At 59.0% G+C, this 57,003-nt stretch carries 55 protein-coding genes; 31 read left to right on the forward strand and 24 right to left on the reverse strand.

The features are described 5' to 3' along the window. The first annotated feature begins 89 nt into the window (after window positions 1-89). Together M5G26_RS25825 and M5G26_RS25830 are read left to right on the forward strand one after the other, a co-directional pair. Complete coding sequence (locus M5G26_RS25825; protein WP_273916826.1) at window positions 90-995, forward strand: LysR family transcriptional regulator; 906 nt, start codon at window positions 90-92, stop codon at window positions 993-995. A 218-nt stretch (window positions 996-1,213) separates the two neighbouring features. Further along, window positions 1,214-1,390, forward strand: coding sequence for a hypothetical protein (locus tag M5G26_RS25830; RefSeq protein ID WP_007912636.1), 177 nt, complete (start codon window positions 1,214-1,216; stop codon window positions 1,388-1,390). A gap of 133 nt (window positions 1,391-1,523) precedes the next feature. On the opposite strand, the gene M5G26_RS25835 is transcribed toward M5G26_RS25830, so the two are convergent. Continuing rightward, window positions 1,524-2,408, reverse strand: coding sequence for a helix-turn-helix domain-containing protein (locus M5G26_RS25835; RefSeq protein ID WP_134178347.1), 885 nt, complete (start codon window positions 2,406-2,408; stop codon window positions 1,524-1,526). Window positions 2,409-2,594: 186 nt separating this feature from the next. Between M5G26_RS25835 and pobA the strand changes: the two genes are divergently transcribed. Then, window positions 2,595-3,779, forward strand: coding sequence for a 4-hydroxybenzoate 3-monooxygenase (pobA, locus tag M5G26_RS25840; protein ID WP_273916860.1), 1,185 nt, complete (start codon window positions 2,595-2,597; stop codon window positions 3,777-3,779). Between the two features lie 79 nt (window positions 3,780-3,858). Continuing rightward, complete coding sequence (locus tag M5G26_RS25845; RefSeq protein WP_273916827.1) at window positions 3,859-5,376, forward strand: MDR family MFS transporter; 1,518 nt, start codon at window positions 3,859-3,861, stop codon at window positions 5,374-5,376. 85 nt (window positions 5,377-5,461) lie between these two features. Here the strand turns inward: M5G26_RS25845 and M5G26_RS25850 are convergent, their stop codons facing one another. From M5G26_RS25850 to M5G26_RS25865, 4 genes are all read right to left on the reverse strand, one after another. Further along, on the reverse strand, window positions 5,462-6,310 hold the full coding sequence (locus M5G26_RS25850) for a cache domain-containing protein (RefSeq protein WP_150693246.1): 849 nt from the start codon (window positions 6,308-6,310) through the stop codon (window positions 5,462-5,464). A 131-nt stretch (window positions 6,311-6,441) separates the two neighbouring features. Beyond that, window positions 6,442-7,296, reverse strand: a complete 855-nt coding sequence (locus M5G26_RS25855; RefSeq protein ID WP_134178343.1) for an ATPase — start codon at window positions 7,294-7,296, stop codon at window positions 6,442-6,444. 116 nt (window positions 7,297-7,412) lie between these two features. Next, window positions 7,413-8,405 carry an NAD-dependent epimerase/dehydratase family protein gene (locus M5G26_RS25860; protein ID WP_093430546.1) on the reverse strand — a complete coding sequence of 331 codons (993 nt, stop codon included), beginning with the start codon at window positions 8,403-8,405 and terminating at the stop codon, window positions 7,413-7,415. 95 nt (window positions 8,406-8,500) lie between these two features. Next, window positions 8,501-9,400, reverse strand: a complete 900-nt coding sequence (locus tag M5G26_RS25865) for a LysR family transcriptional regulator ArgP (RefSeq protein ID WP_273916828.1) — start codon at window positions 9,398-9,400, stop codon at window positions 8,501-8,503. A gap of 96 nt (window positions 9,401-9,496) precedes the next feature. Here M5G26_RS25865 and M5G26_RS25870 point away from each other — a divergent pair, with 96 nt between their 5' ends. The 10 genes from M5G26_RS25870 to M5G26_RS25915 all read left to right on the forward strand — a co-directional run bounded on the left by M5G26_RS25870 (window position 9,497) and on the right by M5G26_RS25915 (window position 23,839). Further along, window positions 9,497-9,898 (forward strand): ACT domain-containing protein, encoded by a 402-nt coding sequence (locus tag M5G26_RS25870; protein WP_273916829.1) that lies wholly within the window; start codon window positions 9,497-9,499, stop codon window positions 9,896-9,898. Between the two features lie 5 nt (window positions 9,899-9,903). Next, the gene (locus tag M5G26_RS25875; RefSeq protein ID WP_273916830.1) at window positions 9,904-10,506 is read left to right on the forward strand and encodes a LysE/ArgO family amino acid transporter; all 603 of its coding nucleotides are present in this window, start codon (window positions 9,904-9,906) and stop codon (window positions 10,504-10,506) included. A gap of 382 nt (window positions 10,507-10,888) precedes the next feature. Continuing rightward, window positions 10,889-11,485, forward strand: coding sequence for a superoxide dismutase (locus M5G26_RS25880; protein ID WP_007918933.1), 597 nt, complete (start codon window positions 10,889-10,891; stop codon window positions 11,483-11,485). 435 nt (window positions 11,486-11,920) lie between these two features. After that, complete coding sequence (locus tag M5G26_RS25885) at window positions 11,921-13,972, forward strand: putative bifunctional diguanylate cyclase/phosphodiesterase (RefSeq protein ID WP_038366843.1); 2,052 nt, start codon at window positions 11,921-11,923, stop codon at window positions 13,970-13,972. Between the two features lie 227 nt (window positions 13,973-14,199). Next, complete coding sequence (locus tag M5G26_RS25890) at window positions 14,200-15,546, forward strand: imelysin family protein (RefSeq protein ID WP_007918935.1); 1,347 nt, start codon at window positions 14,200-14,202, stop codon at window positions 15,544-15,546. A gap of 274 nt (window positions 15,547-15,820) precedes the next feature. Continuing rightward, window positions 15,821-17,248 carry a di-heme oxidoreductase family protein gene (locus tag M5G26_RS25895; RefSeq protein WP_273916832.1) on the forward strand — a complete coding sequence of 476 codons (1,428 nt, stop codon included), beginning with the start codon at window positions 15,821-15,823 and terminating at the stop codon, window positions 17,246-17,248. 28 nt (window positions 17,249-17,276) lie between these two features. Then, window positions 17,277-18,341, forward strand: coding sequence for an imelysin family protein (locus M5G26_RS25900; RefSeq protein ID WP_102901054.1), 1,065 nt, complete (start codon window positions 17,277-17,279; stop codon window positions 18,339-18,341). 14 nt (window positions 18,342-18,355) lie between these two features. Further along, window positions 18,356-19,456 carry a DUF1513 domain-containing protein gene (locus tag M5G26_RS25905; RefSeq protein WP_095191953.1) on the forward strand — a complete coding sequence of 367 codons (1,101 nt, stop codon included), beginning with the start codon at window positions 18,356-18,358 and terminating at the stop codon, window positions 19,454-19,456. 194 nt (window positions 19,457-19,650) lie between these two features. Continuing rightward, window positions 19,651-20,799 carry an efflux RND transporter periplasmic adaptor subunit gene (locus tag M5G26_RS25910; RefSeq protein WP_134178336.1) on the forward strand — a complete coding sequence of 383 codons (1,149 nt, stop codon included), beginning with the start codon at window positions 19,651-19,653 and terminating at the stop codon, window positions 20,797-20,799. 13 nt (window positions 20,800-20,812) lie between these two features. Continuing rightward, window positions 20,813-23,839, forward strand: coding sequence for a multidrug efflux RND transporter permease subunit (locus M5G26_RS25915; RefSeq protein ID WP_273916833.1), 3,027 nt, complete (start codon window positions 20,813-20,815; stop codon window positions 23,837-23,839). A 135-nt stretch (window positions 23,840-23,974) separates the two neighbouring features. On the opposite strand, the gene M5G26_RS25920 is transcribed toward M5G26_RS25915, so the two are convergent. The 5 genes from M5G26_RS25920 to colR all read right to left on the reverse strand — a co-directional run bounded on the left by M5G26_RS25920 (window position 23,975) and on the right by colR (window position 27,701). Then, entirely contained in the window at window positions 23,975-24,202 is a 228-nt protein-coding gene (locus M5G26_RS25920; protein WP_034153490.1) for a hypothetical protein, read from the reverse strand. A 2-nt stretch (window positions 24,203-24,204) separates the two neighbouring features. Next, window positions 24,205-24,921, reverse strand: coding sequence for a lipopolysaccharide kinase InaA family protein (locus M5G26_RS25925; protein ID WP_007916599.1), 717 nt, complete (start codon window positions 24,919-24,921; stop codon window positions 24,205-24,207). Between the two features lie 4 nt (window positions 24,922-24,925). Beyond that, on the reverse strand, window positions 24,926-25,594 hold the full coding sequence (locus M5G26_RS25930) for a class I SAM-dependent methyltransferase (RefSeq protein WP_095123299.1): 669 nt from the start codon (window positions 25,592-25,594) through the stop codon (window positions 24,926-24,928). Between the two features lie 161 nt (window positions 25,595-25,755). Then, a complete protein-coding gene (locus M5G26_RS25935) occupies window positions 25,756-27,030 on the reverse strand; it encodes a sensor histidine kinase (RefSeq protein ID WP_134178334.1) in 1,275 nt (424 codons plus the stop codon). Continuing rightward, a complete protein-coding gene (colR, locus tag M5G26_RS25940; RefSeq protein WP_095123294.1) occupies window positions 27,030-27,701 on the reverse strand; it encodes a two-component system response regulator ColR in 672 nt (223 codons plus the stop codon). The genes M5G26_RS25935 and colR overlap by 1 nt, the downstream gene beginning before the upstream one ends. A gap of 221 nt (window positions 27,702-27,922) precedes the next feature. Between colR and M5G26_RS25945 the strand changes: the two genes are divergently transcribed. After that, the gene (locus M5G26_RS25945) at window positions 27,923-28,666 is read left to right on the forward strand and encodes a phosphatase PAP2 family protein (protein ID WP_273916834.1); all 744 of its coding nucleotides are present in this window, start codon (window positions 27,923-27,925) and stop codon (window positions 28,664-28,666) included. Between the two features lie 197 nt (window positions 28,667-28,863). Here M5G26_RS25945 and groL read toward each other — a convergent pair whose 3' ends face one another. From groL to M5G26_RS25965, 4 genes are all read right to left on the reverse strand, one after another. Further along, on the reverse strand, window positions 28,864-30,510 hold the full coding sequence (gene groL, locus M5G26_RS25950) for a chaperonin GroEL (protein ID WP_038369060.1): 1,647 nt from the start codon (window positions 30,508-30,510) through the stop codon (window positions 28,864-28,866). 50 nt (window positions 30,511-30,560) lie between these two features. After that, window positions 30,561-30,854 (reverse strand): co-chaperone GroES, encoded by a 294-nt coding sequence (locus M5G26_RS25955; protein ID WP_007916610.1) that lies wholly within the window; start codon window positions 30,852-30,854, stop codon window positions 30,561-30,563. A gap of 260 nt (window positions 30,855-31,114) precedes the next feature. Then, a complete protein-coding gene (locus M5G26_RS25960; protein ID WP_007916611.1) occupies window positions 31,115-31,591 on the reverse strand; it encodes an FxsA family protein in 477 nt (158 codons plus the stop codon). Window positions 31,592-31,656: 65 nt separating this feature from the next. Further along, complete coding sequence (locus M5G26_RS25965; RefSeq protein WP_273916835.1) at window positions 31,657-32,388, reverse strand: HugZ family pyridoxamine 5'-phosphate oxidase; 732 nt, start codon at window positions 32,386-32,388, stop codon at window positions 31,657-31,659. Window positions 32,389-32,552: 164 nt separating this feature from the next. On the opposite strand from M5G26_RS25965, the gene M5G26_RS25970 reads away from it, so the two are divergent. Continuing rightward, on the forward strand, window positions 32,553-33,311 hold the full coding sequence (locus tag M5G26_RS25970; protein WP_053123391.1) for an SDR family oxidoreductase: 759 nt from the start codon (window positions 32,553-32,555) through the stop codon (window positions 33,309-33,311). A 131-nt stretch (window positions 33,312-33,442) separates the two neighbouring features. On the opposite strand, the gene apbC is transcribed toward M5G26_RS25970, so the two are convergent. Then, window positions 33,443-34,537 carry an iron-sulfur cluster carrier protein ApbC gene (apbC, locus tag M5G26_RS25975; protein ID WP_134178331.1) on the reverse strand — a complete coding sequence of 365 codons (1,095 nt, stop codon included), beginning with the start codon at window positions 34,535-34,537 and terminating at the stop codon, window positions 33,443-33,445. A gap of 224 nt (window positions 34,538-34,761) precedes the next feature. Between apbC and metG the strand changes: the two genes are divergently transcribed. The 8 genes from metG (at window position 34,762) to M5G26_RS26015 (ending at window position 41,770) form a co-directional block, all read left to right on the forward strand. Continuing rightward, the gene (metG, locus tag M5G26_RS25980) at window positions 34,762-36,813 is read left to right on the forward strand and encodes a methionine--tRNA ligase (RefSeq protein ID WP_122606810.1); all 2,052 of its coding nucleotides are present in this window, start codon (window positions 34,762-34,764) and stop codon (window positions 36,811-36,813) included. A gap of 114 nt (window positions 36,814-36,927) precedes the next feature. Next, window positions 36,928-37,497 (forward strand): electron transport complex protein RnfA, encoded by a 570-nt coding sequence (locus tag M5G26_RS25985; protein ID WP_273916842.1) that lies wholly within the window; start codon window positions 36,928-36,930, stop codon window positions 37,495-37,497. Beyond that, on the forward strand, window positions 37,494-38,702 hold the full coding sequence (gene rsxB, locus M5G26_RS25990) for an electron transport complex subunit RsxB (protein WP_273916844.1): 1,209 nt from the start codon (window positions 37,494-37,496) through the stop codon (window positions 38,700-38,702). Before M5G26_RS25985 ends, rsxB begins: the two co-directional genes overlap by 4 nt. Then, entirely contained in the window at window positions 38,689-39,672 is a 984-nt protein-coding gene (locus M5G26_RS25995) for an RnfABCDGE type electron transport complex subunit D (RefSeq protein WP_273916846.1), read from the forward strand. Before rsxB ends, M5G26_RS25995 begins: the two co-directional genes overlap by 14 nt. After that, window positions 39,669-40,274: an RnfABCDGE type electron transport complex subunit G gene (locus tag M5G26_RS26000; RefSeq protein ID WP_273916847.1), complete on the forward strand. Its 606-nt coding sequence runs from the start codon at window positions 39,669-39,671 to the stop codon at window positions 40,272-40,274. The genes M5G26_RS25995 and M5G26_RS26000 overlap by 4 nt, the downstream gene beginning before the upstream one ends. After that, a complete protein-coding gene (locus M5G26_RS26005; protein ID WP_134178325.1) occupies window positions 40,271-40,852 on the forward strand; it encodes an Rnf-Nqr domain containing protein in 582 nt (193 codons plus the stop codon). The genes M5G26_RS26000 and M5G26_RS26005 overlap by 4 nt, the downstream gene beginning before the upstream one ends. Further along, a complete protein-coding gene (gene nth / locus M5G26_RS26010) occupies window positions 40,849-41,487 on the forward strand; it encodes an endonuclease III (RefSeq protein ID WP_008079405.1) in 639 nt (212 codons plus the stop codon). The genes M5G26_RS26005 and nth overlap by 4 nt, the downstream gene beginning before the upstream one ends. A 106-nt stretch (window positions 41,488-41,593) precedes the next feature. Continuing rightward, window positions 41,594-41,770, forward strand: coding sequence for a PA3496 family putative envelope integrity protein (locus tag M5G26_RS26015; protein ID WP_134178323.1), 177 nt, complete (start codon window positions 41,594-41,596; stop codon window positions 41,768-41,770). An 89-nt stretch (window positions 41,771-41,859) separates the two neighbouring features. Here M5G26_RS26015 and M5G26_RS26020 read toward each other — a convergent pair whose 3' ends face one another. Further along, window positions 41,860-42,486: a response regulator transcription factor gene (locus tag M5G26_RS26020; RefSeq protein ID WP_122598861.1), complete on the reverse strand. Its 627-nt coding sequence runs from the start codon at window positions 42,484-42,486 to the stop codon at window positions 41,860-41,862. Between the two features lie 505 nt (window positions 42,487-42,991). Between M5G26_RS26020 and M5G26_RS26025 the strand changes: the two genes are divergently transcribed. Next, entirely contained in the window at window positions 42,992-43,708 is a 717-nt protein-coding gene (locus tag M5G26_RS26025; protein WP_273916850.1) for a hypothetical protein, read from the forward strand. 133 nt (window positions 43,709-43,841) lie between these two features. Here M5G26_RS26025 and M5G26_RS26030 read toward each other — a convergent pair whose 3' ends face one another. After that, the gene (locus tag M5G26_RS26030) at window positions 43,842-45,059 is read right to left on the reverse strand and encodes an argininosuccinate synthase (protein ID WP_007916658.1); all 1,218 of its coding nucleotides are present in this window, start codon (window positions 45,057-45,059) and stop codon (window positions 43,842-43,844) included. 129 nt (window positions 45,060-45,188) lie between these two features. After that, entirely contained in the window at window positions 45,189-46,097 is a 909-nt protein-coding gene (locus M5G26_RS26035; protein WP_273916851.1) for a flagellar protein MotY, read from the reverse strand. A 160-nt stretch (window positions 46,098-46,257) separates the two neighbouring features. Between M5G26_RS26035 and pyrC the strand changes: the two genes are divergently transcribed. Both pyrC and rnt read left to right on the forward strand, forming a co-directional pair. After that, window positions 46,258-47,304, forward strand: coding sequence for a dihydroorotase (gene pyrC, locus M5G26_RS26040; RefSeq protein ID WP_273916853.1), 1,047 nt, complete (start codon window positions 46,258-46,260; stop codon window positions 47,302-47,304). Continuing rightward, window positions 47,301-47,978 carry a ribonuclease T gene (rnt, locus tag M5G26_RS26045; protein ID WP_007916667.1) on the forward strand — a complete coding sequence of 226 codons (678 nt, stop codon included), beginning with the start codon at window positions 47,301-47,303 and terminating at the stop codon, window positions 47,976-47,978. Before pyrC ends, rnt begins: the two co-directional genes overlap by 4 nt. A 78-nt stretch (window positions 47,979-48,056) precedes the next feature. Here the strand turns inward: rnt and M5G26_RS26050 are convergent, their stop codons facing one another. Continuing rightward, window positions 48,057-48,659, reverse strand: coding sequence for a peroxiredoxin (locus M5G26_RS26050; protein ID WP_003227723.1), 603 nt, complete (start codon window positions 48,657-48,659; stop codon window positions 48,057-48,059). A 314-nt stretch (window positions 48,660-48,973) separates the two neighbouring features. Here M5G26_RS26050 and M5G26_RS26055 point away from each other — a divergent pair, with 314 nt between their 5' ends. After that, window positions 48,974-49,192 carry a bacterioferritin-associated ferredoxin gene (locus M5G26_RS26055; RefSeq protein WP_003227725.1) on the forward strand — a complete coding sequence of 73 codons (219 nt, stop codon included), beginning with the start codon at window positions 48,974-48,976 and terminating at the stop codon, window positions 49,190-49,192. 201 nt (window positions 49,193-49,393) lie between these two features. After that, the gene (gene bfr / locus M5G26_RS26060; RefSeq protein ID WP_038369075.1) at window positions 49,394-49,867 is read left to right on the forward strand and encodes a bacterioferritin; all 474 of its coding nucleotides are present in this window, start codon (window positions 49,394-49,396) and stop codon (window positions 49,865-49,867) included. Between the two features lie 188 nt (window positions 49,868-50,055). On the opposite strand, the gene grxD is transcribed toward bfr, so the two are convergent. The 3 genes from grxD to M5G26_RS26075 form a co-directional block, all read right to left on the reverse strand. After that, a complete protein-coding gene (grxD, locus tag M5G26_RS26065) occupies window positions 50,056-50,397 on the reverse strand; it encodes a Grx4 family monothiol glutaredoxin (RefSeq protein WP_007916674.1) in 342 nt (113 codons plus the stop codon). Between the two features lie 97 nt (window positions 50,398-50,494). Then, entirely contained in the window at window positions 50,495-52,600 is a 2,106-nt protein-coding gene (locus tag M5G26_RS26070; protein WP_273916854.1) for a molybdopterin oxidoreductase family protein, read from the reverse strand. A gap of 134 nt (window positions 52,601-52,734) precedes the next feature. Beyond that, a complete protein-coding gene (locus M5G26_RS26075; RefSeq protein WP_038369077.1) occupies window positions 52,735-53,025 on the reverse strand; it encodes a hypothetical protein in 291 nt (96 codons plus the stop codon). A gap of 404 nt (window positions 53,026-53,429) precedes the next feature. Between M5G26_RS26075 and argF the strand changes: the two genes are divergently transcribed. Both argF and M5G26_RS26085 read left to right on the forward strand, forming a co-directional pair. Beyond that, on the forward strand, window positions 53,430-54,350 hold the full coding sequence (gene argF, locus M5G26_RS26080; RefSeq protein ID WP_042704963.1) for an ornithine carbamoyltransferase: 921 nt from the start codon (window positions 53,430-53,432) through the stop codon (window positions 54,348-54,350). Beyond that, window positions 54,347-55,456: an ABC transporter ATP-binding protein gene (locus M5G26_RS26085; RefSeq protein ID WP_007916688.1), complete on the forward strand. Its 1,110-nt coding sequence runs from the start codon at window positions 54,347-54,349 to the stop codon at window positions 55,454-55,456. The genes argF and M5G26_RS26085 overlap by 4 nt, the downstream gene beginning before the upstream one ends. Window positions 55,457-55,534: 78 nt before the next feature. Here the strand turns inward: M5G26_RS26085 and M5G26_RS26090 are convergent, their stop codons facing one another. Both M5G26_RS26090 and ybaK read right to left on the reverse strand, forming a co-directional pair. Further along, complete coding sequence (locus M5G26_RS26090; protein ID WP_134178316.1) at window positions 55,535-56,317, reverse strand: PhzF family phenazine biosynthesis protein; 783 nt, start codon at window positions 56,315-56,317, stop codon at window positions 55,535-55,537. Between the two features lie 98 nt (window positions 56,318-56,415). Then, a complete protein-coding gene (gene ybaK / locus M5G26_RS26095) occupies window positions 56,416-56,886 on the reverse strand; it encodes a Cys-tRNA(Pro) deacylase (protein ID WP_134178315.1) in 471 nt (156 codons plus the stop codon). Window positions 56,887-57,003: the final 117 nt, after the last annotated feature.

Consider the following 57,003-nt stretch of genomic DNA (forward strand, 5'->3'; position numbering starts at 1 on the left):
TGTTTGGCGATGGGACAGAGCTTAGTTGCCTGACTCAGTACAAAAAATGCGATGCTTGAACATAGTTTGTTTCTGAAAGCGGGCAAATCATGGATCGTCTCCAAGCAATGCGGGTGTTTGTCACCGTCGTGGATCTGGGCAGCCAGTCGGCAGCAGCCGATCATCTGGACCTTTCGCGGCCAGTGGTTTCGCGTTATCTGGCGGAGCTGGAGGACTGGGTCGGCGCACGCCTGATGCACCGCACCACGCGCAAGTTGAGCCTGACCGCCGCCGGCAGTGAAATCCTGCCCCGTTGCCGGCAGATGATCGAACTGTCGACGGACATGCAGGCCGCCGTCAGCGAACCCCACGACGCCCCGCGCGGGCTACTGCGGATCAGCGTCAGTACCTCGTTTGGCCAGGCGCAACTGGCCGATGCCGTAGCCGCTTACGTCAAACGCTACCCCGGAGTCAGCATCGACCTGCAAATGCTCGATCGCACGGTGAATCTGGTGGATGAGCGGATCGATCTGGCGATTCGTACCAGTAACGATCTCGATCCCAACCTGATCGCCCGACGCCTGACCGTTTGTCGTTCGGTGGTCTGCGCCGCGCCGGCTTATCTGCAAGACCACCCGGCGCCGTTACGGGTCGAGGAGTTGAGTCGACACAACTGCCTGACGCACTCGTATTTCGGCAAGAGCCTGTGGCATTTCGAGGAAGATGGCGAACCGGTCTCGGTGCCGGTACAGGGCAATATCAGCGCCAACGAAGCCAGTACGTTATTGCGCACGACGCTGGCCGGCGCCGGGGTGGCGATGCTGCCGACCTATCAGGCCGGGGTGCATATTCACAGCGGTGAACTGGTCCGACTGCTGCCCCATGCGGAGCCGCGACAGATGAGCATCTACGCCGTCTATGCCTCTCGCAAACACATGCCGGCGGCGCTGCGCAGCATGCTGGATTTTCTGGTGCTCAGATTCCCCGAAAACCCCGAATGGGATACCGGCCTGTAAACCCATTTAACTGTGGGAGCGAGCCTGCTCGCGAAAGCGGTGCGTCAGACACCTTTGCATTGACTGATAAACCGTATTCGCGAGCAGGCTCGCTCCCACAGTGGCTATCGATATGCTGAATGGCCAGTTACAAGCTCAAGCGCACTCGCTGGCAACTCCCCAGCGCTGACCTATGCTGAAAGTAATACCGCAGGGTATGTCGTTCAGAGGTCAACGCCATGAACATCAAAACAAGAAGGTACGTCGCGATTTTCATCACCTGCGCCGCCACGCTGGCGCTGTACGGCACCGCTGCCTGGCGGGTCGAACAGTTGCGACAGTTGCCGCGCGAGTATGCGAGCTGCAACTTCGAGCGCTGCATTCCGCACAATGCCACGCTGAACGCATTGCGCTGAGCCTGAGGTTGACTCATCACCTGTGGGAGCTGGCTTGCCAGCGATTGCGGTCTGACATTCAGCATTGAAGGTGACTGGGCCAACGCTGTCGCTGGCAAGCCAGCTCCCACAGGTTTTTGCGGCGTTTATGAGATTAATGCTCGGCCTTCAGGCTGTCGCGGAAAGCCTTTGGCGATATCCCCACCCGGCGTCGAAACAGCCGCGTGAAGTTGGTCGGGTCGGAAAACCCCAACAACTCCGACATCTCATAAATCGTCATGCTGGTGTACGTCAGCAAGCGCTTGGCCTCCAGTAACTGACGTTCATGCATGATCTGCAACGCCGGTTGCCCGGCCAGCTCACGGCACGTGCCGTTGAGGTGCGACACCGAAATCCCCAGGCGATGCGCGAGGTCTTCGACCTTCACGTGCTGCCGATATGTCTCTTCGACCAACTGAATAAAACCATTGAGGTATTCGCGCTGACGTTGCGGCCGCTGACTGGCTTTGTGCCGCACGATCGCCTGACGGCTGACCCAGACCATGATCACGCTAACCAACGAATGCATGAGCATTTCACGTGCTGGTTGATGACCGTTGTATTCGGCCTGCAACGCCGAAAACAGGCTATTGAGGTAATCGCCGTCGTTGCCTGCCGGGTAGTTTTCTGCGCTGGCCAACGCGTGTACCGAATCGCCCAGTTGCGCCTGCAAGTGGTTGATCAGCGGTGTGGCGAGGGTAACGATGAACCCTTCGACATCTTCGGAAAAACGAAAGCCGTGCACCGATAACGGTGGCAGCACTTGAATGGCCGGGGTGTCGAGTTGCGTGCGTTGCCCTTCGATCTCAAGCTCTGCCTGACCTTTGAAGACGAAGAGTAACTGGCACAAATCAGCATGGCGGTGGGGTTTGATTTCCCACTCATGTTCGCGACTGCGAGAGGAAATGGTTTCACAGTGCAGCAAGTCGGGGGTCGGCCAGTCCAGGCTTTCACCGTAGAGCTTGAACACTGGAATCGAAGGCAGCTCAGGCTTGTTCATCACTTCAATCCAGGCCTCGGGGTTGTGGGCGATAATCGCACCGATTGGCAGAATGTACAGGTATCGGCTCAGTTTTCACCTTCAATTGACAGACCCGCAAGGGAAAAATGCAAGCACTCGATCCATAAAAATCATTCAGCGGTCTTGGCCGCGTGAAGCTTGCGAGTCATAAAAACAATGAAAACGCTGAAAACCCAAGTCGCCATTATTGGCGCCGGTCCGTCCGGATTGCTCATCGGCCAGTTGTTGCACAACGCCGGCATCGACACCCTCATCCTCGAACGCCAAACGCCCGATTATGTTCTCGGCCGCATCCGCGCCGGTGTGCTTGAACAAGGCATGGTAGAGCTGTTGCGTCAGGCTGGCGTGAGTCAGCGCATGGACGCCGAAGGGTTGGTGCATGGCGGTTTCGATCTGGCGCTGGACGGGCGTCAGGTGCACATCGATCTGCACGCGCTGACCGGCGGCAAGACGGTGATGATCTACGGCCAGACCGAAGTGACTCGCGACCTGATGGCCGCTCGTCGGGAGGCTGGTGCACCGACCTTTTACCAAGCGAGCAATGTCGTTCCTCACGGCATGAAAAGCGACGAAGCTTTTGTCACCTTTGAAAAGGACGGTGAAACCTGGCGTGTGGACTGCGACTACATCGCCGGTTGCGACGGTTTCCACGGCGTCGCTCGCCAATCGATTCCGGCCGATAGCCTGAAAGTCTTCGAGCGGGTTTATCCGTTTGGCTGGCTGGGTATTCTGGCTGACACGCCGCCGGTGCATGACGAGTTGGTCTACGCCCGCCACGAACGCGGCTTTGCCTTGTGCAGCATGCGTTCGGCAACGCGCACCCGGTATTACCTGCAAGTACCGGCGGATGAAAACGTCGATGACTGGAGCGATCAGCGCTTCTGGGATGAATTGAAAAATCGTCTGCCAGTAGAGCTTGCCGAGAAACTGGTTACCGGCCCTTCGATCGAAAAAAGCATCGCGCCGCTGCGCAGTTTTGTCGTCGAGCCGATGCAGTACGGGCGGATGTTTCTGGTCGGTGATGCCGCGCACATCGTCCCGCCCACTGGCGCCAAGGGTTTGAATCTGGCAGCGAGTGACGTCAGCACGCTGTTCAATATTCTGCTGAAGGTTTACCGCGACGGGCGCACCGATCTGCTGGAGAAGTACTCGGAAATCTGCCTGCGCCGCGTGTGGAAAGCCGAGCGCTTTTCCTGGTGGATGACCTCGATGCTGCACCGCTTCGATGATCACGACGCCTTCAGCCAGCGCATCAGCGCCTCGGAACTGGACTACTTTGTCAGTTCAGAAGCAGGGCGAAAAACCATTGCAGAAAATTACGTCGGACTTCCTTATGAGGCTATCGAATAGCCTGCTACCGACTTACACTGGCGAGCATCCCCGCTCGCCTGACGATCTGCGGGACTCTCACTGCCCGCAGGTTTTGCCCGTGACCAATCTCAATCACCCCGAAACGCCCAAACCGGCCATTCGCAGCGTGCTGGTCGCGCTGATGATGGCGATTTTTCTCGGCGCGCTGGATCAAACCATCGTTGCTGTATCGATGCCGGCCATCTCTGCGCAGTTCAAGGATGTCAGCCTGCTGGCCTGGGTGATTTCCGGGTACATGGTCGCGATGACGGTGGCCGTGCCGATCTACGGCAAACTCGGCGACTTGTATGGGCGGCGCAAACTGATGCTGTTCGGCATGGGCCTGTTCACCCTCGCCTCTCTCTTTTGCGGTATGGCGCAAAGCATGGAGCAACTGGTGCTGGCGCGGATCCTTCAGGGCATCGGCGCCGGGGGGATGATCTCGGTGAGTCAGGCGATCATCGGCGACATCGTGCCGCCGCGTGAACGCGGGCGCTATCAGGGTTACTTCAGCAGTATGTACGCGGTGGCCAGTGTCGCCGGCCCGGTACTCGGCGGTTACATGACCGAGTATCTGTCGTGGCGCTGGGTGTTTCTGATCAACCTGCCGCTGGGCCTCGGGGCTTGGTGGGTAGCGCGGCGCAATCTGCGCGGCCTGCCGATTCCGCAGCGCAAACCGATCATCGATTACCTCGGCACCGTGCTGATGATCATCGGCCTCACTGCCCTGCTGCTGGGCATTACTCAGGTTGGTCAGGGTCATTCGTGGCGCAGCGGTGAAGTGCTCGGCTTGTTCGCTTGTGCGGTGGTGGTACTGGCGGTGTTTGTCTGGCACGAGCGCCGGGCGCGGGAGCCTTTGCTGCCGATGCACCTGTTTGCCAACCGCAACGCGCTGCTGTGCTGGTGCACGATTTTCTTTACCAGTTTCCAGGCGATTTCGCTGATTGTGCTGATGCCGCTGCGCTTTCAGACCGTGACCGGTGCCGGCGCTGACAGCGCGGCGTTGCACTTGCTGCCGTTGGCGATGGGGCTGCCGATTGGTGCATTTTTCGCTGGCCGGCGCACGTCGATCACCGGGCGTTACAAACCACAGATTCTGAGCGGCGCTCTGCTGATGCCGATCGCGATTCTCGGCATGGCATTCAGCCCACCGGCGGCGACGCTGATCAGCGCACTGTTCATGTTGCTCTGCGGTATTTCCAGCGGCATGCAGTTCCCGACTTCGCTGGTCGGTACACAAAATTCGGTGGAGCAACGCGACATCGGCGTAGCGACCAGCACCACCAACCTGTTTCGCTCTCTCGGCGGCGCGGTGGGCGTGGCGTTGATGTCGGCGCTGTTGCTGGCGTTGTTGCAAGATTCGAATTTTGCCCATCTGGCGAGCAGTTCGCTGATGAGCGAGGGGCATTCCGGCAACGTTCTGCTCGATGGTTTGAACGCCGCGCCGGGGGATGCGCAGGACGCCTTGCGGGCGGAATTGCTGGTGACGTTCCGGCATTTGTTGTGGGTGAGTGCGGCGGTATCGTTGCTGGGGTTGGCAGCGGCGATTGCGATGCCGAACAATCTGCTGCGCGGACGTGAGCACGGCGCCAAATAACCGCAAAAGATCGCAGCCTTCGGCAGCTCCTACAAGGGCATGCATAACCCTGTAGGAGCTGCCGAAGGCTGCGATCTTTTGATCTTCAAGGGCTGTAGTAACCGACGGCCACAAGGAAATGCCCGGCCTTCTTCAGGTAAGCATGTTTGTCCTCGACCTTGCCGGTCACCGGGTTCTTCCAGCGGTATTCATATTCACCCTCATCCTGCTTGCCGATCAGCGCCAGAATCGGCTCGCCCACCGGTTTGCCATCCGGATCCTTGATCTTGCCAAAGTCGGTGTTGATCAAGCGCAGGTTGGTGCCGTGGGCGACGTAGCGCTGGGTATTCAGATCGACCACAAACACATACAAGTCGTCCTGCAAGTAGCCACCCTTGAGCGAGTTGATCGCCGTCAGCGTGCCCTTCTCGTCTTTGCCCAAATCAGTCGCCGCTTTATCGAGCAACGCCTTGGCTTGCTCGGCCGAGGCTCGCGGCAAGTAGTAACCCACTGCCAGAATTCGCTGGCCGATGCGCTGGTAATACACGTGCTTGCGCTCGACCTTGCCATCGGCCCAATTCTGCCAACGGTATTCGGCCTGCTGGATGCCATTGCCTTCCGGCACTTTCAACGCGTCCTTGAAGGTTTTCTGCAAATCCGGGCCGAGCACCTCACTGACGTCACGACCGATCAACGCTGATGAAGGCCCGCCGCTGGCGAGCATCACGCCTTTGGTGTCGACCACGAACACGTAGCGATCCTTGTCGACGAACTCGCCCTGGCGGCTGAACGCGGCAAACGCCTTGTCGCCATTGTCGTGGTAATAGGCCAGGGCTTTCTCCAGCAAGGCAATCGCGGCCTGGCTGTCATCCTTGGCGGTAGTGGCGGCGCTGGCCTGGCCGAGGCTGGCCAGTAACATCAAACAGAGACAGGCGAATTTATGCACAAACCCCATGACGCATCCCTCGTTCTTTTTGGTGTTTCAAGAGCGTAGACGGCTTGGGAGCATGTATGGATATTCAGAGGGTTTCTGAACGTTTCGCGGATCCTGTGGTGAGGAATGGCCCCACCACAGGTGATCAAGCTTCAAGGCCGGGAATTGATCTGCTGCTGCAAATTCTGAATCTGCGCCTGAAGGGTGTTGATGTTGCGGGTCATCTGCGCACGGAAGGCGTCGAACTCGGCGGTATTGCCGCCACCCTGCGGTGCTGCCGGGCGGTTGTCCTGTTCGCTTTTGAGGACGACGATTTCCTGCTCAAGACGATCGATCGCCGCGCTCGGGTTGCCCTGCTTCTTCAACGCCGCTATATCGGCGCCGAGGCTTTTGAACTGCGCATCGAAGGCCTTCAACTGCGTGTCGACCTTGCTGGTGTCGGCCGGCGTGCTCTTGATGGTCGCCAGTTCCGCGCTCAGGGCTTTGACCTGCGCCTGCAACTGGGTGTTGGCGTTCTGCTGTTCGGTAGTCTGCGCGGTCATCTGTGCCAGACGCTTGTCCAGATCGCTGGCCTGCCCCGCTACGCCTTGCTGCTGTTTGCTCTGGTCGAGCAGCTTGCCTTCGAGCTGCTTGATCTGCAGCTTCAGCGCTTCGCTGTCGCTGGTAACGTTGGACTGACTGGCCACGACCTTGCCGGAAATATCCTGCAGGCGCCCCGCCGCCTCTTCACTAATGCGCGCAAAGCTTTCCTGGGTCGCGACCAGTTGCTGCTCCATCAGGGAAATCTGCTGAAAACTCCACCAGGCCAAGCCGATGAAGGCGAAGAACAACGCACCGACCAATGCCCACAGCGGGCCGGTGCTGGCCGCTTTGACCTTGACCACGGGCGGCGTGCGCGAGTGCACGGAGGTGCGGGCGGTGGTCGGAATGTCATCGTCGTCGAAGGTGTCGGCACGCAGGCTCGGGACATCATCGAAATCGTCGTGGGCATCATTACGCATGGACATTGAGGCAACCTTTGGGAAACGCGGTGATGGCTAAATGCTGCGAAGTATAACCGCCGCAGCCGCAGGGATTGACCCCCAAGCGGCTACACGGTTCATTGCCGCCCGGCCAATTCGTTTCAGCGGATGTCCTGAGCTTTCCACCACCCGCAGAACTCGTCGAGCGCCGACCACAGGCTGACTTTCGGATCGTAGTCGAGATAATGCCGGGCGCGGCTGATGTCGAGGGTGAAATTTTTTTTCATTACCTGCATGCCCAGGCGCGACAGGGTTGGCTCCGGGCGCCCCGGCCAGAGTTTGCAAGCGCCCTCGTTGAGCGCCGCGACGCTGTAGGCCAGACCATACGAACGGTACTTGGTGACCTGCGGCACTTCCATTTTGCGCATCACGTAATTGACCACATCCCACAGCGGCACCGGCACGCCGTTGCTGATGTTGTAGGCCTTGCCCAGTGCGGAACCGGCGGCCAGCAAGCTGCTGAGCATCGCTTCGTTGAGATTCTGCACGCTGGTGAAATCGACTTTGTTCAGGCCATTGCCGATGATCGCCAGCCGGCCCTTGCGCTGCATATTGAGCAGACGCGGGAAGATGCTCATGTCGCCGGCGCCGGTGACGAAACGCGGGCGCAGGGCGATGGTTTCCAGGCCGAATTCCTGCGCACCGAAGACCTTTTGCTCGGCCAGGTACTTGGTCGCGGCGTAGTGATGCTTGAAGCGCTTGGGCACTTGCTCTTCGGTCAGGTTGAAGTGATCGCGACCATCGAAGTAGATCGATGGCGACGACAGATGCACCAAACGGCGGACGCGCTGCTTCAGACAGGCTTCAACGACGTTTTCGGTGACCTGCACATTGCCTTGATGGAAGTCCTGATAGCGGCCCCACAGTCCGACAGCACCGGCGCAATGCACCACGGCTTCGACATCCGAGCACAGTTCGCGGACCAGGTCGGGATCGGTCAGATCGCCGGGGACAAACTCGGCACCCCGGCGCACCAGATGTTCGACGCTCTCGGCCCGGCGACCGTTGACCCGCACGTCCAGGCCCTGCTCCAAAGCGAAACGCGCAAAGCGCCCGCCAATGAAGCCGCTTGCGCCGGTGACCAAAATTTTCATGCAAAACTCCAATGAAACCAGCTGCGAGCTTCAAGCTTCGAGCTGCAAGTTTAAAACGGTGCGCAGCGCTGAACTTGCCGCTTGCAGCTTGACGCTCATGGCTGTTTCCAAGGCACCAGCCATTGCGCTGAAGCGCGCACTAATTGCTCGGTCAGCAAGCCCAGCAACTGACCGCCATTGCGCCAATGATGCCAGTACAACGGCACGCCGATCGGTTTATCTGGCAGAAGTTCGCGCAACAACCCGCGTTGCAGTTGATCGCGCACTTGCAGTTCCGGCACCAGGCCCCAGCCGAGTCCCGCTTCGGTCAGGCGGATAAAACCCTCCGAGGACGGGCACAAATGGTGTTCGAATCCACCATCGACGCCCAACGAGGCGAGATAGCGATGCTGGAGGAAATCATCCGGGCCGAATACCAGCGCCGGGGTGCGCGGCAATTGTTCGGCGCGTACGCCATCAGGGAAATGCCGTTCGATAAACGCCGGGCTGGCCAGCGCGCGATACCGCATCGCCCCGAGCAACACACTGCGCGCGCCGGCCACCGGCCGTTCGCTGGCGCAAAGGCACGCGGCGACTTCACCGGCGCGCATGCGTTTGAGGCCGACGGTCTGGTCTTCGACAATCAGATCGAGCAGCAAATGTTGTTCGGCACAGAAGTCGCCAACCGCTTCGGCCCACCATGTGGCGAGGCTGTCGGCATTAAGGGCGATGCGCAAACGTTCCGGCAAACCCTCCTCGTCCAGCGCGGGCACCAGGGTTTGCAGGTCACGCTCAAGCAGACGCACCTGCTGCACATGGTTGAGCAGACGCCGGCCGATTTCGGTCGGCGACGGTGGCGTGCCGCGAATCAACACCGGCTGACCGACCCGCGCTTCAAGCAATTTGATCCGTTGCGAGATCGCCGATTGCGACAAGCCCAGTACCTGCGCGGCCCTTTCGAATCCGGCCTGCTCGACCACGGCGGCCAAAGCGGAAAGCAATTTGTAGTCGAACATCAGTTTTCCTAATGAGCGATCAGCACTATTGGTTTTTCTTATACAGGTTTCGACCGGAGAATAGCCAGCAAGCACTCTTTCTCAAGGAACACACTTATGGCTGGCGAAACTTCACTCTCGACTCTATTGCGCAGCATGAGTCCGCAACTCAACGCCGGCGAATACGTGTTCTGCACCCTGCACGACAGTGTCTTGCCGAGCGGTCTCGAGGTTGTTGGCAGCTTCCGCGAGCAGGAAGGTCTGACGGTCATTGTCGAACGTTCCCGCGCCGAACAGGCCGGTTTCAGCTTCGACTACGTCGCCGCGTGGATCACCTTGAATGTGCATTCGGCGCTGGAAGCCGTTGGCCTCACCGCCGCGTTTGCCACGGCATTGGGCAAGGCCGGGATCAGTTGCAACGTGATTGCCGGCTATTACCACGACCACTTGTTCGTCGCTAAGGCCGATGCCGAACGCGCCATGCAAGTGCTGCGCGATCTCGCAGCCAACGCGGAGTAAATCTTATGTGGCAAAGTTATATGAACGGCCTGCTGGTGGCGTTCGGGCTGATCATGGCGATCGGCACGCAGAACGCTTTTGTATTGGCACAGAGCTTGCGCCGTGAACACCACTTGCCCGTGGCGGCGTTGTGCGTGGTTTGCGATGCGCTGCTGGTGGCGGCCGGAGTATTCGGGCTGGCGACGATTCTGGCGCAGAACCCGACGTTGCTGGCCATTGCCCGTTGGGGCGGCGCGACGTTTCTGATCTGGTACGGCAGCCAGGCGCTGCGCCGGGCCTGTTCGAAACAGAGCATGGATCAAGGCGAAAACCAGACGGTGCGCTCGTTGCGGGCGGTGATGCTCAGTGCGTTGGCAGTGACGCTGCTCAACCCGCACGTTTACCTGGATACCGTGTTGTTGATCGGCTCGCTCGGCGCGCAACAATCGGTGCCGGGTGCTTATGTAGTGGGCGCGGCGAGTGCTTCGTTGCTGTGGTTTTTCACGTTGGCATTGGGCGCTGCGTGGTTGGCACCATATCTGGCCCGTCCGAGTACCTGGCGGATTCTCGATCTGGTGGTGGCGTTGATGATGTTTACCGTGGCCGGGCAATTAATTTTCGCCAGCTGATTTATTCCAAAAGGCTAAGGGGATGCCCTCACTAAATGACGGTCGCGCCGCCGCCCCGTAAAGCGCTTGCGCTTTACGGGGCGGCGGCCCTTCGGGTTGGAGCTGTGATCGTGCCAAGCGGCGTTGCAGGACTCGAAGAGGCAAAAAGCATCCTCTTCGTCCTGCGCCTTGCTTGGCACGATCACAGTTCCAACGCGATCCGTCATTTAGTGAGGGCATCCCCTTGAACCTCTATCCCACACAGTTGTTGCGTGGTTATGGCGCAACCCCGGTGCTATGATCGAAACCCTGCGCCGCAAAGAGTAAAAACTCGCCGGTGCATTTCTGGCCGCCCGTGATCGGCCTTGCGCTCACCGCAACAGACCTGATTAGGAGAATCATCATGGCTTTCGAATTGCCGCCGCTGCCTTACGCACACGATGCCCTGCAGCCGCACATTTCCAAGGAAACCCTGGAATACCACCACGACAAGCACCACAACACCTATGTCGTGAACCTGAACAACCTGGTGCCAGGCACCGAGTTCGAAGGCAAGACCCTGGAAGAAATCGTCAAGACTTCCTCGGGCGGTATCTTCAACAACGCCGCTCAGGTCTGGAACCACACTTTCTACTGGAACTGCCTGGCGCCAAACGCCGGCGGTCAACCAACCGGCGCACTGGCTGAAGCCATCAACGCTGCTTTCGGTTCGTTCGACAAGTTCAAGGAAGAGTTCAGCAAAACCTCGATCGGCACCTTCGGTTCCGGCTGGGGCTGGCTGGTGAAAAAGGCTGACGGTTCCCTGGCCCTGGCCAGCACCATCGGCGCCGGCAACCCGCTGACCAGCGGCGACACCCCGCTGCTGACCTGCGACGTCTGGGAACACGCTTACTACATCGACTACCGCAACGTTCGTCCGAAGTATGTCGAAGCGTTCTGGAACCTGGTCAACTGGAAGTTCGTTGCTGAGCAGTTCGAAGGCAAAACCTTCACCGCTTAAGCTGCGCGCCAGTCAAAAAACCCGGCTTTTGCCGGGTTTTTTTATGGGCGTTCGATGATCGTTCCCACGCTCCTGCGTGGGAATGCATACCGTGACGCTCCGCGTCACTGGACGCAGAGCGTCCCTGGAGGCATTCCCACGCTGAGCGTGGGAACGATCAATGGCGTTTCTCTCACGATGAAAACTGTCTGCCGCTGCTTGCTGCCATGCCACTGCGGACTAACATCAAAAAGAGGAAAAAATGCTGCGAACCGCTCAAGTTGAAGGCCGAAACTACCGACACAGTACAAATAGGGCTAATACTCCAGACAGCAGCATTTCGGCCAAGGCCACGGGCAAATCATCCCCGGTCTGATTGTCCCTTTGACTGCCAACACCGGATTGCCAATACTCATGGCAACTTGACGCTACCCGCACGGAACAAGGAATAACCCTTTGAAGCTGGAACTCAAGAACAGCTTGTCGGTGAAGTTGCTCCGGGTCGTGCTCCTGTCGGCATTGATCGTCGGCGTAGTCTTGAGCTGCGCGCAGATTGTTTTCGATGCTTACAAAACCCGTCAGGCGGTTGCTGGCGACGCCGAACGCATCCTCGACATGTTCCGCGACCCGTCGACCCAGGCCGTTTACAGCCTGGACCGGGAGATGGGCATGCAGGTGATCGAAGGCCTGTTCCAGGACGATGCCGTGCGTCAGGCCTCCATCGGCCATCCCAACGAAGCCATGCTCGCGCAGAAATCCCGCGAGTTGCAGCATTCCAACAGTCGCTGGCTGACCGACCTGATCCTCGGTCAGGAACGCACCTTCACCACACAGTTGGTGGGGCGTGGCCCGTACAGTGAGTATTACGGCGATTTGAGTATCACCCTCGACACCGCCACTTATGGCGAAGGGTTTATCGTCAGTTCGGTGATCATCTTCATTTCCGGCGTGTTGCGCGCACTGGCCATGGGTCTGGTGCTGTATCTGGTCTATCACTGGCTGCTGACCAAGCCGCTGTCGCGGATCATCGAGCACCTCACCGAGATCAACCCGGATCGCCCCAGCGAGCACAAGATCCCGCAGCTCAAGGGCCATGAAAAAAACGAACTGGGTATCTGGATCAACACCGCCAATCAGTTGCTTGAGTCGATCGAACGCAACACCCATCTGCGCCACGAAGCGGAAAACAGTCTGCTGCGCATGGCCCAATACGACTTCCTCACCGGCCTGCCGAACCGTCAGCAACTCCAGCAGCAACTGGACAAGATTCTGGTCGACGCCGGCAAGCTGCAACGGCGGGTCGCGGTGTTGTGCGTGGGGCTGGATGATTTCAAAGGCATCAACGAGCAGTTCAGCTACCAGACCGGCGACCAATTGTTGCTGGCCTTGGCTGATCGTTTGCGTGCCCATAGCGGTCGCTTGGGCGCCCTCGCCCGCCTGGGTGGCGATCAGTTCGCCCTGGTCCAGGCCGACATCGAACAACCTTACGAAGCAGCGGAACTGGCGCAAAGCATCCTTGATGATCTGGAAGCGGCGTTTGCCCTCGACCATCAGGAAATCCGTCTGCGCGCGACCATCGGCATCACCCTGTTCCCGGAGGATGGCGACAGCACCGAGAAGCTGTTGCAGAAGGCCGAGCAGACCATGACGCTGGCCAAGACCCGCTCGCGCAACCGCTATCAGTTCTATATCGCTAGCGTCGACAGCGAGATGCGTCGCCGTCGCGAGCTGGAAAAAGACCTGCGTGATGCCTTGCTGCGCGATCAGTTCTACCTGGTTTATCAGCCGCAGATCAGCTATCGCGATCACCGCGTGGTCGGCGTCGAAGCGCTGATTCGCTGGCAGCATCCGGAACACGGTCTGGTGCCGCCGGACCTGTTCATTCCGCTGGCCGAGCAGAACGGCACAATCATCGCCATCGGCGAATGGGTGCTCGATCAGGCCTGCAAACAACTGCGCGAATGGCACGATCAAGGTTTTGCCGACCTGCGCATGGCGGTCAATCTGTCCACCGTGCAATTGCACCACGCCGAACTGCCGCGCGTGGTCAATAACCTGCTGCAGATGTACCGCCTGCCGCCGCGCAGCCTGGAACTGGAAGTCACCGAAACCGGCCTGATGGAAGACATCAGCACCGCCGCGCAGCACTTGCTCAGCCTGCGCCGCTCCGGCGCACTGATCGCCATTGACGACTTCGGCACCGGTTATTCATCGCTCAGTTATCTGAAAAGCCTGCCGCTGGACAAGATCAAGATCGACAAGAGCTTCGTGCAGGATCTGCTCGATGACGACGACGATGCAACCATCGTTCGCGCGATCATTCAACTGGGCAAGAGCCTCGGCATGCAAGTGATCGCCGAGGGCGTGGAAACCGCCGAGCAGGAAAGCTACATCATTTCCGAAGGCTGCCACGAAGGTCAGGGCTATCACTACAGCAAGCCGTTGCCGGCGCGCGAGCTGGGCGCCTATCTCAAACAGGCGCAACGCAGTAACGCGGCCATTCTCTAAAAGCAAAGATCGCAGCCTGCGACAGCTCCTACATGAATCGCATTCCCCTGTAGGAGCTGTCGAGTGCAACGAGGCTGCGATCTTTTGATCTGTGCCATCACACCGACGTAAATAAGAAATATTTCCAGCCACAACCCTTTACACATAATGCGAAAGATTTGCATTATGTCGCAGTTTTGCGCACCCCCAGCGCGAGTCCACTCAACTATCGAAGCAGGATGTTCGCCATGATTCGTATGCCTCTGGCTACCGCCAGTCTGCTGGCCATCGCTATTTCCCTCGCCGGTTGCGGCGAAGGCAAAGACAAGGCTGCCGCTCCGGCCGCACCGACGCCAGCCGCCAGCACCACCGCTCCAGCGGCTGCGCCTGCCGCTGCCGGTAAAGTCGACGAAGCCGCCGCCAAGGCTGTGGTCGCGCACTACGCCGACATGGTCTTCGCCGTTTACAGCGATGCCGAATCCACCGCGAAAACCCTGCAGACCGCCGTCGATGCCTTCCTCGCCAAGCCGAACGCCGACACCCTGAAAGCCGCCAAGGCTGCCTGGGTCGCCGCGCGCGTTCCGTACCTGCAGAGTGAAGTGTTCCGCTTCGGCAACACCATCATCGACGACTGGGAAGGTCAGGTTAACGCCTGGCCGCTGGACGAGGGTCTGATCGACTACGTCGACAAATCCTACGAGCACGCACTGGGTAACCCGGGCGCCACCGCCAACATCATCGCCAACACCGAAGTTCAGGTCGGCGAAGACAAGGTCGACGTCAAAGACATCACCCCGGAAAAACTCGCCAGCCTCAATGAGCTGGGCGGATCCGAAGCCAACGTCGCCACCGGCTACCACGCCATCGAATTCCTGCTCTGGGGCCAGGATCTGAACGGCACCGGCCCTGGCGCTGGCAACCGTCCTGCATCCGATTACCTGGAAGGCGCCGGTGCCACTGGCGGTCACAACGATCGTCGTCGTGCCTACCTGAAGTCGGTGACCCAACTGCTGGTCAGCGACCTGGAAGAAATGGTCGGCAACTGGAAGCCGAACGTGGCTGACAACTACCGCGCCACCCTGGAAGCCGAGCCGGGCGAAACCGGTCTGCGCAAAATGCTCTTCGGCATGGGCAGCCTGTCCCTGGGCGAACTGGCGGGCGAGCGCATGAAGGTTTCCCTCGAAGCCAACTCCCCTGAAGACGAGCAGGACTGCTTCAGCGACAACACGCACAACTCGCACTTCTATGATGCCAAAGGCATTCGTAACGTCTATCTGGGCGAGTACACCCGTGTTGACGGCACCAAAATGACCGGCGCCAGCCTGTCGTCGCTGGTGGCCAAGGCTGACCCGGCTGCCGACACCGCACTGAAAGCCGATCTGGCCGCTACCGAAGCCAAGATCCAGGTCATGGTCGATCACGCCAACAAGGGTGAGCACTACGACCAGTTGATCGCTGCGGGTAACACCGCTGGCAATCAGATCGTTCGCGACGCCATCGCCTCGCTGGTCAAGCAGACCGGTTCGATCGAAGCCGCTGCCGGCAAACTGGGCATCAGCGACCTGAACCCGGACAACGCTGATCACGAGTTCTGATCACCGCGTCCGATTCAAAAAAGGCGACCTTCGGGTCGCCTTTTTCATGCCTGCCCTACACGGCCCACTGTAGGAGCTGCCGAAGGCTGCGATCTTTTGACTTTGCTTCTAAAAAAGACAGATCAAAAGATCGCAGCCTTCGGCAGCTCCTACAGGGGTTTTGCATTGCTCTTCAGATTTGCGCTGTATCAAGCAAACGATAATTCCTCTTATTCAATCATCCCGGCCCTGTTAGACTTTGCGCCTTTGTTTTCGCCCGTCCGCAGGATGTCTGATGCCCTCGCTGCCTCTTCGCTTGTCCGCACTGTTGCTGGCCCTGGGCCTGAGTGCCTGCGATGACGCCCCGCGTTTCACCAAAGCCGAGCCTGGTGAAGCACGTTCGGGCGGTGCAGCGACTGTGCGCAAGACCGATCAGAACGCATTCTCCCTGCCCTCGGCCAATCTGCCGCCGTCACGGCGAGTGGATTTCAGCGTCGGCAACAGTTTCTTCCGCAGCCCGTGGGTGATCGCGCCGTCGACCACCACCGCCCGCGATGGTCTCGGGCCACTGTTCAATACCAATGCCTGTCAGGGCTGCCATATCAAGGACGGTCGCGGTCATCCGCCGCCACCGGATGCACCTAACGCTGTGTCCATGCTCGTGCGTCTGTCGATTCCCGACACGCCGGAATTCGCCAAAGTCATCGAGCAAGTCGGCGTGGTACCGGAGCCGGTGTACGGCGGCCAGTTCCAGGACATGGCCGTGCCCGGCGTCGTCCCGGAAGGCAAGGTTCGCGTCGATTACACGCCAGTGCCGATTCGCTTCAGGGACGGCACCGAAGTCGAATTGCGCAAACCTGTCTTGCAGATCACTCAACTCGGCTACGGCCCGATGCACCCGGACACGCGTTTTTCCGCACGGGTTGCGCCGCCGATGATTGGTCTGGGCCTGCTCGAAGCGATTCCCGAAGAAGCAATCCTCGCCAACGCTGCCGCACAGGCCAAAGACAACAAAGGCATCAATGGCCGCCCCAATCAGGTCTGGGATGACGCCTTGCAGAAAACCGTCATGGGCAGATTCGGCTGGAAAGCCGGCCAACCGAACCTCAATCAACAAAATGTTCACGCGTTTTCCGGTGACATGGGCCTCACGACCAGTCTGCGCCCCTTCGATGACTGCACGGACGCACAAACCGCCTGCAAACAGGCGCCGAACGGCAATGGTCCGGACGGTGAGCCGGAAGTCAGCGATAACATCCTGCGTCTGGTGTTGTTCTACAGCCGCAATCTCGCTGTGCCGGCACGTCGTGGCGTCAACGATGCAGAAGTGCTGGCCGGCAAGAACCTGTTTTTCCAGGCCGGCTGCGATGCCTGCCACACCCCGAAATACACCACCGCCGCCAACGCCGCCGAACCTGAACTGGCCAATCAAGTGATTCGCCCGTACAGCGATCTGCTGCTGCATGACATGGGCGACGGTCTGGCCGACAACCGCACGGAATTCCAAGCCTCCGGCCGCGACTGGCGCACCCCGCCGTTGTGGGGCATCGGCCTGACGCAAGCGGTCAGTGGCCACACCCAGTTTCTGCATGACGGTCGCGCGCGCAATCTGCTCGAGGCCGTGCTCTGGCATGGCGGCGAAGCGACAGCCGCGCAGCAACAGGTTTTGTCTTTCAACGCCGAGCAGCGTGCCGCGCTGCTGGCGTTTTTGAACTCACTTTAAACACTGATAAAAGAATCGGGAGCCCGACATGTTCCGTCCCAAGCTACTGTTCACCAGCCTTGCCGCGCTCGCCCTCGGCGCCTGCTCGCCGCAGGATCCGCAAGCGGTCACCTCGGCGGCCATCGCCAAATCGGTGATCCTGCCGACCTACACCCGTTGGGTCGAAGCCGACAAGCAACTGGCGGTCAGTGCCCTCGCCTACTGCCAGGGCAAAGAAACCCTGGAGACCGCCCGTGCCGACTTCCTCCACGCGCAGAAAGCCTGGGCCGAGCTGCAACCGCTGTTGATCGGCCCGCTGGCCGAGGGCAACCGTTCGTGGCAGGTGCAGTTCTGGCCGGACAAGAAGAACCTCGTCGGCCGTCAGGTCGAGCAACTGGTGGTCGCCCAGCCGCAGATCGATGCCGCCGCTTTGGCCAAATCCAGTGTGGTCGTGCAAGGCCTGTCGGCCTACGAATACATCCTCTTCGACGCCAAGCCTGACGTGGCCAATGCCGAACAGAAAGCCAAGTACTGCCCGCTGTTGATCGCCATCGGCGAGCGTCAGAAGCAACTGGCTGAAGAGATTCTGCAGGGCTGGAACAACAGCGACGGCATGCTGGCGCAGATGACCAAGTTCCCTAACCAGCGCTACGCCGACTCCCACGAAGCGATCGCCGATCTGCTGCGTGTGCAAGTCACCGCGCTGGACACCCTGAAGAAAAAACTCGGCACGCCAATGGGCCGCCAGAGCAAGGGCGTGCCACAGCCGTTCCAGGCCGATGCATGGCGCAGCCAGTCGTCCCTGACCGCACTGGAAGCCAGCCTCGCCGCTGCCAAAACCGTGTGGGAAGGCGTCGACAACAAAGGCCTGCGCGGTCTGTTGCCGGCTGAGCAAAAGCCATTGGCCGACAAGATCGATGCCGCTTACGCCGCGTCGCTGAAACTGTTCGACAGCACCCAGCGTTCGCTCGGCGAAATGCTTGAAGACGACGCCGGTCGCCAGCAACTCAATGATATCTACGACAGCCTCAACGTCGTCCATCGCCTGCACGAAGGCGAACTGGCCAAGGCGCTGGGCATCCAACTGGGCTTCAACGCCAACGACGGTGACTGATGAGGGCAAGTGCCATGCTGCGACGTCAGGTTCTGACTTTAGGTAGTGCACTGCTGGGAGCAGTGACGCTGGGCGGCTGGACGCTGTTCAAACGCAAGGATCAGAGCCCGCTGTTGCTGTCGGCGCGCGACGACACTGACGGCAAGCACTACGCCGTCGGCTATCGGCTGGACGGCACCCGGGTGTTCGCCACCGAGGTCGGCCAGCGTTGCCACGACATCATCAATCACCCGACGCAGCCAATCGCGCTGTTTGTCGCACGTCGCCCGGGCACCGAAAGCTACCTGATCGACCTGCGCGACGGTAAGTTGCTGCAGACGGTGACGTCGCAGCCGAACCGGCACTTCTACGGCCACGCCGTGGTGCACAAGGACGGTGAATACCTGTACGCCACCGAGAACGACACCACCGATCCCGGCCGTGGTTTGCTCGGCGTGTACAAGTTCGAAGGCGAGCGGCTGGTGCACAGCGGCGAGATTTCCACCCACGGCCTCGGCCCGCATCAGGTGTCATGGATGCCCGATGGCGAGACGCTGGTGGTGGCCAATGGCGGGATTCGTACCGAAGCGGAAAGCCGCGTCGACATGAACCTCAACGCCATGGAGCCAAGTCTGGTGCTGATGCAGCGCGATGGCACCCTGCTGAGCAAGGAAACCCTCGCCCAGCAGATGAACAGCGTGCGTCATCTGGGCATCGCCAGCGACGGCACCATCGTTGCCGGTCAGCAATTCATGGGCGCCTCGCACGAGCGTTCGGAGTTGCTGGCGATCAAGCGTCCGGGGCAGCCGTTCGTGGCCTTCCCGGTGCCGGAGCATCAGTTGCAGTCGATGGGGCATTACACCGCCAGCGTCGCGGTGCACAGTGATTTGCGTCTGGTTGCGCTGACGGCGCCGCGTGGCAACCGCTTCTTTATCTGGGATCTGGACAGCGGCGAAGTGCGCCTCGATGCACCATTGCCTGATTGCGCTGGCGTCGGTGCGGTGAAGGACGGTTTTGTCGTGACCTCCGGCCAAGGCCGTTGCCGTTACTACGATTGCCGCCAGGATGAGCTGTTGGCCAAGCCGCTGGAATTGCCGGCGGGGCTCTGGGACAACCATCTTCATCTGATGGCGTAAAACAGCCTTAAAAGATCGTCCGATCGCGGCCCGAGCCTTCGGCAGCTCCTACCTTGGAATGCATTCCCCTGTAGGAGCTGCCGCAGGCTGCGATCTTTTTGCGTCCCCCTGTAATAACTGCCAGTTGGAATCCCCCCTGTACTCGGAGTAATGTGCCCGCCTGTCTCACCTGATTTATCCAAGGAACTGGAAATATGCTGCGTCGCCGCATGCTGATCATGTTGGGTGTTGTTTTGCTGATCGTCCTGGTGCTGGGCGGGTACAAAGCCTTTTCGATCTACACGATGATCCAGGGCTTCTCCAAGCCGAAACCGCCGATCAGCGTCGCCGTGGCCAACGCCACAGAGCAACCGTGGCAGCTGCGCCTGCCGACCGTCGGCACGCTCAAGGCGTTGCAAGGTGTCGAGCTGAGCCTGGAAGTCGCCGGCACCGTCACCGAACTCAAGTTCGAATCCGGACAGAAGGTCAAGGCCGGGCAACCGCTGCTGCAACTCGACAGTGGCGTCGAAACCGCCCTGCTGGAAACCGCCAAGGCCGATCTGGGTCTGGCGCAACTGGACTTCGGCCGTGGCGCGCAACTGGTCGACAGTCGCGCCATCTCCAAAGGCGAGTACGACCGGCTCTCCGCCGTTCTGCAAAAGAACAAGGCCACGGTCAATCAGCTCAACGCCTCGCTGGCAAAAAAACGCATCCTCGCGCCATTCAGCGGCACCATCGGCATCCGTCAGGTCGACGTCGGCGACTACCTCGCCAGCGGCAGCAAAATCGCCACGCTGCAGGACTTGAGCAGCCTCTACGCCGACTTCTATTTGCCCGAACAATCGGTGCCGAAACTGGCCATCGGTCAACCGGTGCAAATCTCGGTCTCCGCTTACCCCGGGCAAAACTTCGCCGGCAAGATCAGCGCGATCAACCCGATCGTCGAAAGCACTACGCGCAACATTCTGATCCGCGCCACCCTGGCCAACCCCGACGGCAAACTGCTGCCGGGTATGTTCACCAGCCTTGAAGTGCTGCTGCCCGACCCGCAGAAACATATCGTGGTGCCGGAAAGCGCGATCACCTACACCCTCTACGGCAACTCGATCTACGTGGTCGGGCAGAAGAAAGCCGAAGATGGCAGCGTCGAAAAGGATGACAAGGGCCAACCGGTGCTGATCGCCGAACGCCGCTTCATCGAAACCGGTGAACGCCGCGATGGCCTGGTGATGATCAACAAGGGCGTGCAGAGCGGCGAACAAGTGGTGACGGCTGGCCAGATCAAACTGGACAACGGCGCACACATCGCCATCAGCGACGACAAGACCCTCGGCGAGCAGAACAGTCCGCCTCGCGCCGACTGATCAAGGAATCCCCATGGCTTTTACCGATCCGTTCATCCGCCGCCCGGTGCTCGCCACTGTGGTCAGCCTGTTGATTGTATTGCTCGGCTTTCAGGCCTGGAGCAAGTTGCCGCTGCGCCAATACCCGCAAATGGAAAACGCCCTGATCACGGTGACCACTGCGTACCCCGGGGCTAACGCCGAAACCATTCAGGGTTACATCACCCAGCCAATGCAGCAAAGTCTGGCCAGCGCCGAGGGCATCGACTACATGACCTCGGTCAGTCGGCAGAACTTCTCGGTAATCTCGATCTACGCACGCATCGGCTCGAACACCGACCGCTTGTTCACCGAACTGCTGGCCAAGGCCAACGAGGTGAAGAACAAGCTGCCGCAGGACGCCGAAGACCCGGTGCTGAGCAAGGAGTCCGCCGACGCCTCGGCGCTGATGTACATCAGTTTCTTCAGCAAGGACTTGAGCAACCCGCAGATCACCGACTACCTGTCACGGGTGATCCAGTCAAAGCTCGCGACCTTGCCGGGCATGGCCGAGGCGGAGATTCTCGGCAATCAGGTGTTCGCCATGCGCCTGTGGCTCGACCCGGTGAAACTCGCCGGTTTCGGCCTCAGCGCCAGCGATGTGACCAACGCCGTGCGCCAGTACAACTTCCTCTCCGCTGCCGGCGAAGTGAAAGGCGAGTACGTGGTCACCAGCATCAACGCCAACACCGAACTGAAATCCGCTGAGGCCTTCGCGGCGATTCCGCTCAAGGTCAGTGGCGACAGCCGCGTGCTGCTCAGCGATGTCGCGCGGGTGGAAATGGGCGCGGAAAACTACGATTCGATCAGCTCGTTTGGCGGCACGCCGTCGGTGTACATCGGCATCAAGGCGACACCGGGCGCCAACCCGCTGGACGTGATCAAGGAAGTGCGCAAGCTGATGCCCGAGCTGGAAGCGCAACTGCCGCCAAACCTGAAAAGCGAGATCGCTTACGACGCCACATTGTTCATTCAGGCCTCGATCGATGAAGTGGTGAAAACCCTGTTCGAAGCAGTACTGATCGTCATCGTCGTGGTGTTCCTGTTCCTCGGCGCACTGCGCTCGGTGGTAATCCCGGTGGTGACCATCCCGCTGTCGATGATCGGCGTGATGTTCTTCATGCAGATGATGGGCTACTCGATGAACCTGCTGACGCTGCTGGCGATGGTGCTGGCCATCGGTCTGGTGGTGGACGATGCGATTGTCGTGGTGGAGAACATCCACCGACACATCGAGGAAGGCAAAACGCCGTTTGATGCGGCGCTGGAAGGCGCACGGGAAATCGCCATGCCGGTGGTCTCGATGACCATCACCCTGGCGGCGGTGTATGCGCCGATCGGTTTCCTCACCGGGCTGACCGGGGCGCTGTTCAAGGAGTTTGCGCTGACCCTCGCTGGCGCCGTGGTAATTTCCGGAGTCGTCGCCCTGACTTTGTCGCCGATGATGTGCGCGTTTTTGCTGCGTCACGAGGAAAACCCCAGCGGCCTCGCGCACCGCCTCGACCGCATATTCGATGGCCTCAAGCGCCGCTACCAAAGCATGTTGCACGGCACGCTGAACACGCGGCCGGTGGTGCTGGTATTCGCGGTGATCGTGTTGTGCCTGATCCCGGTGTTCCTCAAGTTCACCAAATCGGAACTGGCCCCGGACGAAGATCAGGGCATCATTTTCATGATGGCCACTGCGCCGCAGCCGACCAACCTTGATTACCTGAGCACCTACACCGACGAATTCATCAAGATCTTCAAAGAGTTCCCGGAGTACTACTCCTCGTTCCAGATCAACGGCTACAACGGCGTGCAGGCCGGCATCGGCGGTTTCCTGCTCAAACCGTGGAACGAACGCAGCCGCACGCAGATGCAGATCCTCCCCGAGGTGCAAGGCAAACTGGAAGGCATACCGGGCCTGCAGATTTTCGGTTTCAACCTGCCCTCCCTGCCCGGCACCGGTGAAGGCTTGCCGTTCGAGTTCGTGGTCAACACCGCCAACGACTATGAACTGCTGCTGCAAGTCGCCGACCGGATCAAGAAACGCGCGATGGAGTCGGGCAAGTTCGCCTTCGTCGACCTCGATCTGGCGTTCGACAAACCTGAAGTGGTTGTCGATATCGACCGCGCCAAAGCGGCGCAGATGGGCGTGTCGATGCAGGACCTCGGTGGCACCCTCGCCACCCTGCTGGGCGAGGCGGAAATCAACCGTTTCACCATTGATGGGCGCAGCTACAAGGTGATTGCTCAGGTTGAACGGCCGTATCGCGATAACCCTGACTGGCTGAACAATTACTACGTGAGGAACACCCAGGGTGAGCTGCTGCCGCTGTCGACACTGATCAAGGTCAGCGACCGCGCACGACCGCGCCAGCTCAACCAGTTCCAGCAGCTCAACGCCGCGAAGATTTCCGGTTTCCCGTTGGTGAGCATGGGTGAAGCCATCGACACCGTGTTGCAGATTGCCCGCGAAGAAGCACCGGCCGGGTTTGCTTTCGACTACGGCGGCGCCTCACGCCAGTTCGTCCAGGAAGGCAGTGCCCTGTGGGTAACCTTCGCGCTGGCCCTGGCGATCATCTTTCTGGTGCTGGCCGCACAGTTCGAGAGCTTCCGCGATCCGCTGGTGATTCTGGTGACGGTGCCCTTGTCGATCTGTGGGGCGTTGATTCCGTTGTTTCTCGGCTGGTCGAGCATGAACATCTACACCCAGGTCGGGTTGGTGACGCTGATCGGTCTGATCAGTAAACACGGGATTCTGATCGTCGAGTTCGCCAACCAGTTGCGCAAGGACAAGGGCCTGACGGCGCGTGAAGCCGTTGAGGAAGCGGCGGCGATTCGCTTGCGGCCGGTGCTGATGACCACGGCGGCGATGGTGTTTGGCATGGTGCCGCTGATTCTGGCAACGGGTGCGGGGGCGGTCAGCCGCTTTGATATCGGCATGGTGATTGCCACGGGGATGTCGATCGGCACGTTGTTTACGCTGTTCGTCCTGCCGTGCGTTTACACCCTGCTGGCGAAACCTGATAAGCCTTGAAAGCAAAATATCGCAGCCTTCGGCAGCTCCTACACCGATCCATGTAGGAGCTGCCGAAGGCTGCGATATTTTGATCTTGCTGGCATAAAAAAAGGCCTCGCAACTGCGAGGCCTTTTATGTGGGCTTCAATCGTTTCAACTCTGCGGCCTCATCCCTTGAGAAAGTCCGAACATGAACAACAACAGATCATGATCGGGTTTGGTCGCCACGGAGGCTTTCGCCACCCGTGGGACTGCGCAGTGGGCGTCGTCTACGGACGCGCCAACCACCTGCATGCGGGGCTGCTCCCAGGCAGCCACCGCCAATGACGCAACTGCCAAGGCTCCAACCAAAAACAAACCTCGTGCAATTTCTAGTTTCATCGCTATAAACCTTTGATAGCGCTGCCAAACGCCGTCTCATAAAAGTAGACGAGTTTCTTCCAGTCCGCGTCGCGGAACGACGAATGGCGACGCAATTGCTTCATGTCGTGGGAAGCGGCGCGATAGGCGGTCAGACGCTGGCGGCATTTCTCCAGATCGATCAAAGCGACCTCGACCTTGGCCGACTCGCCTTCGCCCGTCACCCGCACAAACACGTGTTTGATGTAGATGCAGCTGTGCTGCCAACGGCCCTTGTGCATGCGCGCCAGGTTTTCGGCGAGGTCCTTGAGCACACGCTCATACACCACATCGCCGCACTGATCGCGACCGCCGGCAGCCGCCAGCCAATGTTCCAGCTCCTGAAAACCGTCCAGGGACTTGGTCACCAGCAGTGCACGCCATTTGTGCTGCGGATCAGGCTGGGCGCCGCAAAAAACGATTTCCGGCACGCGCACACCGAGCTTGCTCACGCCAGTCAGCGCATCAAGTTCACGCAGAACAGTGGGACGGCCAAAAGGATGCAACCAACTGCGATAGATATGACCGGTCTGGCGCTTGGCATACAGCAGTTGTCCATCGCGCCCCACTACCCTTTGCACGCCACTTTCCCCACCGCGTCGAACATTGGGTTCTTCCACCCACTCGCCGCGCTGGTTCCAGTAAAAGTCAAAGCGATCTTGCGGAGCGACATCCGTTTCTGCTGCAAATTGCACTGCCATCCTGTTACCTCTTGCGTAATACGTAAACTCGCCACATGGCGTAGAGCGGAATAAAGTCCAGTTGTTCCTGAATTCGAAAACCTGCCTCCTCGAACTCCTTTTCCACCGTAGCGGCCGGTAACACAAAGCGATTCTGATACTCGCGTTTGTCACGGTTGCGCTCGGCACGCTGGCGTTTCCAGGCCTTGAAATTGCCGTCAACCCACAGCGAAACAATCACACTGTCACGGGTGACACGCTCGAACTCGCGCAGAATCGCCCGGCGGTGCTCGGCTTCACCGATGTGATGAAGCAGACGCATGCAGAAGATGCTGTCGACGGCGTTATCCGGCAAGGCAATGTCGAACGCAGATGTGTGCAAGGGTTGTACCCGTTTCACCACATCGGCCGGTTGCGCTTGCATGGCCGTCTTGATCATCGACTCGGAATTGTCCGCGCCAATGATCACCCGGTTGGCCTTTTCGCCCAGCAATGGCCAGAAACGCCCGGCACCGCAAGGCAGATCCAGCACCAGTCCCGGCTCGCCGACCAGCGCCAGTGCCTTGCGAGCCAGTTGTTCATCACGCCAGTGAGAGAGCCGACGTCCAAGGCTTTCCTTGTGCTTGCGCAGGTATTTCTGCGCGTGCTGATCGTCGTACTTCTCGGAAAAATCGAGTTTGATTGGGCCGGCCATCACCAGGACTCCTGAATTGCTGATGGCACCACCTTAGGGAGCGGCGTGTCAGCGTCAGGTCATCCATTTGTGAAAAAAATGTCAGGTAAACAGACAAATTATTACAGCGTTATACAGGATTCAGACAGGTTAGAGGGAGTAGCCTTGCGCCACCCCCTGCGTCAGATTTTGCCAAGATCCACTTCGAAGCGGCAGCCATTCGGTTCCATCGTGCTCAAACTGACGGTCCAGCCCTGGTTCTCGCAGATCCGCTGCACCAGCGATAAACCCAGCCCCAGACCTTCGCCGCGCTTTTCGCTGCCACGCACGAATGGCTCGAACATGGCTTCGCGCTTTTCTTCCGGGATGCCGACGCCGGAGTCTTCGACCACGAAGCCGTTGCCTTTGAGCGTCAGACGAATGAAGCCTTTTTCGGTGTAATGCAGCGCGTTGCGCAACAGGTTGCCCATCACGGCATTCAACAGGGTCGCGTTGTAGCGAATGTCTGATGGACTGCCCGGTTCGAAGACCAGTTTCAAGCCCTTGCTCTCGATCGGCCCGCGCCACAGACACAACAGGTTTTCGGCGACTTGCGAGAGGTTTTGCTGAAGTGCCATGCCGGCATCTTCATGCTGCGCGCGCGCCAGCATCAGGAAGGTTTGCACCAACTCGCGCATTTCTTCACTGGCGCGGGCAATACGCTCGACCTGTGAGCGACCGCGCTGGTCGATCCCCGGGTTTTCCAACAGCAGTTCACAGGAACTGGCCAGCACCATCAGCGGCGTGCGCAATTCGTGACTGACATCGCTGGTGAACAATCTTTCACGGGTCAGTGCCTGACGCAGACGTCCGAGCGTGGCATCGAACGCCACCGCCAGTTCGCCGACTTCGTCAGCCGCATAATCCGGCGCCAGCGGTGGTGCCAGCCCCAGCAACTGGTCGCGGTGGCGCACCTGCCGGGCCAGCCGCACCACCGGCGCCATCACCTTGCGCGCGAGCACCCAGCCGAGGAACACCGCCAGTGCCAGGCTGAGCACGAAACCCACCAGCACCACGGCAAACAGCACGCGCTCGCGCTCTTCGAAATCGCTTTGATCCTGCAGCAATACGTAACGTCGACCGTCGACGACTTCGACCATCGCGTGATACGACAGCTGCTCGCGAAACACTTCATGGAAACCTGAATCGAGGTGGCGCAGATCCTTGGGCAACTCGAAATCGCCCGGTCCGCCGCTGAAATAGAACAATTGATCCGGCTCCGGACGGTGGCTCCAGTCCGAAACGTTGTCCATCAGCAGCAAACGCTGCAAATCACCGCCCAGCCCTGCTGAAATCAGCTTTTCTTCGACCAGGTGCACGGTCGCGACGATGCCCATGGCAAAGGCACCGGCGACCAGGGCGCTCATCAAGGCAAAGGCAATAATGATCCGCTGGGATAGGCTTTGCTTAAACTCCATTACACATCGGCCAGCCGGTAACCCACGCCGTGCACGGTGTGCAGCAATGGTTTGGTGAACGGTTTGTCGATCACCTGACGCAATTGGTGAACGTGACTGCGCAGGCTGTCGCTGTCCGGGCAATCATCGCCCCACAGCGCTTCTTCGAGAATTTCCCGACGCAGTACGTGCGGGCTCTTCTGCATCAACACCGCCAGCAACTTGAGGCCGACCGGGTTGAGCTTGAGCAATTTGCCGTCGCGGGTCACTTCCAGCGTGTCGAGGTCGTAGCTCAGATCGGCGACCTGCAACGCACGGCGGCCACCACCCTGCGCACGGCGCATCACCGCTTCGACCCGCGCAGCCAGCTCGGACAAGGCAAATGGCTTGATCAGATAATCATCAGCCCCGGACTTGAAACCTTGCAGACGATCATCGAGCTGATCACGAGCGGTGAGCATGATCACCGGCGTGTCGCGGCGGGCATCTTCACGCAGGCGTTTGCACAGGGTGTAGCCATCGATGCCCGGCAACATGATGTCAAGCACGATCAGGTCGTAATGCTCGGTGGCGGCCAGATGCAGGCCCGACAAACCGTCCTGGGCGCAATCGACGGTATAGCCTTTGAGGCCCAGATAATCGGCCAGATTGGCCAGGATGTCGCGGTTGTCTTCGACCAACAGAATTCGCATGGGCACCTCCTCCGTACGGGGTAACGGCCGTCTTGGCCCGCGCAGCTTACGGCCAAGTGTGGCTCAGGGCTAGGCGTGTGTCGGGTTGTTTAGCGATAAAAATGCTCATTGCGCCCGCCAACGTTTTTTTCACTTTCGGTTAACAAATCGGCGACGCCCGCACGCGCAGACTCCGCGCGGTTGCGCTCCTCAGAACATACTTACCGACCAAGGAATTGCCCATGGCGTCGACTTCTGCCCGTCCCGTTTCCAGGCCACTGAATTTCTGGTTGTGTCTGGGAATACCCGCCGTCGCGGCGATCATTCTGGTACTGCTCGAATTGACCGATCTGGACATGGATCTGGCCCGTCTGTTCTACGACCCGGTTGCCGGCGACTTTATCGGGCGGCACAGTTTTTTTCTTGAAGACATCCTTCACGATCGCGCCAAGCAGGTAGTGATCGCGTTCTCGGTGTTTGCCATCCTGGGTTTCATCGGCGCGTTTTTCCTCGCCAGACTGAAACCGTTCAAGCGTGAGCTGGGCTGTCTGGTGCTGTCGCTGGGCCTGGCGACCTCGTTTGTCACTCCGGTCAAAGCCGTGACTGCGGTGCAATGCCCCTGGAGCCTGGAGCAATTCGGTGGTCATGAAACCTATAGCAAGTTGATGGAGCATCGCCCACAGACCGACAAGCCCGGGCGTTGCTGGCCGGGTGGTCATGCGGCGACGGGGTTTACTCTGTTCGCGTTGTTCTTTGTCCTGCGCGATCGCCGTCCGCGTCTGGCCAGACAGGCGTTTATCTTTGCCTTTGCATTGGGTTCGGTGTTTTCGATCAGCCGGATGATGCAGGGTGCGCACTTCTTTTCGCACAACGTGTGGACGGCGATTTTCTGCTGGCTGATTTGCCTGGGGTCTTATTACTGGGTGCTGTATCGCCCGGCGGTGAAGGCCCAGGCCGTGGTCGAGGCACAACCGGTCAGCGCCTGATCTGACGCCATCGCTGGCAAGCCAGCTCCCACAGGGTTGGTGCCGAGCACACATTTTGTGAACGCTCGAATCACTGTGGGAGCTGGCTTGCCAGCGATGAACGATTACTCGGACTTGCGCCAACACTAAATCAAAGGCAATAAAAAACCCCGCTGACCTTCGTCAGCGGGGTTTTGCGTTACAGGGGTAAGGCTGGCTTACATCATGCCGCCCATGCCACCCATGCCGCCCATGTCTGGCATACCGCCGCCAGCAGCGCCGTCTTTCTTCGGCGCGTCAGCTACTGCCGCTTCGGTGGTCAGGATCAGACCGCCGATAGACGATGCAGCTTGCAGAGCGGAACGAGTCACCTTGGTTGGGTCCAGGATGCCCATTTCGATCATGTCGCCGTACTCGCCAGTCGCAGCGTTGTAACCGAAGTTACCCTTGCCGTTCTTGACTTCGTTGACCACAACGCTTGGCTCGTCGCCGCTGTTGGCAGCGATCTGACGCAGCGGAGCTTCAACAGCGCGGCGCAGAACAGCGATACCGACGTCCTGATCAGCGTTGTCGCCTTTCAGGTCAACCAGGGTTTGCAGAGCGCGGATCAGCGCAACGCCACCGCCAGGTACCACGCCTTCTTCAACGGCTGCGCGGGTTGCGTGCAGGGCGTCTTCAACGCGGGCTTTCTTCTCTTTCATTTCAACTTCGGAACCAGCGCCAACCTTGATTACTGCAACGCCGCCGGACAGCTTGGCCAGACGCTCTTGCAGTTTTTCACGGTCGTAGTCCGAAGAAGTTTCGGCAACCTGAGCACGGATCTGAGTGATACGCGCCTGGATGTCGGATTCTGCACCGGCACCGTCAACGATGATGGTGTTTTCCTTGGAGATGGTCACACGCTTGGCGCTGCCCAGGTTTTCCAGGGTAGCGGCTTCCAGGCTCAGGCCGATCTCTTCGGAGATAACGGTACCGCCGGTCAGAACAGCGATGTCCTGCAGCATGGCCTTGCGACGGTCGCCGAAGCCTGGTGCCTTGACGGCTGCGACTTTGACGATGCCACGCATGTTGTTCACAACCAGAGTCGCCAGGGCTTCGCCTTCAACGTCTTCGGAAACGATCAGCAGTGGACGGCCGGCTTTGGCAACGGCTTCCAGTACTGGCAGCATTTCACGGATGTTCGAGATCTTTTTGTCGACCAGCAGGATCAGCGGGCTGTCCAGCTCGGCAACCATGGTCTCTGGCTTGTTGACGAAGTACGGGGACAGGTAGCCACGGTCGAACTGCATGCCTTCTACAACCGACAGTTCGTTTTCCAGGCCAGTGCCTTCTTCAACGGTGATCACGCCTTCTTTACCGACTTTTTCCATGGCTTCGGCAATGATGTCGCCGATGGAGTTGTCGGAGTTGGCCGAGATGGTGCCTACCTGAGCGATGGCCTTGGTGTCAGCGCATGGCTTGGACAGGTTCTTCAGCTCTTTGACGATAGCGATGGTCGCTTTGTCGATACCGCGCTTCAGGTCCATCGGGTTCATGCCGGCAGCGACGGCTTTCAGGCCTTCGTTGACGATCGACTGAGCCAGAACGGTAGCGGTGGTAGTACCGTCACCAGCGTCATCGTTGGCACGGGAGGCAACGTCTTTGACCAGCTGCGCGCCCATGTTTTCGAAACGGTCTTCGAGTTCGATTTCTTTGGCGACGGAAACGCCGTCCTTGGTGATGGTCGGAGCGCCGAAGCTCTTCTCGATGATCACGTTACGGCCTTTCGGGCCCAGGGTCGCTTTTACTGCGTCAGCCAGGACGTTGACGCCCTTGAGCATTTTTTTACGGGCGGAATCGCCAAACAGAACTTCTTTAGCAGCCATGATCGATATTCCTTAAATACTTTGTAGTAGCGGGAAAATGAACGGGGGTATCAGCCTTCGATAACAGCGAGGATTTCGTTCTCGCTCATTACCAGCAGGTCTTCGCCGTCGACTTTCACAGTGTTGCTGCCGGAGTAAGGACCGAACACAACCTTGTCGCCTTCTTTAACGGACAGTGCGCGCACTTCGCCGTTTTCCAGAGCTTTGCCCGGGCCTACAGCGAGAATCACACCGTGGTTGGCTTTTTCAGCAGCCGAACCTGGCAGGACGATACCGCCAGCGGTTTTCTTTTCTTCTTCGCTGCGACGGATTACGACGCGGTCATGCAGAGGACGAAGCTTCATTGTCGATCTCTCCTAATTGTGGTTTTCATCGGCCGGTGTATTCCCGGCGGGTTTAACAAATCCGGCCTGCGCCGGTTGCGGATCGTCAAGCGAGCCGCGGAAGTCTGACTGGCTCAAATGCCAGAAACCTTTCGGTGACCGATACATAAGGGCGCATAAGCTTATTACAAGGGCGAGGCGAAAAATTTTTCACCGATATGTTGCACAAAAGCAGCCCATAAACGAACACGGCACCCGAAGGTGCCGTGTCGATGCAGATGTTACTTGGAGTCGCGGTGTTCGAACTCGCCTTCGATCACATCACCCTCACGGCCGAGCGGCTGGCGCGGTGCGGGACCGCCACGGGGTTGCAGGTCGTCGGCGAACGCACGCTGGCGCATGGCCTGGTCTTCGGCGCGCTGACGCATCTTGTTGGCCAGCAGGCGACGCGTGAACGGCAGCAGCATGATCAGACCCACCACATCGCTGATGAAGCCGGGCAGGATCAACAAGCCACCGGCCAACGCCAGCATCAGGCCTTCGAGCATGGTTTGCGCGGGCAGTTCGCCGCGGTTCAGGCTTTCACGGGCACGCAGAGCCGTGGCCAGACCGGCGACGCGCAGCACGAACACGCCGAACATCGAGCCGAGAATAATCAGCAGCAGGGCCGGGAAAAACCCGATAGAGCCTGCCACTTTGACGAATACGAACAGCTCCAGCACTGGAAACAGCAGAAAGAGCAACAGAAAAGGGCGCATCAAAGTTTCCTCAACGCAAGAAATGCCTTGCAGTAAGCCTTAGATGACGTCGCCCTTTCGTGAATTCAAGCGTCGGCCACTGCATTTTTTGGCCAGACCTCGGCGTGAGCCAATGAAACCAGGGCTTCGCGCACTTGTGTCGGCGTATTACAAGGCGTTGGAAACGGCAGCCAGTACAGCGCCTGACCGATGCGCAGGTGCATGCCTTCGGTGTCAATCCCGGCCAATTGCGCCGGCACGTTTTTCGGCAGACCGGCGAGGTCGACGTAGTGCGCGATGGCTTTGCCGTGGTCGCTGTTCATGTGCTCGACCATGCTGATTTCAGCCTTGCCGGCAAACGGGTTGGCCAAAGTCAATTGATCGACCCAGTGAATCGCGCCGAAACCGCCGATGTAGCGATGACGCACCGGGTTCAACACCCAGAAGTCGAAATCGTGGGCCTTGTGGTAGTTCTGCGAATCGGGGAAATAACGGTAGTAACGCTCGGCGGCGGCTTCGATCGCGGCAACGTCTTCGAGCTTTTGCGCCTCGGCCAGATAGGTCAGGCGACCAACGGCTTGCACATCATCGGCCTCGCGCTCGCCGACGAGCATCGAGCATTTCGGGTCTTTTTGCAGGTTGTGGGTGTGCTGGGCGATGCGGCTGATCAGGATCAGCGGCCGGCCCTGCTCGTCCAGGCAGTACGGCACCACGGAGCCAAAGGGAAAACCGGGCATCGATTTGGAGTGGGTCGACAGCACTCCACGGTATTCCTTGAGAAGCAATTCTCGGGCATTCTTCGCCACTTCAACGCTCAATTTATGACTCCTTAAATGGTATCCGTCGAAAAAACGGACGGGCGCCCGGGATCAAGTCCCAGTCACGCCAGCGGGCAATTCTCATGTGCAACCCAGCCACGGCCGGTGCAGATCGGGAGTCGCTGAAAACAAAAACCAATCAGACCTGCTATCGGGACATGCGAATGCAACTCAACGACAAAGTAATCATTATCACCGGCGGTTGCCAGGGTTTGGGCCGCTCGATGGCCGAGTATTTCGCCGGCAAAGGCGCGAAACTGGCGTTGGTCGACCTCAATCAGGAAAAACTCGACGACGCGGTCGCGGCCTGCAAGGCCAAGGGCGTCGAGGCGCGCAGCTATCTGTGCAACGTGGCCAATGAAGAGCAGGTCGAGCACATGGTCGCCCAGGTCGCCGCCGACTTTGGCGCGATCCACGGCCTGATCAACAACGCCGGGATCCTGCGCGATGGCCTGCTGTTGAAGGTCAAGGACGGCGAAATGACCAAGATGAGCCTGGCACAGTGGCAAGCGGTGATCGACGTCAACCTGACCGGCGTGTTCCTCTGCACCCGTGAGGTGGCGGCGAAAATGGTCGAGCTGAAGAACAGCGGCGCGATCATCAATATTTCGTCGATCTCGCGTGCGGGCAACGTTGGCCAGACCAACTATTCGGCGGCCAAGGCCGGTGTTGCTGCGGCGACCGTGACTTGGGCCAAAGAGCTGGCGCGTTACGGCATTCGTGTCGCGGGGATTGCGCCGGGCTTCATCGAAACCGAGATGACCCTGGGCATGAAACCGGAAGCGCTGGAGAAGATGACTTCGGGGATTCCGCTCAAGCGCATGGGCAAGCCGGAAGAGATCGCCCATTCGGCGGCGTATATCTTCGAGAACGACTATTACACCGGGCGGATTCTGGAGATGGATGGCGGGTTGCGTATCTAACTGCCACCGCAAAACAACTGTAGGAGTGAGCCTGCTCGCGATAGCGGATTAACATTCAACAAATGTGTTGAATGATCGACCGTTATCGCGAGCAGGCTCACTCCTACAGGGTTATCGGTGTTGCTGATGTATCAATCGTCGCTGATGGTGATGTTCGGCATCGCCGGCGTCACCGCTTCCTGCAACACAATCCGTGCGCCAACGTGGCGGGCCAGTTCCTGATAGACCATGGCAATCTGGCTGTCCGGCTCGGCGATCACGGTCGGTTTGCCGCCATCGGCCTGCTCACGGATCAACATCGACAGTGGCAGCGAAGCCAGCAGTTCAACGCCGTACTGGGTCGCCAGTTTCTCACCACCGCCCTCACCGAACAGATGCTCCGCATGCCCGCAGTTCGAGCAGATGTGCACGGCCATGTTTTCCACCACGCCCAACACCGGAATGTTGACCTTGCGGAACATTTCCACGCCTTTGCGCGCATCCAGCAACGCCAGATCCTGCGGAGTGGTGACGATGACCGCGCCGGCCACCGGGACTTTTTGCGCCAACGTCAGCTGAATGTCACCGGTGCCTGGCGGCATGTCGATGACCAGATAATCGAGATCGCCCCACGCGGTTTGCGTGACCAGTTGCAACAGTGCGCCGGAGACCATCGGCCCGCGCCAGACCATCGGTGTGTTGTCGTCGGTCAGGAATGCCATCGACATGACTTCTACGCCGTGCGCCTTGAGCGGCACGAACCACTTCTGATCCTTGACCTCCGGGCGGGTGCGCTCGGGGATGCCGAACATGATGCCCTGGCTCGGGCCGTAGATATCGGCGTCGAGAATCCCGACCTTGGCGCCTTCACGGGCCAGCGCCAGCGCGAGGTTGGCGGCGGTGGTCGACTTGCCTACGCCACCCTTGCCAGAGGCCACGGCAACCACGTTCTTGACGTTGGCCAGCCCCGGAATCTGCGCCTGCGCCTTGTGCGCAGCGATCACACTGGTCACCTCGACCTTGGCGATCACCACGCCATCAAGGTTTTCGATGGCCAGTTGCAGCAGTTGCGCCCAGCCGCTCTTGAACAGACCGGCGGCGTAACCGATTTCCAGCTGCACGTTGACGCGGTCACCGACGATCTCGATGTTCTTCACGCAACCGGCGCTGACCGGGTCCTGGTTCAGGTAGGGGTCGGTGTATTGGCTGAGGACGGCTTCCACCGCTGCGCGAGTGACGGCGCTCATGGGCAACTCCGATAACAAGACTGGGAAAAGATGGCGGGTATCGTACCTGAAAAAGATCGCCGCCTTCGGCAGCACCTACAGATGTCTAGCGATTCCTGCAGGGGGCGTTGAAGCCTGCGATCCTTTCTGTCTGTTCATCCAATGAAACAGGTGCACAGGGTGAAAAATATGCGCCAGCGCTTTATAGTGGCCGACCTCCGTTTCATCAAGTAGCGAAGCCCCACATGTCCGAACCACGCAAGATCCTCGTCACCAGCGCCCTGCCCTACGCCAACGGTTCGATTCACCTTGGCCATATGCTGGAATATATCCAGACCGATATGTGGGTGCGCTTCCAGAAGCATCGCGGCAATCAATGCATCTATGTCTGCGCCGACGACGCCCACGGTTCGGCGATCATGCTGCGCGCGGAAAAGGAAGGCATCACCCCGGAACAACTGATCGCCAATGTGCAGGCTGAACACAGCGCCGACTTTGCCGAGTTCCTGGTTGATTTCGACAATTTCCACTCCACTCACGCCGAAGAAAACCGTGAGCTGTCGAGCCAGATCTACATCAAGCTGCGTGACGCCGGGCACATCGCCCAACGCTCGATCACCCAGTATTTCGACCCGGAAAAGAAAATGTTCCTGGCCGACCGCTTCATCAAGGGCACCTGCCCGAAGTGCGGCACCGAAGACCAATACGGCGACAACTGCGAAAAATGCGGTGCGACATACGCACCGACTGATTTGAAGGATCCGAAGTCGGCCATCTCCGGCGCCACCCCGGTGCTCAAGGATTCCCAGCACTTCTTCTTCAAACTGCCAGACTTCCAGCAGATGCTGCAGACCTGGACCCGCAGCGGCACCCTGCAAGACGCCGTCGCCAACAAGATCGCCGAATGGCTCGACGCCGGCCTGCAACAGTGGGACATCTCCCGCGATGCGCCGTACTTCGGTTTCGAGATTCCGGGCGAGCCGGGCAAGTATTTCTACGTGTGGCTGGACGCGCCGATCGGCTACATGGCCAGCTTCAAGAACCTCTGCGACCGCACGCCGGAACTGGATTTCGACGCGTTCTGGGGCAAGGACTCCACCGCCGAGCTGTACCACTTCATCGGCAAGGACATCGTCAATTTCCACGCGCTGTTCTGGCCAGCGATGCTCGAAGGCGCAGGCTACCGCAAGCCGACCGGCATCAATGTGCACGGCTACCTGACCGTCAACGGCCAGAAGATGTCCAAGTCGCGCGGCACCTTCATCAAGGCCCGTACGTATCTCGATCACCTGTCGCCGGAATACCTGCGCTACTACTACGCGGCCAAACTGGGCCGTGGCGTCGATGACCTCGACCTGAACCTCGAAGACTTCGTGCAGAAGGTCAACTCCGACCTGGTCGGCAAAGTGGTCAACATCGCCAGCCGTTGCGCCGGGTTCATTCAGAAAGGTAACGCTGGCCTGCTGGTCGACACCAACGCCGCGCCAGAGCTGACCGAGGCGTTCCTGGCTGCCGCGCCAAGCATTGCCGACGCCTACGAGGCCCGCGACTTCGCCCGTGCCATGCGTGAAACCATGGCCCTGGCCGACCGCGCCAACGCGTGGATCGCCGACAAAGCGCCGTGGTCGTTGAACAAACAGGAAGGCAAGCAGGATGAGGTCCAGGCGATCTGCGCCACCGCCATCAACCTGTTCCGCCAACTGGTGATCTTCCTCAAACCGGTGCTGCCGCTGCTGGCAGCTGATGCCGAGGCGTTCCTCAACGTCGCCCCGCTGACCTGGAACGACCACACCACGCTGCTGGCCAACCACCAGTTGAACGAATTCAAGCCGTTGATGACCCGCATCGACCCGGTAAAAGTGCAAGCCATGTCCGACGCCTCGAAAGAAGACCTGACCGCCAGCCAGACCGACACCGGTGCCGCCGCCCCTGCCGGCAATGGCGAACTGGCCAAGGATCCGCTGTCGCCGGAAATCGACTTCGATGCCTTTGCCGCGATCGACCTGCGCGTCGCACTGATCGTCAAAGCCGAACACGTGGAAGGTGCTGACAAGCTGCTGCGCCTGACGCTGGACATCGGTGACGAGCAACGCAACGTGTTCTCGGGCATCAAGAGCGCATACCCGGATCCGTCCAAACTCGACGGTCGCCTGACCATGATGATCGCCAACCTCAAGCCACGAAAAATGAAGTTCGGTATCTCTGAAGGCATGGTGATGGCTGCCGGCCCTGGCGGTGAAGAAATCTACCTTCTGAGCCCGGACAGCGGCGCCAAGCCTGGTCAGCGCATCAAGTAACAGCTGGCGGTCAATTGATCCCACAGGCGTGCCCGGCATGCCTGTGGGATTTTTCATATCTGGCCGGATAATGCCTAACCTAAAGAGACACACGCCCGTTTCGCTGGCAGGACCATGACCGAACTCGTGCTTACGCTTATCAGTGCTGCACTGCTCAACAACTTCGTGTTGCACTGGCCGCTGGGCGTCGATCCGCTGTTGGCGGGCAGTCGTCGTCAGGTGCATGCGTTGGGGCTGGCGACGTTGTGCCTGATGTTGCTCGTCGGTGTAGTCGGTTACGTGATCTGGCATTGGTTGCTGGTGCCGCTTCACCTTGAAGCCCTGCGGTTGTTCGTTTTTCTGCCATTGAGTGTGTTGCTGATTGCGCCGCTGCTGAAACTGTTGACGCGCTGGCTGCCTGATCTGCCCTTCGCCGGTCTATGGCCATTGTTGCTGGGCAATGCCGGTGTGCTCGGGCTGACGCTGATCAACACGCAAAACGATCGAGGTCTGCTGCAGGCGACAGCGCTGAGTCTCGGTGCCGGGCTGGGTTTCTGGCTGGTGCTGAGCCTGTTTCAGGATTTGCGTGAACGCACCGCCGACAACGATATTCCCCTGCCCTTTCGCGGCTTGCCGATCGATCTGATCAGCGCCGGTTTGATCGCAGTGATTTTTCTCGGATTCAGTGGACTGATCAAAACATGAGTCTGATTCAACACATCGATGCCCTTCTGCCGCAGACCCAATGCGGCAAGTGCGGCCATCCCGGATGCAAGCCATATGCACAAGGCATCGCCGAGGGCGAGCCGATCAACAAGTGCCCGCCGGGCGGTGACGAAACCATTGCCGCGCTGGCGGAACTGTTGAAAGTGCCGGTACTGGAGCTGGACATCAGTCGCGGCTCGGCGCCGCCGCAAGTGGCGTTCATCCGCGAGGCCGAATGCATTGGCTGCACCAAGTGTATTCAGGCCTGCCCGATCGACGCGATTGTCGGCGCGGCAAAACTGATGCACACGGTGATCATTGACGAGTGCACCGGTTGCGACCTGTGTGTTGCGCCGTGCCCAGTCGATTGCATCGAAATGCATCCATTGCCACCGAGCACATTGCCGGTGGTGGGCGGTCTGGCCTTCAGTCTTGAAGAACAGCGCGCACGGGCGGCCAAACGCGATCATGCGCGTCAACGTTTCGAGCGTCGAAACGAGCGCTTGCAACGCGAAGAACAACAAAAGCAGGCAGAGCGTGAAGCGCGGGCAAAACGGGCGGCGCAACCTGAAGTGACTGCAACCGATCCGGTGCAGGCAGCGCTTGAGCGGGTGCGCGCGCAGAAAGCGGCGACCGCGGATGCGGCGCTGAAGAAAGCCAAAATCGATGTCGCCATGAGCCGCGCGCAATTGCACAAGTCGCTGAAGGCTTTCGGCCATCCGCCGACGTTCGACCAGCAGGCGCAATTGATCGTGTTGCAGCAGCAATTCGAAGCCGCCGAACAGGCTCTGGCGGCCGTTGAAAGCAGCGCTGCGCCAGCCCCCGTAGTGCCTGCCCCAGCCAAAGACGCCGATCTGAAACGGGCAAAGATCCAGTTGGCCATGCGCCGCGCCGAACTGAAAAAAGCACAAGCCGCCGATGCGGCGCCGGAGCAGATCGCCGCGCTGGAACAAGCATTAAGCGATGCCGAGCAGGCCCTGCACGCCGCCGAAGCGACAAGCGAGCAGCCATTGCCTGACCTGGTGCGCGTCGAAAAACGCCCGATCGACAGCCAGCTTCGCCAGTTGAAAACCGAATTGGCCTACGCCCGCGCGGACCTCAACAAACTCGAGCGTCGCGCCGACACGCCCAGTGAAATCCTCGACAAGGCCCGCGCCCGCCTGCAAGACGCCGAGCGCCAGGTGCAAGATCATGTCGCCCCTTGAAGCACCGGACGATCGCCTGCTACAGGCGATGAAACGGGTGCTGCTCGCCGCTTTGCCGGGGCTGCTGACGCTGTTCTGGTTTTACGGTTGGGGCGTACTGATCAATCTGCTGTTGGCTATCATCACCGCGCTGATGGTCGAGGCAGCTGTCCTCCGACTGCGTCGACAGCCAATGCAGCCGACACTAAGCGACGGCAGTGCGTTGGTCAGCGCGACATTGCTGGCCGCCGCTCTGCCACCTTATTGCCCGTGGTGGCTGACGGTAACGGCCATTGCTTCGGGTCTGTTGTTTGGCAAGCACGTGTACGGCGGCGTCGGTAGAAATCCGTTCAATCCGGCGATGCTCGGGCTTGCCTTGGTCGTGGTGATGTTCCCGCAGCCGATGACCCATTGGCCGGCCCATGGCCTGGACCTGACGTCGAGCCTTCAACAGGTATTCGGCTTGGGTCAGACTCCGGATGCCTGGGTGCAGGCCACCGTGCTGGACAGCCTGCGCATCAACAAAAGCCTGACCATGGACGAGTTGTTCGCCAGCAGTCCTGCCTTTGGTCGCTTTGGTGGGCACGGCGTCGAATGGGTGAATCTGGCGTTTTTCGCTGGCGGGTTGTTTTTGCTGCAACGCCGGGTCTTTGGCTGGCACGCACCGCTGGGCATGCTCGCCAGCCTGTTTGTCGTCAGTCTGCTGTGCTGGAATGGCTCAGGCTCGGACTCGCATGGTTCACCGCTGTTTCATCTGCTTAGCGGTGCGACCATGCTGGGCGCGTTTTTCATCATTACCGAACCGGTTTCCGGCGCTAAGAGCGCACTTGCTCGCCTGCTGTTCGGCGTAGGTGTCGGGCTGCTGACCTATTTGATTCGCACCTGGGGTGGATACCCGGATGGCGTGGCATTTGCGGTGCTGCTGCTGAACCTTTGTGTGCCGGCGCTGGAACGATTTGCCGCCGGCCGTCAGGTTGAGGTGAGGCCATGAATCGTACGGTCAGCGCGCTTGTGCTTCTGCTGTTGGCAGTCATCGACATCGGTGCAACGTACTTCGTACAGCGTATTAACGCACCACAGATCGTCGCGCAGCAGCGCTTGCTCGAAAGCCGCAAACTGCTTGATCTGCTCCCGCTCGAAGCCTACGACAACCAACCGCTGGAACAGCCTCTAGCGCTGACAGACATCACCTTGAGTCACAGCACCTTGTCGGGCGGCTATCGCGCGACCCGAGACGGCCAGACCGTAGCGATATTGCTGCGCAGTCAGACCCAGGGTTATGCGGGCGCCATCGAACTGCTGATCGCCATCGATGCCACCGGCAAATTATTGGCTGTAAAAACCCTCCAACAGAGCGAAACCCCGGCCCTCGGCGGGCATCTGGGTGACTGGCCGAATGCCTGGCTGCAAACGTTTACCGGCAAATCGGCCAATGGGCCAACCGATGCAGGCTGGGCGCTGAAAAAGGATCAGGGACAATTTGATCAAATAGCCGGTGCAACCATCACCTCGCGCGCGGCGATCAGCGCGATTCATGATGCCCTGCGCTACTTCGATGACCATCGGGCGACACTGCTGGGGAGCGGAACATGAACCGGTCGGCGACTCTTTCGAACGCGTTGATGCTGACATTGCTGCTTGGCACCAGTGACTCCTTGGCCGGCGCCCTGGTGGCATTATTGATGTTCGCCAGTGTCGTGGGTCTGTATGGCCTGTGCATGCCTGTTTTAAGGTCTCGCCTGACAGGCACAAGCGCATTGCTGGCCAGCCTGCTGCTCGCCGCGACCTTCACCAGTTGTGCTGACCTGTTGGCGCAACGCTGGTTTCTGCCCTGGCAGCAAACTTCCGGCCTCTATGTGGGCCTGATCGCCCTGCAATGTGTGGTGCTGGAACACAATGGCTTCTGGCGCCAATCGCGGATCGAGCGCTTGAAACTCTGCGGCATGTTCGGCGGATTGATGCTGCTGCTCGCCGGGCTGCGTGAACTCAGCGGTCACGGTAGTCTCGGCCGGGGGCTGTCCGAATACTGGCCAGGTCTTGTTGTATTTAGCCAAGGGCTGCACCTGATCACCTTGATCCCCGGTGCCTTTATTTTGTTGGCGCTGCTGCTGGCGGCGCGTCAGGCGATGATTCGCCCGAACTCGATATCCAAGGAAACGCATCGCCCATGAATGCTGCAAAACGTCTGGAGATTTTCCGCCGCCTGCACGAAGACAATCCGGAGCCGAAGACTGAGCTGGCCTACTCCTCGCCGTTCGAACTGCTGATCGCGGTGATTCTTTCAGCCCAGTCGACTGATGTCGGCGTCAACAAGGCCACGGCAAAGTTGTTTCCGGTGGCCAATACGCCGGCTGCCATCCACGCTCTGGGGGTCGAAGGTCTATCCGAATACATCAAGACGATCGGCCTCTACAACAGCAAGGCGAAGAACGTCATTGAAACCTGCCGCTTGCTGGTCGAGCGCCATGGCAGCGAGGTCCCGCAAACCCGTGAGGAGCTCGAAGCCTTGCCGGGAGTGGGCCGCAAGACCGCCAACGTCGTACTCAACACGGCTTTCCGGCAACTGACCATGGCCGTCGACACCCACATCTTCCGGGTCAGCAATCGCACCGGCATTGCACCGGGCAAAAATGTGGTTGAAGTGGAAAAGAAGCTGATGAAGTTTGTACCCAAAGAATTCCTGCTCGACTCTCACCACTGGCTGATTCTTCACGGCCGTTACGTGTGTCTGGCCCGCAAGCCACGCTGCGGCAGTTGCCGCATCGAGGACTTATGCGAGTACAAGGACAAAACTTCGGACGATTGACCGGCTATTGGAATAATTGATAAGTCGATTGAAAAAATCTTTTTTACCCGCTGCAGGAATATCGATATAAGGAGCGCCAAAGGCATTCTTAGCCGGGAGTTAGCTGATGAGTAGCGACAAAGAACCACTGGATGTAGATGACGATATCCCCGCAGACACGGATGACGCCGAACCTGTCGTAGAAGTCGCCAAGACAAATCTCAGCAAGCGCCGAACGATAGATAACCTGCTTGAGGAGCGCCGACTGCAAAAGCAATTGGCCGAATACGATTTTGATGACTGACATTTGAAAGCCTCCCAAACCGGAGGCTTTTCATTTTCTGCGGCTAGCTGAGTTTGATCGGCCCATGACCCTGTCAGCTATGGATGCATTCAGACCAGACCATTACGCTGCGCCAACTCGATCAGATCAACCAGAGAGCGCGCATTGAGTTTCAATAAAAGGCGCGTCTTGTAGGTGCTGACGGTCTTGTTGCTCAAAAACATGCCATCGGCGATTTCCTTGTTGGTCTTGCCCCGCGCCAACTGCTGTAACACCATCATTTCCCGACCGGACAGCCGATCGACCATGTCGGCTTCACTGGCATTGCCCAGACTGGTGCGCACGGTGTGCAACGCCTGATTGGGAAAATAACTGTAGCCGGACAATACCGCCTTGATTGCACTGAGCAGTTCGGTCAGGTCCTGTTGTTTACAGACATAACCCGCCGCACCCGACTGCATGCAGCGCATTGAAAAGTGCCCGGGCGCCTGGGAAGTCAATACCAGCACTTTAACAGGCATGGCGGTTGAGGTCAGGCGCGCAATAACTTCCAGACCATCAAGTTTCGGTATTCCAATATCCAGAATGACAATATCCGGCATTTGTTCTCGAGCAAGTTGTAACGCATCTACACCATTATCAGTTTCTGCGATGACTTCGTAGCCATGACGTTCCATCAGCATACGTACCGCAAGACGAATGACAGGGTGATCATCCACGATCAGCACTTTATTCATGGGCAAGTCCAGTTTCGCTGTTCGAATTTTTAGAACACGCACAATAGCCCAGTCACTTGCTCTCTGGCATGCCGGGGTCATGATGCACTTGCGTCGAGAGACATCCCCTACAGCCATCGCGGATTAATCCTACAAAAAACCTCCACCCCTCTAAACATCCGACGTTATTCCCTCCCCCGCTCAAAGCAATAACGCACTGTTTACTTGTTACAAACTACGACTACTGCCCGCGATTTCGTCTCTCACCGCTGACCTGCATCAGGTCCAAGCGGCCTTGACATCTTCATGCCTGCGCCCGACCGACGACATTGATTAAAAACTGGAAACATAAGGCAATAGCAGCCCCCTCTCGACAACACCGAGCACAACATAAACACTTGAAACAAGATATTTATACCTGAGCAAATACTTTTGCTATAAATACAAACACCCGAAACCCAACTACCAGACAACCAACCAAACCAATCTACCAACTATGAGAAAGACCAGACAAAAGAGTACAAGCATGCTGAAAATAAAAAAAAAGATCACTAACCCAATGACAGTGATTGCTATATTTGCAGCCATCTCGGAAACATCAGCCGCGATCTCCCTGCCTTTTCTCGACAACAAGGACAGGGAGATTTACGTGTGGTTTCTGATCAGCTTTCCGTTCTATTTACTATTTCTGTTTTTTATAACTCTGAACTTCAACTATCGCTCCCTCTATTCGCCATCAGACTTCGGTAAGGACAAGAACTTCCTGAAAGTCATCGACAACAATGATCGCGAGACCAAACGAAACACTTCAATTCAGGAGTCATCCGCGCAAGGCACATTCGGACTATCAAGTTGTGTCGTGCCCAGCGAGTCAGGCCCAGTGGAATGCAAAGACTCGTGCACAGTGCACACCGCGCCCGACCCGCCTGCGGACAGCAACACAAAGTCGAGTCTGATTGTTCAGCACAACATTCAGTTGCCCGCGTGGGTCAGCAACCTGCACCTCATTGACGCGCGAGATGTCGACGCGTCGAAAGAGTTAGCCACGATTCTGGAAAATATCCGCAACCTCGACAGGAAAACTGCCCGTGTGGTGGTATTTCTTTCCAATCACGTCTCGGACGTTGTATTGACAAAAAATGCGCTGCTGCAAATCAAGCAGGTAAAAAAAGGCTCAGGCAAAACGCTTTGTATTGTTTATAACCTGTGCTCACAAGCGGTGACGCTCCTGGGACGGGCATGAAAGATGAGTCGTAGCCACAAGCGCGAAGACCAGGAACGCGGCTCGATCAGAGGCAGACAAAGAATTATGCAAAAAGGGCGACCTTGTCTCGATGACAAGGCCGCCCTTTTTATTGCGCGTCAGTCTGGAACGCTTAGAACAACTTGCGGCCCTTGTTGGCAGCAATGCGCATGCGCAGCGCGTTGAGCTTGATGAAGCCCGCCGCGTCGGCCTGGTTGTAAGCACCGCCGTCTTCTTCGAAGGTCGCGATGTTGGAATCGAACAGCGAGTCGTCGGACTTGCGGCCAGTGACGATCACGTTGCCTTTGTACAACTTCAGGCGCACAACGCCGTTCACGTTGACCTGGGACGCGTCGATCATCTGTTGCAGCATTAGACGCTCAGGGCTCCACCAGTAACCGGTGTAGATCAGGCTGGCGTATTTCGGCATCAGCTCGTCTTTGAGGTGAGCGACTTCGCGGTCCAGGGTGATCGATTCGATGGCGCGGTGAGCGCGCAGCATGATGGTGCCGCCCGGGGTTTCGTAGCAACCACGGGACTTCATGCCGACGTAACGGTTCTCGACGATGTCGAGACGGCCGATACCGTGGGCACCACCGATTTTGTTCAGCGTCGCCAGCACGGTGGCCGGAGTCATTTCGACGCCGTCCAGTGCGACGATGTCGCCGTTGCGGTAGGTCAGTTCCAGGTATTGCGCTTTATCAGGAGCGTTCTCCGGGGAGACGGTCCATTTCCACATGTCTTCTTCGTGCTCGGTCCAGGTGTCTTCCAGCACGCCGCCTTCATAGGAGATGTGCAGCAGGTTGGCGTCCATCGAGTACGGGGACTTCTTCTTGCCGTGACGCTCGATCGGGATCGCGTGCTTCTCGGCGTAGTCCATCAGCTTCTCGCGGGACAGCAGGTCCCACTCACGCCAAGGCGCAATCACTTTTACGCCCGGCTTGAGCGCGTAGGCACCCAGTTCGAAACGCACCTGGTCGTTGCCCTTGCCGGTGGCGCCGTGGGAAATGGCGTCAGCGCCGGTTTCGTTGGCGATTTCGATCAGACGTTTGGCGATCAGCGGACGTGCGATGGAGGTACCCAGCAGGTACTCACCTTCGTAAACGGTGTTGGCGCGGAACATCGGGAATACGAAGTCACGCACGAACTCTTCGCGCAGATCGTCGATGTAGATTTCTTTGACGCCCATGGCCTGAGCCTTGGCGCGGGCCGGCTCGACCTCTTCGCCTTGACCGAGATCAGCGGTGAAGGTCACCACTTCACAGTTATAAGTATCCTGCAGCCACTTGAGGATCACCGAAGTGTCCAGGCCGCCGGAATACGCCAGAACGACCTTGTTTACGTCCGCCATGCCATCACTCCACGGGGTTCTACGGAAAGCCGAGGAGTCTAACGCCCAAACGCGATAATTTACAGAGGCGCGACAGCTTAAGACGACAAAGCGACAGAATCTGTCGAGAGCGCGACGATGACCGACGGGTCAGGAAGTCGCTGCGGTGCTGGCTGGCGTGCTCGCTTGCGGTGCTGGAGCCGTGGTCGGTGCCACACGTGCAAGCTTCACTGCAACCCGACGGTTCTTCGCCCGGTTGGCCGCATTGGTGTTCGGAACCAATGGGTATTGTTCACCGTGGAAACGTACTGTGATCTGGGATTCGGCGATGCCATTGGCCTTGAAGAAGTCGACCACTGCAAGCGCCCGGCGCCGCGACAGTTCACGGTTGGTCAGGCGATTGCCGCTGTTGTCGGAATGACCGTCGAGTTCGATGTGATTGACTGTCGGATCAGCCTTCATGAACTCGAGCATCACTTGCAGTTTGGCCTTGGCGGCGGAGTCCAGGTCGACACCCTCGCCTGGGAAGCCGATCTGCGACTGCTTGATCTGGTCGAAATTCTGCGGCAGCAATTTCGCCACACAGGTCTGATAGTCGTTAAACGCCTTGCTGAATTTCACCGGCAATAAACGCACTTCCGAGACGCGGCCATCGCCAGACGCGCGACGCACGACCGGGCTGCGTCCGTCCAGCAGGCCGCTGATCAAACCGCCGGCCTGCGACTGTGAACTGCTGAACAACACGTTGCCGCTGCCGAGCCGCACAGAGCCCAGATTGATGTCACCACGCCCCGGCTGCCAAGGTGCAGCTGCCGCGAGCAACGTCGCCGAACCACCGCCAAGCATGGCGTTGTAGGCATTCAGACGGAAGATCGCCTGTTCGCCGGCCTTGCGCACGAACTCACCCGAGCCGAAATCGGTGATCGGTTGGGTCAGACGACATTCGAACTTGTCGCCGGCGACCGTCCACTCAATGTTCTCCAGACGGGTCTGGTACGTGAGCGCCATCGCCGGAAGGCTGGCAAACACACTGAGCAAGGCTAAATAACGCTGGCGCACGGGAGGCTCCATTGGCTTCTGAAACACAAAGACCGATTCACACTATGTTTACGGCATACCTACGGGATATCGGAAGGTTCCCGCAAAACTTGATAGCGAGTGCCTGCAAGAGTCTTTTCCGGTAGCATTCGCCTCAGTTTGACCCGCCTGGAATCCCCTCATGTCCGACCGCCTGACCCTGCTGCGTCCCGACGACTGGCACATTCATCTTCGCGATGGTGCCGTGTTGACCAATACCGTTGCCGATGTTGCGCGCACGTTTGGCCGCGCCATCATCATGCCCAACCTGGTACCTCCGGTGCGCAACGCCGCTGAAGCCGACGGCTATCGCCAGCGGATTCTCGCTGCCCGCCCGGCCGGCAGTCGCTTCGAGCCGCTGATGGTGCTGTACCTCACCGACCGCACCCAGCCCGAAGAAATTCGTGAAGCCAAGGCCAGTGGTTTTGTGCACGCTGCCAAGCTGTACCCGGCCGGCGCCACGACCAACTCCGATTCCGGGGTGACCAGCATCGACAAGATCTTCCCGGCGCTGGAAGCCATGGCCGAAGTCGGCATGCCGCTGCTGATCCACGGTGAAGTCACCCGTGGTGATGTCGACGTGTTCGACCGCGAAAAGATTTTCATCGATGAGCACATGCGCCGCGTGGTGGAGCGCTTCCCGACGCTGAAAGTGGTGTTCGAACACATCACCACCGGCGACGCCGTGCAGTTCGTCAACGAGGCCTCGGCCAACGTAGGCGCGACCATCACCGCACATCACCTGCTGTACAACCGCAACCACATGCTGGTGGGCGGGATTCGGCCGCACTTCTATTGCCTGCCGATCCTCAAGCGCAATACGCATCAGGAAGCCCTGCTCGACGCCGCCACCAGTGGCAGCGCGAAGTTCTTCCTCGGCACCGATTCGGCGCCGCACGCCCAGCACGCCAAGGAAGCCGCTTGCGGTTGCGCCGGCTGCTACACCGCGTACGCCGCCATCGAGATGTACGCCGAAGCCTTCGAACAGCGTAACGCGCTGGAAAAACTCGAAGCCTTCGCTAGCCTCAACGGCCCGCGTTTCTACGGCCTGCCGGCGAACATCGATCGCATCACCCTGGTTCGTGAAGAATGGACCGCCCCGACCAGCCTGCCATTCGGCGAGCTGACCGTTATCCCGCTGCGCGCCGGTGAAAAACTGCGCTGGCGCCTGCTGGAGGAACACGCGTGAGTGAAGACCATTTCGATGACGAACTGGACGGTCAAAGTGGCGGCGGCGGTTCCCGTCACCCGATGGCAGCACGCTTTCGCGGCTACCTGCCGGTTGTCGTCGACGTAGAAACCGGCGGTTTCAACTCGGCCACCGATGCATTGCTGGAGATTGCTGCAACCACCATCGCCATGGATGAAAAGGGTTTTGTTTACCCCGATCACACCTACTTCTTCCGTGTTGAGCCGTTCGAAGGCGCCAACATTGAAGCGGCGGCGCTGGAGTTCACCGGGATCAAGCTGGATCACCCGCTGCGCATGGCGGTCAGCGAAGAAACCGCGCTGACTGACATCTTCCGTGGTATCCGCAAGGCGCTGAAGGCCAATGGCTGCAAGCGCGCTATTCTCGTTGGTCACAACAGCAGCTTCGACCTTGGCTTCCTCAACGCGGCCGTTGCGCGTCTGGACATGAAGCGCAACCCGTTCCACCCGTTCTCCAGCTTCGACACCGCGACGCTTGCCGGTCTGGCGTACGGTCAAACCGTACTGGCAAAAGCCTGCCAGGCCGCCGACATCGATTTCGACGGTCGCGAGGCGCACTCGGCGCGTTACGACACCGAGAAAACCGCTGAGCTGTTCTGCGGCATCGTCAACCGCTGGAAACAGATGGGCGGCTGGGAAGATTTCGACGACTGATTGATGGTTATCGGGTGAATCCCGCGCATAAAAAAACCGGCCACGTAGGCCGGTTTTTTTGTACCTCGACGTTACGCCTTACAGGGCAGCAGCGTTCTCGGTCAGGTATGCAGCAACGCCTTCTGGCGAAGCGTTCATGCCTTTGTCGCCTTTTTTCCAGTTGGCAGGGCAGACTTCGCCGTGCTCTTCGTGGAATTGCAGAGCGTCGACCAGACGGATCAGCTCTTCCATGTTACGGCCCAGCGGCAGGTCGTTGATGATCTGCGAGCGAACCACGCCTTTGTCGTCGATCAGGAACGCGCCACGGAAAGCCACGCCGCCTTCGGATTCAACGTCGTAAGCCTTGGCGATGTCGTGCTTCATGTCGGCAGCCATGGTGTATTTCACCTGACCGATGCCGCCATTGTTCACTGGAGTGTTGCGCCATGCGTTGTGAGTGAAGTGCGAGTCGATCGACACAGCGATCACTTCAACGTTGCGTGCCTTGAAGTCAGCCATGCGGTTGTCCAGAGCGATCAGTTCGGACGGGCAGACGAAGGTGAAGTCCAGTGGGTAGAAGAACACCAGGCCGTATTTGCCTTTGATGGCCGAGGACAGGGTGAAGCTGTCAACGATCTCGCCATTGCCGAGTACGGCCGGGACGGTGAAGTCAGGGGCTTGTTTGCCTACGAGTACGCTCATTGATATCTCCTGGTGTAAAAACTTGAAGTTCAGGGTCCGCGCCAGCCTGCCACCCTCAGGCGACAGCCCTGTGACACGAACCCCCTTCGCAAGGGCCGACCATCATACACTGCGAATTTGGCCTGTCCTTAACGGTTTTTCAAAGCAGGCGCAGAACGGCGCTGCATTTACGGGGCCAGGCAAATCGCCAGCAAATACCGTTCGTCAGTCATGGCGGTTAATCAGCTGAAGCGTTCCGAAAGCACTTTGACAATCATTCTCGTTAACATTAAGATCCATCGCAATTGAGTCACAACCAGCGACGGTTCTCACTTATGTATGTTTGTCTCTGCACTGGCGTCACCGACGGACAGATCCGCGAAGCGATCTATGAAGGTTGCTGCAGCTATAAAGAAGTTCGCCAGGCCACCGGCGTCGCTAGCCAATGCGGCAAATGTGCCTGCCTTGCCAAGGAAGTCGTACGCGAAACCCTGACCAAGCTGCAAACCGCCCAGGCTGCGATCCCCTATCCGGTAGAATTTACTGCTGCGTAATAACACCCTATTTCAAAGAACCGGACTTATGTCCGGTTTTTTTATGCCTGTAAATCAATTGCTTAGGCTCCAGACGCGGAACACAAACATTCTTATTCCGATTAATTTTCATATATTATTCAATAACTTAGGTTTGACACTTATAAGTACGAAGCTCAAACTCTGCCGTATATACAGCTAATACAGGGCAGGACTCCGATCATGAAAGGCGACATTACAGTCATCCAGCATCTCAACAAGATCCTTGCCAATGAGCTGGTCGCGATCAATCAGTACTTCCTGCATGCACGCATGTACGAAGATTGGGGTCTGAACAAGCTCGGCAAACACGAATACAAAGAATCCATCGACGAGATGAAACACGCGGACAAGCTGATCAAGCGCATCCTGTTCCTCGAAGGCCTGCCAAACGTGCAGGACTTGGGCAAGCTGCACATCGGCGAGCACACCCAGGAAATGCTGGAGTGCGACCTGCGCATCGAGAAGACCGGCCACGCTGACCTGAAGACAGCGATCGCGCACTGCGAAACCGTTGGCGACTTCGGTAGCCGTGAACTGCTCGAAGACATTCTCGAATCCGAAGAAGAACACATCGACTGGCTGGAAACCCAGCTGGGCCTGATCGATAAGATCGGTCTTGAGAACTATCTGCAATCGCAGATGGGCGAAGAGTAGGAGCTGCCGCAGGCTGCGATCTTTTCAGATTGCACCGGCAACTTGCAGTAACTTTTCGAACGCACTAAAAAGCCCCGCTCTCTTTCGAGATGCGGGGCTTTTTATTGGCTGAAGATCAAGAGATCGCAGCCTCGTTTCACTCGACAGCTCCTACACAAGTAGGAGGTGTCGGGTGAAACCCAGCCTTATCAGGCTTCGGACTTGTTCGCAGCTGCCGCTTCAACAGCCGACTTGATGGTGGTTTGCAGCGAACCGTCTGCAGCCATCTCGGTCATGATGTCGCTACCGCCGACCAGCTCACCGCCGACCCACAGTTGCGGGAAAGTCGGCCAGTTGGCGTACTTCGGCAGGTTGGCGCGGATTTCCGGGTTCTGCAGGATGTCCACGTACGCAAACTTTTCGCCACACGCCATTACAGCCTGCGCAGCTTTCGCGGAGAAGCCACACTGTGGGGCATTCGGCGAGCCTTTCATGTAAAGCAGAATGGTGTTGTTGGCAATCTGCTCTTTAATCGTTTCGATGATATCCATGGAGCACCTCGGCTGAACTTTCCGACTCATGGGTCGGCACGGTGGCGCATTGTAACGGAATCCCGAGCGCCATGCTCGGTCTCCCCGACAGACTAGATCAAGCCGCCGCCACCGTCACCGGCACGCCATTCAACGCCGCGTTACCAGACAACTCGTCGAGCTGGCATTCGTCGGTCAGATCGTTTGCGCTCGACCCCGGCTGGCCACTGGCAATTGCCATTTGCACACCCGGCCGCGCATGGCCCCAACCATGCGGCAGGCTGACCACGCCTTTCATCATGTCCAGACTGCCGATCACCTCGACTTCGATCTGCCCGACCCGCGAACTGACGCGCACCCGCTGACCATCGTTGAGCCCACGGCTGGCGAGGTCGTCCGGGTGCATCAACAACTGGTGACGTGGTTTACCCTTCACCAGACGGTGATAGTTGTGCATCCAGGAATTGTTGCTGCGCACATGGCGACGGCCGATCATCAACAGTTCATCGGCGGCCGGTGCCTGCAATGCGGCGAAACGCGCGAGGTCCGCAAGGATCTCCGGCGGAGCGGCCTGCACATGCTGATTCGGCGTTTTCAGGCGCGGCGCCAGATTGGCTTTCAACGCCCCCAGATCAATACCGTGCGGATGATCGAACAGCGTTGCCAGCGAGAGTTTTTGCTCAGCGTTATCACCATAAAGGCCCATGCGCAGCCCCATGTCGATCATCTTCGCCGGTGGCATGGTCGGTTTCAGCTCCTTGCCGGTCTTCTCGGCAAACGCCTTGGCCAGGCCCACGAAGATCTCCCAGTCATGCAAGGCGCCCTCGGGCTTGGCGAGGATTGCGCGGTTGAAGCGGCTGACGTTACGCACCGCGAACAGATTGAACGTGGTGTCGTAGTGGTCATTTTCCAGCGCCGAGGTCGACGGCAGGATCAGATCGGCGTAGCGCGTGGTTTCGTTGATGTACAGGTCAATGCTGACCATGAACTCCAGACCGTCCAGCGCCTGCTCCAATTGCCGCCCGTTCGGTGTCGACAACACCGGATTGCCGGCGACGGTAATCAATGCGCGAATCTGCCCCTCGCCTTCGGTAAGCATCTCCTCAGCCAGCGCCGAAACCGGCAACTCACCGCCGTATTCAGGACGACCCGAAACACGGCTCTGCCATTTGTTGAAATGCCCGCCCGAGGTCGACGCCACCAGATCCACAGCGGGTTCGGTGCACAACGCGCCGCCAACCCGGTCGAGGTTGCCGGTAACCAGATTGATCAGCTGCACCACCCAGTGGCACAGAGTACCGAAGGCCTGGGTTGAAACGCCCATGCGCCCATAACACACCGCACTCGGCGCTGCGGCGAAGTCGCGGGCCAGTTGGCGGATCTGCTCAGCAGGCACAGCGCACAGCGGGCTCATGGCTTCAGCAGTGAAACCTGCGACGGCTGCACGCACTTCGTCCATGCCATCAACCGGCAGATGACTGTCGCGGGTCAGGCCTTCACTGAACAGCGTGTTGAGCACGCCAAACAACAACGCCGCATCGCCCCCAGGGCGCACGAACAGGTGCTGGTCAGCCATGGCCGCCGTCTCGCTGCGCCGTGGATCAACCACCACCACTTTGCCGCCCCGTGCCTGAATGGCTTTCAGACGCTTCTCGACATCCGGCACGGTCATGATGCTGCCGTTGGACGCCAGCGGGTTGCCGCCGAGGATCAGCATGAAGTCGGTGTGATCGATGTCCGGAATCGGCAGCAGCAAACCATGGCCGTACATCAGATAACTGCTCAGGTGATGCGGCAACTGATCGACCGAAGTCGCCGAGAAGCGATTGCGCGTCTTCAGCAACCCAAGGAAATAATTGCTGTGAGTCATCAGCCCGTAGTTGTGCACGCTCGGGTTGCCTTGATAGACCGCCACGGCGTTCTGCCCATGACGCTCCTGAATCGCCGCCAGCCGCTCGGCCACCAGCGCAAAGGCCTCGTCCCACTCGATTGGCAGCCATTCGCTGCCAACCCGGCGCATCGGCTGACGCAGGCGGTCGGGGTCACTCTGGATATCTTGCAGGGCCACGGCTTTGGGACAAATGTGGCCACGGCTGAAGGTGTCGAGGGCATCACCCTTGATCGAGGTGATCGCAACATTGCCATCGGTTTCGGTGGTTTCGATGGTCAGGCCGCAAATGGCTTCACACAGGTGGCAGGCACGGTGATGGAGAGTCTTGGTCATGGCCAGTCTCTGTCTTGTTCTGGGCGGGCAATCACGCCCGCGGGAACAAAACTATGGCCCCGACGCAGGCCCGGCGCCAGCGACGTTCGTCTTGTGAATCGACGCCTATCAGGTGCGCCGATAGACCAACGCGCTCAACTGGATGGAAGCTGCGGCGGTGCCGCCAGCTGAATTTCCTGAATGGTTTCGATCTGCTCGTGGGCGACGTGCACGCCGGTGAGTTCGCCGATCAATCGCCAGTGTTCGTCGAGACCGGCGCTGATCGTCGCCATACGGTCGATCATGTGCCGGCCGGCGGTCTTCACGACCTCGTCTTCGCTGCGCAGCAGTTCGAAGGACATTGAGGTGACCGACGCGGTGAGATGGGTCAGAGAGCGAGCCGTGTGGCCCAGCAATTCCATTAACAGTTTTTCTTTCGATTCCATGCGGAGGCTTCCTGCGTCGCTCGAAACTTATTTATAACCCAGCACTTTGCTTTAGCAAATGTTTCAGCCTGAGCATCCGACCAAGTGGTGGCATGCCGCCACGCTGGTAAACCGACCCAAGCGACTCGATCCCCGCCACGGCGCATTGCCAAGCCCCGCGAGGCCAGTGTACAAAGGGACTCGCTGCTGTACTGAAGCCGGCTTCAAATGCGCGACTGCAACATCCAGTGCGCCCTTCGATTTCCGCAAAAACCGTAGCCTATTGGAAAAACGCGACATTTAGTGTCAATATCGCGCCTCCCCCTATTTCGTCGCCCCGTGCGGCTTACGCCGCAGGTCTCGCCCGTTGTTCCGTTAAACAAGGCTTTGAGCATCTGCGGTTTGTAGCAAAAAGGTAGTCAATGATGAGCGCAAGGCACTTTCTCTCCCTGATGGATTGCACGCCCGAAGAGCTGGTCAGCGTGATCCGTCGAGGCGTTGAGCTCAAGGACCTGCGTAACCGCGGCGTACTGTTCGAGCCTCTGAAAAACCGCGTGCTGGGCATGATCTTCGAGAAATCCTCGACCCGCACGCGGATCTCCTTCGAGGCCGGCATGATCCAGCTCGGTGGCCAGGCGATCTTCCTCTCGCCGCGCGACACCCAACTGGGCCGTGGCGAACCGATCGGCGACTGCGCCATTGTCATGTCGAGCATGCTCGATGCGGTGATGATCCGTACCTTTGCCCACAGCACCCTGACCGAATTCGCCGCCAACTCGCGCGTGCCAGTGATCAACGGCCTGTCCGATGACCTGCACCCGTGCCAGTTGCTGGCCGACATGCAGACCTTCCTGGAACACCGTGGCTCGATCCAGGGCAAGACCGTGGCCTGGATCGGCGACGGCAACAACATGTGCAACAGCTATATAGAAGCGGCGATCCAGTTCGACTTCCAGTTGCGCGTTGCCTGCCCGGAAGGCTACGAACCAAACCCTGAGTTCGTGGCCAAGGCCGGCGATCGCGTGACCATCGTTCGCGATCCGGCCGACGCCGTGCGCGGCGCGCATCTGGTGAGCACCGACGTCTGGACTTCGATGGGTCAGGAAGAGGAAACTGCCAAGCGCCTCAAGCTGTTCGCGCCGTTCCAGGTCAACCGTGCCCTGCTCGACCTCGCTGCCGAGGACGTGCTGTTCATGCACTGCTTGCCTGCGCACCGTGGCGAAGAAATCAGCCTCGACCTGCTTGATGACCCGCGCTCCGTCGCCTGGGATCAGGCAGAAAACCGTCTCCACGCACAGAAGGCCCTGCTCGAGTTCCTCGTCGAACCGGCATATCACCACGCATGAGCCATGAATTACTGCTGAACCTGCGCAACCTCGCTTGCGGCTATCAAGATCAACGTGTGGTGCAGAACCTCAATCTGCACCTCAACGCCGGTGACATCGGCTGCCTGCTCGGCTCGTCCGGCTGCGGCAAGACCACCACCCTGCGCGCCATCGCCGGTTTCGAACCGGTGCACGAAGGTGAGATCACTCTCGGCGGTGAAACCATTTCCAGCGCGGGTTTCACCCTCGCCCCGGAGAAGCGCCGGATCGGCATGGTGTTCCAGGACTACGCGCTGTTCCCGCACCTGAGCGTTGCCGACAACATCGCCTTCGGTATTCGCAAGCATCCGAACAAAGAGCGCGTCACCGAAGAGCTGCTCGAACTGGTCAACCTGAAGAATCTCGGCAAACGCTTCCCGCACGAGTTGTCCGGTGGCCAGCAGCAACGTGTTGCCCTCGCCCGCGCCCTGGCGCCGGAACCGCAATTGCTGTTGCTCGACGAGCCATTCTCCAACCTCGATGGCGAACTACGCCGCAAGCTCAGCCACGAAGTGCGCGACATCCTCAAGGCCCGTGGTACCAGCGCGATTCTGGTGACCCACGATCAGGAGGAAGCCTTTGCCGTCAGCGATCACGTTGGCGTGTTCAAGGAAGGTCGACTGGAGCAGTGGGACACGCCGTACAACCTTTATCACGAACCGGCGACACCGTATGTGGCCAGCTTCATCGGTCAGGGTTACTTCATTCGCGGCCAGCTCGACAGCCCGGAATCGGTGCAGACTGAACTGGGTGAGTTGCGCGGAAATCGCGCTTATACCTGGCCGATTGGCGGTGCAGTGGACGTGTTGCTGCGCCCGGATGACATTGTGTATGCGCCGGACAGCGCCTTGAAAGCACGGATTGTGGGTAAGACGTTCCTTGGCGCTTCGACGCTGTATCGCCTGCAATTGCCGACGGGTGCGCAGCTGGAATCGATTTTCCCGAGCCATGCGGATCATCAGGTGGGCGCGGAGGTGGGGATTCGGGTTGCCGCTGAGCATCTGGTGCTGTTCCAGGCATCGGGCAGCACCGCCGCACAAATCCCGGCAGTGGAAAACGGCGTGCGCCGCTACAGCACCGCGCTTTAAAGATCAAAAGATCGCAGCCTTCGGCAGCTCCTACAGGGATCAATGTAGGAGCTGCCGAAGGCTGCGATCTTTTAGCTTTTAACCGAGGATCAGGGTGCCGCTCGCAACCAGCGTCGCATTGCCGCCAATCTTCACTCGCTCACCCTCCAGCCGACAAAACAACTCCCCACCCCGCGCCGATCGCTGATACGCGGTCAGGCTCGACTTGCCCAGACGCTTGGACCAATACGGAATCAGGCTGCAATGCGTCGAACCGGTCACCGGGTCCTCATTGATGCCGATCGCCGGTGCAAAATAACGCGAGACGAAATCGTGTTGATTACCCCGCGCCGTGACGATCGCGCCCAGCCAAGGCAACTTGGCGAGTGCAACCATGTCCGGCTTGCAATCAAGCACTGCCTGCTCTGACTCCAGCACCACAAACAGTTCGTTGGAACCGAGCACATCAACGGCTTCAACGCCCAATGCTCGTTCGATATCCAGCGTCACGCCAATCTCTGACGGCACAATCGAAGGGAAGTCCAGCCACAACCGATCACCTTCACGAGTGACGCTCAGCGCGCCGGACTTACAAGTGAAGTCGATACGCTCGGCGGTTTCCTTATAGATCTCGAACAGCACATATGCACTGGCTAGCGTGGCGTGCCCGCACAACGGCACTTCAGTGGTCGGGGTAAACCAGCGGATATGCCAGGCCGATCCCTCGCGCACCAGAAACGCGGTTTCCGCCAGGTTGTGTTCGCCGGCGATCTTCTGCATCAGCTCGTCCGCGAGCCACGCATCCAGCCGATAAATCATCGCCGGATTGCCACTGAACGGCCGATCACTGAACGCATCGACCTGATGAAACTCGAGCTGCATAACCTTCTCCCTGAGTCAGTCGGCAGAGCATGCAACCGCGAGGCGCTCAGCGCCAGTGACAGAACCGGCGAATTTTCTTCATACAGTGCAGGTGAACGTTACGCGCGGCCAATGTCGGCAAATTTCGCCTGGGTGTGTTCGGCAAGCACGGCAGGTGCCAATTCAACCTCCAGCCCGCGTCGACCGGCGCTGACATAAATAGTCGCAAAACCCTGAGCCGAGCTATCGATGAAGGTGCGCAGGCGTTTCTTTTGCCCCAACGGGCTGATGCCGCCCAACAGATAACCGGTGGAACGCTGCGCCGCTGCCGGGTCAGCCATCTCGACTTTTTTCACCCCCGCGGCATGTGCCAGACCTTTGAGGTCGAGGCTTCCGACGACCGGCACCACTGCCACCAGCAACTCGCCTTTTTCACTGGCTGCCAGCAGCGTCTTAAACACCTGCGCCGGCTCAAGTGCCAGTTTTTCTGCGGCCTCCAGCCCATAGGACGCGGCTTTAGGGTCATGTTCATAACTGTGCACGCGATGTTCGGCACGAACTTTTTTCAACAAGTCCAACGCGGGGGTCATGGCAACTCCGGGCTCGGCAGTGACAGAAAAATACTGCGTCGGATTCTAGGCGATCACATCTCAAAAGGCTCTAGTGCAAGCCGCGATTGCCGTGGCTTACAGCCGATTCAAGCGATC

The organism is Pseudomonas sp. TNT2022 ID642 (assembly GCF_028656995.1).
Lineage (GTDB): Bacteria > Pseudomonadota > Gammaproteobacteria > Pseudomonadales > Pseudomonadaceae > Aquipseudomonas.

Coding starts and splice junctions, on each gene's coding strand:
- M5G26_RS25825 (WP_273916826.1), top strand. CDS start 90: ATGGATCGTCTCCAAGCAATGCGGGTGTTTGTCACCGTCGTGGATCTG.
- M5G26_RS25830 (WP_007912636.1), top strand. CDS start 1,214: ATGAACATCAAAACAAGAAGGTACGTCGCGATTTTCATCACCTGCGCC.
- M5G26_RS25835 (WP_134178347.1), bottom strand. CDS start 2,408: ATGAACAAGCCTGAGCTGCCTTCGATTCCAGTGTTCAAGCTCTACGGT.
- M5G26_RS25850 (WP_150693246.1), bottom strand. CDS start 6,310: ATGGGGTTTGTGCATAAATTCGCCTGTCTCTGTTTGATGTTACTGGCC.
- M5G26_RS25855 (WP_134178343.1), bottom strand. CDS start 7,296: ATGTCCATGCGTAATGATGCCCACGACGATTTCGATGATGTCCCGAGC.
- M5G26_RS25860 (WP_093430546.1), bottom strand. CDS start 8,405: ATGAAAATTTTGGTCACCGGCGCAAGCGGCTTCATTGGCGGGCGCTTT.
- M5G26_RS25865 (WP_273916828.1), bottom strand. CDS start 9,400: ATGTTCGACTACAAATTGCTTTCCGCTTTGGCCGCCGTGGTCGAGCAG.
- M5G26_RS25870 (WP_273916829.1), top strand. CDS start 9,497: ATGGCTGGCGAAACTTCACTCTCGACTCTATTGCGCAGCATGAGTCCG.
- M5G26_RS25875 (WP_273916830.1), top strand. CDS start 9,904: ATGTGGCAAAGTTATATGAACGGCCTGCTGGTGGCGTTCGGGCTGATC.
- M5G26_RS25880 (WP_007918933.1), top strand. CDS start 10,889: ATGGCTTTCGAATTGCCGCCGCTGCCTTACGCACACGATGCCCTGCAG.
- M5G26_RS25890 (WP_007918935.1), top strand. CDS start 14,200: ATGATTCGTATGCCTCTGGCTACCGCCAGTCTGCTGGCCATCGCTATT.
- M5G26_RS25895 (WP_273916832.1), top strand. CDS start 15,821: ATGCCCTCGCTGCCTCTTCGCTTGTCCGCACTGTTGCTGGCCCTGGGC.
- M5G26_RS25900 (WP_102901054.1), top strand. CDS start 17,277: ATGTTCCGTCCCAAGCTACTGTTCACCAGCCTTGCCGCGCTCGCCCTC.
- M5G26_RS25905 (WP_095191953.1), top strand. CDS start 18,356: ATGCTGCGACGTCAGGTTCTGACTTTAGGTAGTGCACTGCTGGGAGCA.
- M5G26_RS25910 (WP_134178336.1), top strand. CDS start 19,651: ATGCTGCGTCGCCGCATGCTGATCATGTTGGGTGTTGTTTTGCTGATC.
- M5G26_RS25915 (WP_273916833.1), top strand. CDS start 20,813: ATGGCTTTTACCGATCCGTTCATCCGCCGCCCGGTGCTCGCCACTGTG.
- M5G26_RS25920 (WP_034153490.1), bottom strand. CDS start 24,202: ATGAAACTAGAAATTGCACGAGGTTTGTTTTTGGTTGGAGCCTTGGCA.
- M5G26_RS25925 (WP_007916599.1), bottom strand. CDS start 24,921: ATGGCAGTGCAATTTGCAGCAGAAACGGATGTCGCTCCGCAAGATCGC.
- M5G26_RS25930 (WP_095123299.1), bottom strand. CDS start 25,594: ATGGCCGGCCCAATCAAACTCGATTTTTCCGAGAAGTACGACGATCAG.
- M5G26_RS25935 (WP_134178334.1), bottom strand. CDS start 27,030: ATGGAGTTTAAGCAAAGCCTATCCCAGCGGATCATTATTGCCTTTGCC.
- colR (WP_095123294.1), bottom strand. CDS start 27,701: ATGCGAATTCTGTTGGTCGAAGACAACCGCGACATCCTGGCCAATCTG.
- M5G26_RS25945 (WP_273916834.1), top strand. CDS start 27,923: ATGGCGTCGACTTCTGCCCGTCCCGTTTCCAGGCCACTGAATTTCTGG.
- groL (WP_038369060.1), bottom strand. CDS start 30,510: ATGGCTGCTAAAGAAGTTCTGTTTGGCGATTCCGCCCGTAAAAAAATG.
- M5G26_RS25955 (WP_007916610.1), bottom strand. CDS start 30,854: ATGAAGCTTCGTCCTCTGCATGACCGCGTCGTAATCCGTCGCAGCGAA.
- M5G26_RS25960 (WP_007916611.1), bottom strand. CDS start 31,591: ATGCGCCCTTTTCTGTTGCTCTTTCTGCTGTTTCCAGTGCTGGAGCTG.
- M5G26_RS25970 (WP_053123391.1), top strand. CDS start 32,553: ATGCAACTCAACGACAAAGTAATCATTATCACCGGCGGTTGCCAGGGT.
- apbC (WP_134178331.1), bottom strand. CDS start 34,537: ATGAGCGCCGTCACTCGCGCAGCGGTGGAAGCCGTCCTCAGCCAATAC.
- metG (WP_122606810.1), top strand. CDS start 34,762: ATGTCCGAACCACGCAAGATCCTCGTCACCAGCGCCCTGCCCTACGCC.
- M5G26_RS25985 (WP_273916842.1), top strand. CDS start 36,928: ATGACCGAACTCGTGCTTACGCTTATCAGTGCTGCACTGCTCAACAAC.
- rsxB (WP_273916844.1), top strand. CDS start 37,494: ATGAGTCTGATTCAACACATCGATGCCCTTCTGCCGCAGACCCAATGC.
- M5G26_RS25995 (WP_273916846.1), top strand. CDS start 38,689: ATGTCGCCCCTTGAAGCACCGGACGATCGCCTGCTACAGGCGATGAAA.
- M5G26_RS26000 (WP_273916847.1), top strand. CDS start 39,669: ATGAATCGTACGGTCAGCGCGCTTGTGCTTCTGCTGTTGGCAGTCATC.
- M5G26_RS26005 (WP_134178325.1), top strand. CDS start 40,271: ATGAACCGGTCGGCGACTCTTTCGAACGCGTTGATGCTGACATTGCTG.
- nth (WP_008079405.1), top strand. CDS start 40,849: ATGAATGCTGCAAAACGTCTGGAGATTTTCCGCCGCCTGCACGAAGAC.
- M5G26_RS26015 (WP_134178323.1), top strand. CDS start 41,594: ATGAGTAGCGACAAAGAACCACTGGATGTAGATGACGATATCCCCGCA.
- M5G26_RS26020 (WP_122598861.1), bottom strand. CDS start 42,486: ATGAATAAAGTGCTGATCGTGGATGATCACCCTGTCATTCGTCTTGCG.
- M5G26_RS26025 (WP_273916850.1), top strand. CDS start 42,992: ATGCTGAAAATAAAAAAAAAGATCACTAACCCAATGACAGTGATTGCT.
- M5G26_RS26030 (WP_007916658.1), bottom strand. CDS start 45,059: ATGGCGGACGTAAACAAGGTCGTTCTGGCGTATTCCGGCGGCCTGGAC.
- pyrC (WP_273916853.1), top strand. CDS start 46,258: ATGTCCGACCGCCTGACCCTGCTGCGTCCCGACGACTGGCACATTCAT.
- M5G26_RS26050 (WP_003227723.1), bottom strand. CDS start 48,659: ATGAGCGTACTCGTAGGCAAACAAGCCCCTGACTTCACCGTCCCGGCC.
- M5G26_RS26055 (WP_003227725.1), top strand. CDS start 48,974: ATGTATGTTTGTCTCTGCACTGGCGTCACCGACGGACAGATCCGCGAA.
- bfr (WP_038369075.1), top strand. CDS start 49,394: ATGAAAGGCGACATTACAGTCATCCAGCATCTCAACAAGATCCTTGCC.
- grxD (WP_007916674.1), bottom strand. CDS start 50,397: ATGGATATCATCGAAACGATTAAAGAGCAGATTGCCAACAACACCATT.
- M5G26_RS26070 (WP_273916854.1), bottom strand. CDS start 52,600: ATGACCAAGACTCTCCATCACCGTGCCTGCCACCTGTGTGAAGCCATT.
- M5G26_RS26075 (WP_038369077.1), bottom strand. CDS start 53,025: ATGGAATCGAAAGAAAAACTGTTAATGGAATTGCTGGGCCACACGGCT.
- argF (WP_042704963.1), top strand. CDS start 53,430: ATGAGCGCAAGGCACTTTCTCTCCCTGATGGATTGCACGCCCGAAGAG.
- M5G26_RS26085 (WP_007916688.1), top strand. CDS start 54,347: ATGAGCCATGAATTACTGCTGAACCTGCGCAACCTCGCTTGCGGCTAT.
- M5G26_RS26090 (WP_134178316.1), bottom strand. CDS start 56,317: ATGCAGCTCGAGTTTCATCAGGTCGATGCGTTCAGTGATCGGCCGTTC.
- ybaK (WP_134178315.1), bottom strand. CDS start 56,886: ATGACCCCCGCGTTGGACTTGTTGAAAAAAGTTCGTGCCGAACATCGC.